Annotated in this window: 47 protein-coding genes and 2 pseudogenes (1 of these 49 running past the window's edge); 23 read left to right on the forward strand and 26 right to left on the reverse strand. The window is 60.1% G+C overall.

What is annotated here, in order from left to right; genetic code table 11:
• Positions 1-248 precede the first annotated feature (248 nt).
• Positions 249-1,835: an ABC-F family ATPase gene (locus tag GIW48_RS19790; protein ID WP_074854431.1), complete on the reverse strand. Its 1,587-nt coding sequence runs from the start codon at positions 1,833-1,835 to the stop codon at positions 249-251.
• Positions 1,836-1,977: 142 nt separating this feature from the next.
• Complete coding sequence (locus GIW48_RS19795; RefSeq protein WP_186616982.1) at positions 1,978-3,216, reverse strand: MFS transporter; 1,239 nt, start codon at positions 3,214-3,216, stop codon at positions 1,978-1,980.
• Positions 3,217-3,370: 154 nt separating this feature from the next.
• On the opposite strand from GIW48_RS19795, the gene GIW48_RS19800 reads away from it, so the two are divergent.
• Positions 3,371-4,183: a class I SAM-dependent methyltransferase gene (locus GIW48_RS19800; RefSeq protein WP_017138811.1), complete on the forward strand. Its 813-nt coding sequence runs from the start codon at positions 3,371-3,373 to the stop codon at positions 4,181-4,183.
• Positions 4,184-4,324: 141 nt separating this feature from the next.
• Here the strand turns inward: GIW48_RS19800 and GIW48_RS19805 are convergent, their stop codons facing one another.
• Positions 4,325-4,711: a TIGR03067 domain-containing protein gene (locus GIW48_RS19805; protein ID WP_017138810.1), complete on the reverse strand. Its 387-nt coding sequence runs from the start codon at positions 4,709-4,711 to the stop codon at positions 4,325-4,327.
• A gap of 363 nt (positions 4,712-5,074) precedes the next feature.
• Between GIW48_RS19805 and lpxO the strand changes: the two genes are divergently transcribed.
• The 6 genes from lpxO (at position 5,075) to GIW48_RS19840 (ending at position 11,576) form a co-directional block, all read left to right on the forward strand.
• The gene (lpxO, locus tag GIW48_RS19810) at positions 5,075-5,974 is read left to right on the forward strand and encodes a lipid A hydroxylase LpxO (RefSeq protein ID WP_017138809.1); all 900 of its coding nucleotides are present in this window, start codon (positions 5,075-5,077) and stop codon (positions 5,972-5,974) included.
• A gap of 323 nt (positions 5,975-6,297) precedes the next feature.
• Complete coding sequence (locus GIW48_RS29780) at positions 6,298-8,292, forward strand: aminotransferase class I/II-fold pyridoxal phosphate-dependent enzyme (protein ID WP_026013822.1); 1,995 nt, start codon at positions 6,298-6,300, stop codon at positions 8,290-8,292.
• Between the two features lie 24 nt (positions 8,293-8,316).
• The gene (locus tag GIW48_RS19825; RefSeq protein WP_026013821.1) at positions 8,317-9,171 is read left to right on the forward strand and encodes a transporter substrate-binding domain-containing protein; all 855 of its coding nucleotides are present in this window, start codon (positions 8,317-8,319) and stop codon (positions 9,169-9,171) included.
• Positions 9,171-9,875 (forward strand): ABC transporter permease, encoded by a 705-nt coding sequence (locus tag GIW48_RS19830; RefSeq protein ID WP_170037440.1) that lies wholly within the window; start codon positions 9,171-9,173, stop codon positions 9,873-9,875. Before GIW48_RS19825 ends, GIW48_RS19830 begins: the two co-directional genes overlap by 1 nt.
• Before the next feature lie 7 nt (positions 9,876-9,882).
• Positions 9,883-10,581: an ABC transporter permease gene (locus GIW48_RS19835; RefSeq protein ID WP_017138806.1), complete on the forward strand. Its 699-nt coding sequence runs from the start codon at positions 9,883-9,885 to the stop codon at positions 10,579-10,581.
• Positions 10,578-11,576, forward strand: coding sequence for a DMT family transporter (locus GIW48_RS19840; RefSeq protein WP_026013820.1), 999 nt, complete (start codon positions 10,578-10,580; stop codon positions 11,574-11,576). The genes GIW48_RS19835 and GIW48_RS19840 overlap by 4 nt, the downstream gene beginning before the upstream one ends.
• Here the strand turns inward: GIW48_RS19840 and GIW48_RS19845 are convergent.
• Positions 11,532-12,077, reverse strand: a pseudogene (locus GIW48_RS19845) (TetR/AcrR family transcriptional regulator); the annotation flags it as partial. The gene GIW48_RS19840 and the pseudogene GIW48_RS19845 sit on opposite strands and share 45 nt — an antisense overlap.
• 84 nt (positions 12,078-12,161) lie before the next feature.
• Here GIW48_RS19845 and GIW48_RS19850 point away from each other — a divergent pair.
• Positions 12,162-13,160: a succinylglutamate desuccinylase/aspartoacylase domain-containing protein gene (locus tag GIW48_RS19850; RefSeq protein ID WP_170037437.1), complete on the forward strand. Its 999-nt coding sequence runs from the start codon at positions 12,162-12,164 to the stop codon at positions 13,158-13,160.
• A gap of 216 nt (positions 13,161-13,376) precedes the next feature.
• On the forward strand, positions 13,377-14,045 hold the full coding sequence (locus GIW48_RS19855) for a DUF3313 domain-containing protein (RefSeq protein WP_099549737.1): 669 nt from the start codon (positions 13,377-13,379) through the stop codon (positions 14,043-14,045).
• Positions 14,046-14,142: 97 nt separating this feature from the next.
• On the opposite strand, the gene GIW48_RS19860 is transcribed toward GIW48_RS19855, so the two are convergent.
• The 3 genes from GIW48_RS19860 to GIW48_RS19870 all read right to left on the reverse strand — a co-directional run bounded on the left by GIW48_RS19860 (position 14,143) and on the right by GIW48_RS19870 (position 19,921).
• Positions 14,143-15,543 carry a DUF1254 domain-containing protein gene (locus tag GIW48_RS19860; protein WP_099549738.1) on the reverse strand — a complete coding sequence of 467 codons (1,401 nt, stop codon included), beginning with the start codon at positions 15,541-15,543 and terminating at the stop codon, positions 14,143-14,145.
• A 284-nt stretch (positions 15,544-15,827) separates the two neighbouring features.
• Positions 15,828-16,193: a response regulator gene (locus GIW48_RS19865; protein ID WP_138453067.1), complete on the reverse strand. Its 366-nt coding sequence runs from the start codon at positions 16,191-16,193 to the stop codon at positions 15,828-15,830.
• A 212-nt stretch (positions 16,194-16,405) separates the two neighbouring features.
• Positions 16,406-19,921: a hypothetical protein gene (locus GIW48_RS19870; protein ID WP_236460657.1), complete on the reverse strand. Its 3,516-nt coding sequence runs from the start codon at positions 19,919-19,921 to the stop codon at positions 16,406-16,408.
• A gap of 265 nt (positions 19,922-20,186) precedes the next feature.
• Between GIW48_RS19870 and GIW48_RS19875 the strand changes: the two genes are divergently transcribed.
• From GIW48_RS19875 to GIW48_RS19895, 5 genes are all read left to right on the forward strand, one after another.
• Positions 20,187-23,684 (forward strand): response regulator, encoded by a 3,498-nt coding sequence (locus GIW48_RS19875; RefSeq protein ID WP_236460656.1) that lies wholly within the window; start codon positions 20,187-20,189, stop codon positions 23,682-23,684.
• Positions 23,685-24,515 carry a CheR family methyltransferase gene (locus GIW48_RS19880; RefSeq protein ID WP_017138795.1) on the forward strand — a complete coding sequence of 277 codons (831 nt, stop codon included), beginning with the start codon at positions 23,685-23,687 and terminating at the stop codon, positions 24,513-24,515.
• Positions 24,512-25,111, forward strand: a complete 600-nt coding sequence (locus GIW48_RS19885; protein ID WP_236460654.1) for a chemotaxis protein CheB — start codon at positions 24,512-24,514, stop codon at positions 25,109-25,111. The genes GIW48_RS19880 and GIW48_RS19885 overlap by 4 nt, the downstream gene beginning before the upstream one ends.
• On the forward strand, positions 25,105-26,298 hold the full coding sequence (locus GIW48_RS19890; RefSeq protein WP_017138793.1) for a hybrid sensor histidine kinase/response regulator: 1,194 nt from the start codon (positions 25,105-25,107) through the stop codon (positions 26,296-26,298). Before GIW48_RS19885 ends, GIW48_RS19890 begins: the two co-directional genes overlap by 7 nt.
• Positions 26,299-26,376: 78 nt before the next feature.
• A complete protein-coding gene (locus GIW48_RS19895; protein ID WP_003217591.1) occupies positions 26,377-26,754 on the forward strand; it encodes a response regulator in 378 nt (125 codons plus the stop codon).
• 26 nt (positions 26,755-26,780) lie between these two features.
• Here the strand turns inward: GIW48_RS19895 and GIW48_RS19900 are convergent, their stop codons facing one another.
• From GIW48_RS19900 to GIW48_RS19915, 4 genes are all read right to left on the reverse strand, one after another.
• Positions 26,781-28,451 carry an ATP-binding protein gene (locus tag GIW48_RS19900; protein WP_170037425.1) on the reverse strand — a complete coding sequence of 557 codons (1,671 nt, stop codon included), beginning with the start codon at positions 28,449-28,451 and terminating at the stop codon, positions 26,781-26,783.
• A complete protein-coding gene (locus tag GIW48_RS19905; RefSeq protein ID WP_017138791.1) occupies positions 28,448-29,950 on the reverse strand; it encodes an ATPase domain-containing protein in 1,503 nt (500 codons plus the stop codon). The genes GIW48_RS19900 and GIW48_RS19905 overlap by 4 nt, the downstream gene beginning before the upstream one ends.
• 243 nt (positions 29,951-30,193) lie before the next feature.
• Entirely contained in the window at positions 30,194-31,252 is a 1,059-nt protein-coding gene (locus GIW48_RS19910) for a HEAT repeat domain-containing protein (RefSeq protein WP_017138790.1), read from the reverse strand.
• A 78-nt stretch (positions 31,253-31,330) separates the two neighbouring features.
• A complete protein-coding gene (locus GIW48_RS19915; RefSeq protein WP_170037422.1) occupies positions 31,331-32,224 on the reverse strand; it encodes a bestrophin family protein in 894 nt (297 codons plus the stop codon).
• A 227-nt stretch (positions 32,225-32,451) separates the two neighbouring features.
• Between GIW48_RS19915 and GIW48_RS19920 the strand changes: the two genes are divergently transcribed.
• Genes GIW48_RS19920 through GIW48_RS19940 form a run of 5 tightly spaced genes read left to right on the forward strand, consistent with a single transcriptional unit; the run spans position 32,452 to position 38,006 of the window.
• Positions 32,452-34,098 carry an AMP-binding protein gene (locus GIW48_RS19920; RefSeq protein ID WP_236460653.1) on the forward strand — a complete coding sequence of 549 codons (1,647 nt, stop codon included), beginning with the start codon at positions 32,452-32,454 and terminating at the stop codon, positions 34,096-34,098.
• Between the two features lie 21 nt (positions 34,099-34,119).
• A complete protein-coding gene (locus GIW48_RS19925) occupies positions 34,120-34,887 on the forward strand; it encodes an SDR family NAD(P)-dependent oxidoreductase (protein ID WP_099549743.1) in 768 nt (255 codons plus the stop codon).
• Positions 34,888-34,899: 12 nt separating this feature from the next.
• Positions 34,900-36,084: an acetyl-CoA C-acyltransferase gene (locus GIW48_RS19930; RefSeq protein ID WP_236460651.1), complete on the forward strand. Its 1,185-nt coding sequence runs from the start codon at positions 34,900-34,902 to the stop codon at positions 36,082-36,084.
• 9 nt (positions 36,085-36,093) lie between these two features.
• Complete coding sequence (locus tag GIW48_RS19935) at positions 36,094-37,221, forward strand: acyl-CoA dehydrogenase (protein WP_017138784.1); 1,128 nt, start codon at positions 36,094-36,096, stop codon at positions 37,219-37,221.
• An 11-nt stretch (positions 37,222-37,232) separates the two neighbouring features.
• Positions 37,233-38,006 (forward strand): enoyl-CoA hydratase, encoded by a 774-nt coding sequence (locus GIW48_RS19940; protein ID WP_017138783.1) that lies wholly within the window; start codon positions 37,233-37,235, stop codon positions 38,004-38,006.
• 146 nt (positions 38,007-38,152) lie between these two features.
• On the opposite strand, the pseudogene GIW48_RS19945 reads toward GIW48_RS19940, so the two are convergent.
• The 13 genes and pseudogenes from GIW48_RS19945 to arnC form a co-directional block, all read right to left on the reverse strand.
• Positions 38,153-38,497, reverse strand: a pseudogene (locus tag GIW48_RS19945) (acyl-CoA dehydrogenase family protein); the annotation flags it as partial.
• A 104-nt stretch (positions 38,498-38,601) separates the two neighbouring features.
• A complete protein-coding gene (locus tag GIW48_RS19950) occupies positions 38,602-39,753 on the reverse strand; it encodes an acyl-CoA dehydrogenase family protein (protein WP_099549746.1) in 1,152 nt (383 codons plus the stop codon).
• Between the two features lie 3 nt (positions 39,754-39,756).
• Positions 39,757-40,860 carry an enoyl-CoA hydratase/isomerase family protein gene (locus GIW48_RS19955; RefSeq protein ID WP_170037419.1) on the reverse strand — a complete coding sequence of 368 codons (1,104 nt, stop codon included), beginning with the start codon at positions 40,858-40,860 and terminating at the stop codon, positions 39,757-39,759.
• A gap of 117 nt (positions 40,861-40,977) precedes the next feature.
• Positions 40,978-41,691 (reverse strand): HPP family protein, encoded by a 714-nt coding sequence (locus GIW48_RS19960; RefSeq protein WP_169986106.1) that lies wholly within the window; start codon positions 41,689-41,691, stop codon positions 40,978-40,980.
• A gap of 164 nt (positions 41,692-41,855) precedes the next feature.
• On the reverse strand, positions 41,856-42,044 hold the full coding sequence (locus GIW48_RS19965) for a type VI secretion system contractile sheath small subunit (RefSeq protein WP_256349256.1): 189 nt from the start codon (positions 42,042-42,044) through the stop codon (positions 41,856-41,858).
• Positions 42,045-42,311: 267 nt separating this feature from the next.
• Positions 42,312-43,934 (reverse strand): ArnT family glycosyltransferase, encoded by a 1,623-nt coding sequence (locus GIW48_RS19970; protein WP_186616876.1) that lies wholly within the window; start codon positions 43,932-43,934, stop codon positions 42,312-42,314.
• 4 nt (positions 43,935-43,938) lie between these two features.
• Positions 43,939-45,318, reverse strand: coding sequence for a UDP-glucose dehydrogenase family protein (locus GIW48_RS19975; protein WP_017135719.1), 1,380 nt, complete (start codon positions 45,316-45,318; stop codon positions 43,939-43,941).
• Positions 45,315-45,728, reverse strand: coding sequence for a 4-amino-4-deoxy-L-arabinose-phosphoundecaprenol flippase subunit ArnF (gene arnF, locus GIW48_RS19980; protein ID WP_017135718.1), 414 nt, complete (start codon positions 45,726-45,728; stop codon positions 45,315-45,317). The genes GIW48_RS19975 and arnF overlap by 4 nt, the downstream gene beginning before the upstream one ends.
• Positions 45,725-46,072: a 4-amino-4-deoxy-L-arabinose-phosphoundecaprenol flippase subunit ArnE gene (arnE, locus tag GIW48_RS19985; RefSeq protein ID WP_017135717.1), complete on the reverse strand. Its 348-nt coding sequence runs from the start codon at positions 46,070-46,072 to the stop codon at positions 45,725-45,727. The genes arnF and arnE overlap by 4 nt, the downstream gene beginning before the upstream one ends.
• On the reverse strand, positions 46,069-47,724 hold the full coding sequence (gene arnT, locus GIW48_RS19990) for a lipid IV(A) 4-amino-4-deoxy-L-arabinosyltransferase (RefSeq protein WP_176992203.1): 1,656 nt from the start codon (positions 47,722-47,724) through the stop codon (positions 46,069-46,071). The genes arnE and arnT overlap by 4 nt, the downstream gene beginning before the upstream one ends.
• Positions 47,721-48,605, reverse strand: a complete 885-nt coding sequence (gene arnD / locus GIW48_RS19995) for a 4-deoxy-4-formamido-L-arabinose-phosphoundecaprenol deformylase (RefSeq protein ID WP_099549750.1) — start codon at positions 48,603-48,605, stop codon at positions 47,721-47,723. Before arnD ends, arnT begins: the two co-directional genes overlap by 4 nt.
• Positions 48,605-50,596: a bifunctional UDP-4-amino-4-deoxy-L-arabinose formyltransferase/UDP-glucuronic acid oxidase ArnA gene (gene arnA, locus GIW48_RS20000; protein WP_017135715.1), complete on the reverse strand. Its 1,992-nt coding sequence runs from the start codon at positions 50,594-50,596 to the stop codon at positions 48,605-48,607. Before arnA ends, arnD begins: the two co-directional genes overlap by 1 nt.
• The gene (arnC, locus tag GIW48_RS20005) at positions 50,593-51,627 is read right to left on the reverse strand and encodes an undecaprenyl-phosphate 4-deoxy-4-formamido-L-arabinose transferase (RefSeq protein ID WP_236460649.1); all 1,035 of its coding nucleotides are present in this window, start codon (positions 51,625-51,627) and stop codon (positions 50,593-50,595) included. The genes arnA and arnC overlap by 4 nt, the downstream gene beginning before the upstream one ends.
• A gap of 468 nt (positions 51,628-52,095) precedes the next feature.
• Here arnC and GIW48_RS20010 point away from each other — a divergent pair, with 468 nt between their 5' ends.
• The gene (locus GIW48_RS20010; protein WP_170037390.1) at positions 52,096-52,914 is read left to right on the forward strand and encodes a M949_RS01915 family surface polysaccharide biosynthesis protein; all 819 of its coding nucleotides are present in this window, start codon (positions 52,096-52,098) and stop codon (positions 52,912-52,914) included.
• A 121-nt stretch (positions 52,915-53,035) separates the two neighbouring features.
• Positions 53,036-53,950, forward strand: coding sequence for a site-specific integrase (locus GIW48_RS20015; protein WP_099549753.1), 915 nt, complete (start codon positions 53,036-53,038; stop codon positions 53,948-53,950).
• A 196-nt stretch (positions 53,951-54,146) separates the two neighbouring features.
• Here GIW48_RS20015 and GIW48_RS20020 read toward each other — a convergent pair whose 3' ends face one another.
• Positions 54,147-55,004: an SDR family oxidoreductase gene (locus GIW48_RS20020; RefSeq protein ID WP_017135712.1), complete on the reverse strand. Its 858-nt coding sequence runs from the start codon at positions 55,002-55,004 to the stop codon at positions 54,147-54,149.
• A gap of 95 nt (positions 55,005-55,099) precedes the next feature.
• Positions 55,100-56,296 (reverse strand): multidrug effflux MFS transporter, encoded by a 1,197-nt coding sequence (locus GIW48_RS20025; RefSeq protein ID WP_017135711.1) that lies wholly within the window; start codon positions 56,294-56,296, stop codon positions 55,100-55,102.
• A gap of 207 nt (positions 56,297-56,503) precedes the next feature.
• On the opposite strand from GIW48_RS20025, the gene rbsK reads away from it, so the two are divergent.
• Positions 56,504-57,424, forward strand: a complete 921-nt coding sequence (gene rbsK / locus GIW48_RS20030) for a ribokinase (protein WP_170037387.1) — start codon at positions 56,504-56,506, stop codon at positions 57,422-57,424.
• Positions 57,425-57,452: 28 nt separating this feature from the next.
• Positions 57,453-57,671, forward strand: partial view of an L-fucose:H+ symporter permease gene (fucP, locus tag GIW48_RS20035; RefSeq protein WP_017135709.1) — the start only. Its footprint extends 1,110 nt past the window's final position; the window shows 219 of its 1,329 coding nt (coding positions 1-219); the start codon lies at positions 57,453-57,455; its stop codon lies off the right edge, out of view.

Consider the following 57,671-nt stretch of genomic DNA (forward strand, 5'->3'; position numbering starts at 1 on the left):
GGAAGCAGGCTAACGGGTTTTGCTGAAGAGGCCCGTCATCATAAGCCGCTCTATTGTGGTGAACAGGCTCGATGTGGCGAGCAGGCTTGTTGTGGCGAGCAGGCTTGCCCTGCGCTGGGCTGCGCAGCGGCCCTAAAACCAAACACCGCGTTTTGCCTGGCAGAACGCGGTGTTTTTTATTGGGGCTGCTTCGCAGCCCAGCGCAGGGCAAGCCTGCTCGCCACAACAAGCCGGCTAGCCGCGGGGGCTTAGAACACCACGCCTTGGCTGCGCAGGTAGTCGTCATAGGTGCCGCTGAAGTCGATCACGCCGGTGGCGCTCAACTCGATGATGCGGGTGGCCAGGGACGATACGAACTCACGGTCGTGGCTGACGAAGATCAGCGTGCCCGGGTAGTTTTCCAGCGCCAGGTTCAGCGCTTCGATGGATTCCATGTCCAAGTGGTTGGTGGGTTCGTCCATGATCAGCACGTTCGGCTTTTGCAGGATCAGCTTGCCGAACAGCATGCGGCCTTGCTCACCACCGGAAATCACCTTCACCGACTTCTGGATCTCGTCGTTGGAGAACAGCATGCGGCCCAGGGTGCCACGGATCATCTGCTCGCCTTGGGTCCACTGGCCCATCCAGTCGAACAGGGTCACGTCGTCTTCGAAGTCATGGGCGTGGTCCTGGGCGTAGTAGCCCAGCTCCGCGGCGTCGGTCCACTTGATGCTGCCGGCGTCCGGGGTCAGTTCGTTGACCAGGGTGCGCAGCAGGGTGGTCTTGCCGATACCGTTCGGGCCGATGATCGCCACGCGCTCGCCGGCTTCAACCTGGAAGCTGAAGTCCTTGAACAGAGGCTTGCCGTCGAAGCCCTTGGCCATTTTTTCGACCATCACAGCCTGGCGGTGCAGCTTCTTGTTCTGCTCGAAACGGATGAACGGGCTCACACGGCTCGACGGCTTGACCTCGGCCAGCTGGATCTTGTCGATCGCCTTGGCGCGGGACGTGGCTTGCTTGGCTTTCGAGGCGTTGGCCGAGAAGCGGCTGACGAAGGATTGCAGTTCGGAGATCTGCGCCTTCTTCTTGGCGTTGTCCGACAGCAGCTGCTCGCGGGACTGGGTCGCCACGGTCATGTACTCGTCGTAGTTGCCCGGGAACAGGCGCAGCTCGCCGTAGTCCAGGTCAGCCATGTGGGTGCACACGCTGTTCAGGAAGTGACGGTCGTGAGAGATGATGATCATCAGGCTGGAACGCTGGGTCAGGATGTTTTCCAGCCAGCGGATGGTGTTGATGTCCAAGTGGTTGGTCGGTTCGTCGAGCAACAGCACTTCAGGGTCGGAGAACAGCGCCTGGGCCAGCAATACGCGCAGTTTCCAGCCTGGCGAGACTTCGCTCATCGGGCCAAAGTGCTGCTCCAGCGGAATACCCAGGCCCAGCAGCAGTTCACCGGCGCGGGATTCGGCGGTGTAGCCGTCCATTTCGGCGAATTCGGTTTCGAGCTCGGCAACGGCCATGCCGTCTTCTTCGCTCATTTCCGGCAGCGAGTAGATGCGGTCACGCTCAGCCTTGACCCGCCACAGCTCTTCGTGGCCCATGATCACGGTGTCGAGTACGGTGAATTCTTCGTAGGCGAACTGGTCCTGGCGCAGTTTACCCAGGCGCACGTTTGGCTCCAGCATGACCTGGCCGCCGGACGGCTCGAGGTCGCCGCCGAGGATTTTCATGAAGGTCGACTTGCCGCAACCGTTGGCACCGATCAAACCATAACGGTTGCCGGCGCCGAATTTGACCGAGACGTTCTCGAAGAGTGGCTTGGCGCCGAACTGCATGGTGATGTTAGCTGTGGAGATCAATTACTTTACCTATCAATGAGTTGCGAGCGTGGCGGCAGGAGCCTTCAGGCATGCGTCAACAGCGACATCAAGGCGCGAAACCCGGTCGCTGAGCAGAAAATTTTGGCTGTGTGTTGGAATTTGGCGCGCATTGTCGCATATGTCAGGCGACAGTTGTATGGCAGGCGAACGATGGTTTCTCCAAGGTCTCCGGCATCGCCAGCCATAACAGCGCCAAGGCCACGGCCGCCACGCCTGCCAGGGTCAGGAATGCCGCGTTGTAGCCGGCCTGTTGCACCACGAAACCGGCCAGGCTGCTACTCAACGCCGCACCCAGGCCAAACACCGTGGACAGCGCGCCAAGGCTCACATTAAAACGCCCGGTGCCCTGGGTCAGGTCCTTGACGATCACCGGGAACAGCGCGCCAAAGATCCCCGCGCCGATGCCGTCGAGCATCTGTACCGCCACCAGCCAGTAAGGATCACTGGACAAGGTGTAGAGCACGCCGCGCAGTGGCAGGATCAGGAAACCTGCGAGCAGCAGCGGTTTGCGACCCCACACATCGGCCTTGAACCCCACCAGCCAGGCCATCGGCACCATCACCAACTGCGCGGCGACGATGCACGCCGAGGTCAGCGGCGTAGCCATTTGCAGGTTGATCTGCGCAAGCTTCTGGCTGACCAACGGCAGCATCGCCGCATTGGCCAGGTGGAAGAGGGCGCAGCAGATGGCGAATACCAGCAGCGGCCGGTTGGCCAGCAGGACTTTCACACCGGACGGTTGTTCGTGATCGCTTTGGTGGGCCGGGTCAAAGCCCCTGGCGACTTCATGGTCAATCGCCTTGGCCGACACACAGCTCACGGCCACGATACTGGCCAGCGCCATAAAGGCCATCAAGTAAAACACCACCACCGGGCCGTACAGGTACGCCAGGCCGCCGGCCAGCAGCGCTGCCACAGCATTGCCGGCGTGGTTGAAGGTTTCGTTGCGCCCCGTTCGGCGGGTGAAGGCGCGTGGCCCGGTAATTCCGAGGGAAATGGCCGATATGGCCGGTGCAAACACCGAGGCGGCCACGGCACTGGCGGCCTGGGTCAAGGCCACCCAACTGAAGGCGCTGACAAATGGCAGCATCAGGCAACTGATGGTCACCAGGATGGCAGCCGCCGCAATCACCGCGCGCTTGCTGCGTGTGCGGTCGATCAGCGCGCCCGCCGGGCCTTGGGTGACCAGTGCGGCGATGCCCGCCAGGGTCATGACCACGCCGATGCTGGCCGGGTCCCATTTGTGCACGGCCAGCAGGTAAATCGCCAGGTAAGGCCCGAGGCCGTCGCGCACATCGGCCAGGAAAAAATTGAGGCTGTCCAGGGACAAGGTATTACGCAAGTCAGAGTGATTGGCCACGGCGTTGTCTTCGCAAAGGGTGTTCAGGGGCTGGACACTCATTGGGCTAGTGACCCGTGGGCCTGAACAGAAGTTTCGCTGCCGCTGAGGGTTTCATCTGACGGGCGTTTGGATTATTTTCCGTAGCCCGCTGAAATGACTCCCTGGAGACGCAATGGACATGCCCTCAGCCCAACAGGCAATCGCCGATAATAAGGCCGCCTGGGACGCCTCTGCCGCGCTGCACAAAGATACTGCGACCTGGAATACCTTGCTGCAATCAGTCGTTGAGCCGGCTTTTTCCTGCCTCGACCCCACCATCACCGCGTTGTTGCAAACCGTTGGCGTTGCCGGCAAGTCGGTGGTGCAAGTCGGCTGTAACAACGGGCGTGAAAGCCTGTCGCTGTTTGGCCTGGGCGCGCGTGAGGTGGTGGGTGTCGATCAATCGACAGCCTTTCTGGCGCAAGCTCGGGAGTTGGCTGATATTTCCCCGCATAACCCGCAATTCATCGAAGCCGATATCCATCACCTGCCTGAGCGTTTGCTTGGCCGGTTCGATATTGCCTTGGTGACGATTGGCGTACTCGGCTGGATGCCGGATGTGGCGCTGTTCATGCAGCACGTGGCCAGTACCCTCAAGCCCGGCGGCACCCTGGTGATCTACGAGACTCACCCTTTCCTGGAAGTCTTCGACCCTCAGGCCAGCAACCCGTTTTTGCCCGACAGCTCGTATTTTCAACGCGATCCGTTCGTGTTGCAGGCGTCAATTGTGTATGAAGGGCTGACAGAGGTGCCTGGGCCGACGTCCTACTGGTATGTGCATACCCTGGGCAGCGTCGTCACCGCGGCGATTGCGGCGCACTTGCAGATCGAGCATCTGCAGGAGTATCCGCACTCCAACCGCGAGGAGCTGTATGACCAGTACGAGCACCAGTCGGCCCAATTGCCGTTGTGTTTCACCCTGACGGCCATCAAGCGCGCTGTTTGAGCGGGTTTTTCGCGCACAAAAAAAGGCCCGCGAGAGAAGAGGCGGGCCAAGTGATTCACTGGAGTAGGTGGCCTTACGCTAAAGGCCAGGAAGTAAACACCGTGTGAAAAGCATGTCGGCGTTTCGGATGGCATGCGGTTTTCAGGTGCGGCGCACGAAGGCGCGCATGGTTTGCCCTGGCCCGGTGCTGAAGACCGTTGGGCGGGGCATGCCTTCATCCGCTGCGATAAACACAAAATTATCGCCTTCGAGGCGATAACTGGCGGGTAACGCTTTGCCGGCGTCATCGCCCATGGAATCTACCCAGGTAATACGTTTGGGCGTGGTGCTGCTGTCCAGGGAAAACCGGCCAGCCAGCAATACGTTGCCAGCGACGGTTCGGACTTCGAACTGATCACCCTCAATCGTGGTAATGGCGCCTGGCGCGCTGTGTGCGTCCGCAGGGTTGAGTACGCCGCTGTCTTCCAGGGAAGTCTGCTCCCAGGCGCCCTGAAGCGCGGTGAAGTCCGGGTCTGGTTGAAGTTTCATGCAAGTTCCTTTTGCTGGAGATTGATTGGCGCGATGATAACTGAAAGGGGATTGAACCTGGTTGGGTGCCGAGTTTTTTGTGGGTTGCCAGCGCAACCGCCTGCGCTGTAAATAGCCTCACTCTGGGCTTGCATCCAGGCAGGCGCACGTGAGTCCTACGCGTTGCGTAGACAGCTTTTCACAATTCTTAGTTAACCTTTGGTTACAAACTGTGGCTAAATAAAGGTCTAAGGCGTGGTTTAGGAAGTGACTCGTCCGGCCAGCCGCCACTATGTAATCGTGATTTCAGGTGCTGCTTATTTATCCTCGGCCGTTGTGGGCATGCAGGAGCAGCCTGTTCTCTTCTAACTTGTGACGAATCCCTTGAAACTCATCATTGTTGTTCTCTACGTTGCCTCCATTGCGTATGTTCACCTGCGTGGCAGAGTGCGACACAAGCTGGGTCGCCAGCTTAGCGATCACTCGACGTTCCTTGCGCCGATCAACTGTTTCCTCTACTTGTTTTCCAGGCAGCCAAGCCGTCCGTTTCTGTCGCCCAGCGACTTTCCGGACCTGAGCCCGCTGCAGGAGCACTGGGAGGAAATCCGCCAGGAAGGTCAGAACCTGATGCGCGCGGGCGAGATCAAGCGCTCGGACCAATACAATGACGTGGGTTTCAACTCGTTTTTCAAGTCGGGCTGGAAGCGCTTTTACCTTAAGTGGTACGGCGACAGTCACCCTTCGGCGATGAAGCTGTGCCCGCGTACCACTGAGCTGGTGCAAGGCATTGGCTCGATCAAGGCGGCGATGTTTGCCGAGCTGCCGCCGGGCTCCAAGCTGGTGCGCCACCGTGACCCGTATGCAGGCTCTTATCGTTACCACCTGGGCTTGGACACGCCGAACGATCCGGGTTGCTACATCAATGTGGATGGCGAGAGTTACTACTGGCGGGACGGTGAGCCGGTGATGTTTGACGAGACTTACATTCACTACGCGGAAAACACTACGCAGCAGAACCGCATCATTCTGTTCTGTGACATTGAGCGCCCGATGAAGTACCGCTGGGCGGCGGCGTTTAACCGTTGGTTCAGTCGTAATGTAATGGCGGCTGCGGGTTCGCCTAATGATGAGGGTGACAAGACCGGTGGTTTGAACCGCGCGTTTACGCGGTTGTACAAGATTCGTTTGCGTGGCAAGGAACTGAAAAAGCGTAATCGTGCGCGGTATTACCTGGAAAAATGGGCGATTTTCGCTGGGTTGGCGCTGATTTTTATCCTGATCTGATCTGATCTGCCTGCTGCTCCAAGTGTGGGAGCTGGCTCGACAAGCCAGCCCCCACATTTGATCGCGTGCAGCTCTGCTGTTGCCAAGGTGAACCGCCGTCAGGGCGCAACCCTTAGCCGCCGTTACCCCAATAACGGGTATGCACTCATCCGCCACACTCAAACTCCCCCCGCAAATGTTATTCACGACCTGTTCACTCGATAAACGACACCCCCTCAAACATACCCATTGAACGACTGTTCAGTTTGCACTATGTTGACCGCATCCACCCGTTTTCACACAACCGGGTTCGCGCTTTTTCTTCTTGAACGAGAGGCTCTGGCATGCGGTTTTCCCCCTTCGTCGAACGAATTGCAGGGCAGGGCGTCGCCGCCTGGGACATCCACCACGCCGCGTTCCAGGCTGCCAGCCAGGGCGAAGACATCATCATCCTCAGCGTCGGCGACCCCGATTTCGCCACGCCGGCCTTCATCACCGAAGCCGCAGTCAGCGCATTGCACAGCGGTGACACGCACTACACCGAAATCCCCGGCCGCGCCGCCCTGCGCGAGGCTGTGGCGGCGCGCTACAGCAAGACCCTGGCACGCTCACTAAACGCCGACAACGTGATCATCGTGCCCGGCGCACAGAATGCGTTGTTCATCAGTTCCCTGTGCCTGCTGCAAGCCGGTGATGAAGTGCTGGTGCTCGACCCGATGTACGTAACCTACGAAGCCACGCTCAAAGCCAGCGGCGCCACCCTGGTGCGCGTACCGTGCTCGCCGGAGTCCGGGTTTCGCCTGGATGCACAACGCCTGGCTGCCGCCATCACCCCGCGCAGCCGTGCCATCTTCTTCTCCAACCCCAATAACCCCACCGGCGTGGTGCTCAACCCGCAGGAACTGCAAGCGATAGCCGACCTGGCCACCGCCCACGACCTGTGGGTGGTGGTGGATGAGGTCTACGAAAGCCTGGTGTTTGACGGCCAATACCACAGCCTCGCCGCGTTACCCGGCATGGCCGAGCGCTGCATCGTGATTGGCAGCCTGTCCAAATCCCACGCCATGACCGGCTGGCGAACCGGCTGGTTGATCGCCTCGCCGGAAATGATCGCCCACGCCGAAACCCTGGTGCTGAGCATGCTCTACGGCCTGCCGGGTTTTGTGATGGAAGCCGCCACAGCAGCCGTGCTGGCCCATGACGAAGTGACGGTGGGCATGCGCGACATCTACCGGCGCCGCCGTGACCTGGTCGTGGCCGGCCTGAGTGCGTGCCCCGGCATCAAGGTACAAGCGCCGCAAGCCGGGATGTTTGTGCTGGTGGACGTGCGCGGCACGGGTTTGGGCTCATTGGATTTTGCCTGGCGCCTGTTCCGCGAGGCGGGTGTTTCGGTGCTGGATGCCGCGGCGTTTGGCGAGCCGGCGCAAGGGTTTGTGCGGCTGTCGTTCACCTTGGGCGAAGCACGCCTGGCCGAAGCCTGCCAGCGTATCGCCAGGTTCGTCGCCAAGCTTGCGGGCGAGCCGCGTGTGGCGCCGACGCCTGAGATCGACGTGCTGCCGCCTGTCGAAGCGCGCAAGATGATTGAGGTGATCGACCTGCACAAGCGCTTCGGCAATATCGAAGTGCTCAAAGGCATCTCGCTCACGGCCAACGAAGGTGAGGTGATTTCGCTGATCGGCGCCAGCGGCTCAGGCAAAAGCACCTTGCTGCGCTGCATCAACATGCTTGAAGTGCCCGACCAGGGCAGCATCCATGTCGACGGTGAAAGCATCAAGCTCAACTACGGCATGCCCGGCGCGCCGCTGGTGGCCGATGCCAAGCAATTGGTACGCATCCGCTCGACCCTGGGCATGGTGTTCCAGAACTTCAACCTGTGGCCGCACCGCACCGTCCTCGAAAACCTTATCGAAGCGCCCACCCAGGTGCTGCGCGAAAGCCGTGCCGAGGCCATCGAGCGCGCCGAAGCCTTGCTCGACCGCGTTGGCCTGGCCGCCAAACGCAATGAATTCCCGGCGTTCCTGTCCGGCGGCCAACAGCAGCGTGTGGCGATTGCCCGCGCGTTGGCCATGCGCCCCAAAGTCATGCTGTTCGACGAACCCACCTCAGCCCTCGACCCCGAACTGGTGGGCGAAGTGCTGCGTGTGATCCGCTCCCTGGCCGAAGAAGGCCGCACCATGATCCTGGTCACCCATGAAATGGCCTTCGCCCGGGATGTGTCCTCCAAAGTGGCTTTTCTGCACCAAGGCTTGATCGAAGAAACCGGCACGCCGGACGCGGTGTTCCTCGACCCACGCAGTGAGCGTTGCCGACAGTTCGTCAACGCGCATCAAACTCGCTAACTCCAGAAAAAGACGGGGCAAATCATGAAATGCAAACGCATGGCAACGTGGTTGGGCAGTGCAGTGTTGATGTTGACCGCAGGTTTTACCCTGGCGGCAGAAAAACCCATCGTGTTCGCGGTGGCGGCCGAACCCTATCCGCCGTTCACCGTAAAAGGCGGTAACGGCCAGTGGTCGGGCTTTGAAGTGGACCTGATCCACAAGCTGTGTGAAGGCATGAAAGCCGAATGTCAGATCAAGGAAGTGGCGTGGGACGGCATCATTCCGTCGTTGCTGGCGAAGAAAATCGACGTGATTTTTTCCTCGATGTCGGTCACCGATGAACGTGAAAAACAAATCGCCTTCAGCCGCGCCTATTACGATTCACTGCTGGGCGTGGCAGGCCCCAAAGGCGCTACGGTGGACATCACCCCCGAAGGCCTCAAGGGCAAGTTGATCGGCGTGCAGATCTCCACGGTCAGCGCCAACTACCTGAAGAAGTACTACGAGAACATTGCTGACCTCAAGTACTACGACACCCAGGAATCGGCGAATGCCGACCTGATCGCCGGGCGTATCGACTACATGATGGCCGACGACACCGCCATCGCCATGATGGTCAAGACCCCGGAAGCCAGCGGCCTGGCGCATATCGCCAGCGTGCCCTACGACCCGATCATCGGGCGTGGCGTCGGCGCTGGTTTGCGCAAGGAAGACACCGCGCTCAAGGCACGCCTGGACAAAGCCATCGGCGAACTGCTGGTGAGCAAGGACTATGACGACTTGTCCCAGCACTATTTCGGCCTGTCGGTCAGCCCGTGCAAGCGCGGTGACACGCCGGCCTTTGTGAGCAAGACCTGTGACAGCCCCTATCAGCAAATCGCCCAGAAGACCGAATAATGCTCGATCTCCTCAGCTTTGGTGACCAAGGATGGGGCAACGCACTGCTCAAAGGGTTATGGATGACCCTGCAAATCTCCGTTGGCGCGTTTGCCGTGGGTTTGCTGATCGGCCTGGTGGTGGCCTGCGCCAAGCTCAGCGCGCCGCGCCCGATTGCGCTGCTGATGCGCGGTTACACCACGGTGTTTCGCGCGGTGCCGGAACTGCTGCTGATCCTGCTGCTGTATTACGCAGGCGCCATGGGCCTCAACGCGTTGATGCTGTGGCTGGGTTTTGCCCAGGTCAACATCAGCGGGCCGTTGGTGGCGATCCTGGTATTAGGGCTGGTACAGGGCGCCTATGCGTCAGAGATTTTCCGCGCGGCGATCCTGGCGATTCCCCACGGCCAGATCGAAGCGGCGCGGGCCTTTGGCTTGAGCGGCTTTGGCCTGTTTCGCCGGGTGACCTTGCCGATCATGGCGCCGTATGCGCTGGCGGGGATGTCCAACCTGTGGATCAACTTGATCAAGGACAGTGCCTTGATCAGCGTGGTCGGTACCAATGAGCTGCTGTACACCGCCAAGCAGGCGGCGGGTTCCACCCGTCATTACTTACTGTTCTACCTCACGGCCGCCGCCTTGTATTACCTGGTGACGCTGGCTTCCAACTACCTGTCCGGACGCCTGGAACGACGTATTCGTCGCTGGATGCCGGTTGTCGAGTGAGGCGCGCATGCCTGAGTGGATAAGTTACTACGCCGGGCTGATCGCCAAGGGCTTGCAGACCACCTTGTCATTGCTGTTGATCAGCGCCGTGCTCGGTTTTGCCCTCGCGGTGCTGGTGGCTCTGGCGCGGTTATCACGGCGCAAATGGCTGGCGCGCGGTGCGCTGGCCTACACCAGTGTGCTGCGCGGTACGCCGCTGCTGATCCAGATCTACATTTTCTACTACGGCCTGGGCAGCCTGTTTGCCCAGTTCCCGATGATCCGCGGCAGTTTTTTGTGGCCGTTCCTGCGTGACGGCTACTGGTACATCGTGTTCGCCCTGGTGTTGTCGGTGGGCGCCTACGTCGGTGAAGTGATTCGCGGTGGCTTGCTGGCGGTGCCCAAGGGCGAGATGGAAGCCGCTTCGGCGTTTGGTATGACCCCGCGCCAGGCCCTGCTGCGGGTGCGCTTGCCACGGGCGATGCGTCTGCTGTTGCCGACCTTGGCCGGTGAGACGGTGATGCTGCTCAAATCCACCGCGCTGGCATCGACCATTGCCGTGGTCGATCTGCTGGGCGCGGCTAACGTCGTACGTGCGCAGACCTTGCAGATCTATCAACCCTTATTGTTGGTGGCCGGTGTTTACCTGTGCCTGACCTTCCTCATCGAGGGCGTCTACGCCATCGCCGAACGGCGCGGCACGCCGCTGCGCAGGTCGGCGGGATGAAACAGGACCGCGCGCTGCAAGGGATTGCCCTGTGCTCATTGGCCTACGCGTTTCTGGCGTTGCAGGACGCGGTGATCAAATGGCTGGTGGCCGATTATTCGGTGTTCAGCATTCTGTTCTGGCGCAGCCTGGTGGTGGTCGGTGCGTGCGTGATCGCCGGGCGCATGGGCTTGTTGCGTCGGGCGTGGAGCTCGGTGAGCCGCAAGCTGCTGATCATTCGTGGGCTGCTCTCGCTGCTGGCGTGGTTGCTGTATTACACCGCCGCCAAGGACCTGACCCTGGCGGAAATGACCACCTTGTATTTCTCCGCGCCGGTCATGGTCACGCTGCTGGCTGCGCTGATCCTCAAGGAACGTGCGAGCCGTGGGCAATGGGTGGCGCTGATCATCGGGTTTGTGGGTGTGGTGATCGCTTGTCGCCCCAGCAACATGCTCGATCCAGTGCCTATCGCGCTGACCCTGGCGGCCGCGTTGTGCTGGGCGTTCACCTATATCCAGCTGCGCCAGGTCGACCCGGCAACCTCGGTGCTGGAGCAGATGCTGATCACCAATGTGGTGTTCGTGGGTTGTATGGCGCTGACCTTGCCCTGGACCCACACGCCAGCGCCGACCCCCGCCTGGTTGGGGATGCTGGCCGCAGGTCTGGTCGGCGGCATAGGTCAGTTCCTGTTGTTTGCGAGTTTCCGCCGGGCCACGGCGACCTTGCTGGCGCCGTTCGAATACACCGGGTTGATCTGGGCGTTTTTGCTTTCGAGCCTGATCTGGGGCACGTCAATGGATGTGTCGCTGATCATCGGCGCCGTGTTGATCGCGGTCAGCGGCACCCTGGCCATGCTCAGCGCCCGCCACTCGGAATCACAAGATGTGGTCGGCGCCGAATGCTCCGTAACGCAACCCCTGTACCCAGCAACGACAGATGTGCAGCCCGTTGGCGGGGCTGAAAGTACCGGGGTTCAGACACCCCTCGAGCCAGAGCCCGTCGAGCATCGCCGATAGGCCAATGGCGGCCAGGTGGCTGTCGTGGATCAGCAGGTTTTCGCTGCGGGCCAGGTCGTCCAGGAGCTGTTGGATCAGCGCCAGGTAGGCGCGGTAGCTGTTTTCGTGGGACTGGTTTACGTGGGGCGAGTGGCGGATCAGGCTCCAGAACACCACCCACACGCCGAGCAGGTCGGGGTCCATCACCCGTGGCGAAAACGACGCGCTAAGAAACGCGTCCAGGCGCGCAGCGGCGCCTTCGGCCAGCTCGACTTGCGCCCATAACGCGCTGGTCAGCTCATTGGCGAGCTTGTGGTAAGTCTCGGCGATCAACGCGTCGATGCTGCCGAAATGGTGGTTGAGCAAACCCACCGAAACGCCGGCTTCGGCGGCAATGCGGCGCACGGAAATCCCGGCGTGGCCGTCACGGGCCAGGCAGGTAAGGGTCGCGGCAACCAATAAGTCGCGGCGTTCATCGGGGTCGGCGCGGCGCAGTTTGGGAGGGTCGATGGTCACGGGCATGCCTTTGATAAAAGACCAGGGTGCTCAGGTTAATTGAACGTGTGTTCAATCTCTAGCGATTAAATGATCAGAGGAGGGCAAGGCATGGCAAAAGACCTTTCGTGGCAGGTGCCAGGCGATGCCGGCAACACACTGCACATCGGCGCCTGGCGCTTTGAAGGCGACGGCAGTGGCCCCAAGGTGCACCTGCAAGCGGGTGTACACGCCGATGAAATCGCCGGAATGCTGGTGCTGCACCAACTGCTGCCGCGCTTGCAGGCATGCCAGGCCCAGGGCCGCCTGCGCGGCAGTGTGACCGTGGTGCCCCAGGCCAACCCCTTTGGCATTGGCCAGTTTCGCCAGGGCAAATTGCTCGGGCGTTTCCATGAGGCCACCGGGCAAAACTTCAACCGTGCGTTCGATCATTCCCTGGCCATGGAACGCCCCGCGAGCAACCTGGCGCACTGGCAAAAAAGTTTAGTGCAGTTGGCGTCCGACGCCGACCTGGTGCTGGACCTGCATACCGACGATGAGGCCTTGCCGTACCTTTACATTCATCGCAGTTTCTGGCCTGAACAAGGCCTGGCACTGGCGGCCGCGTTGCAGGTCGAGGTGGTGATTGTCTGGGATGAAGGCGGTGACGGCTCTTTTGAAGAAACCATCATCAACCATGGCACGCCGCGCTTGGCCGCGACTGTCGAATTGCGCGGGCAGGCCGATGTCAGCGATGCGCTCGCGCAACAAGACGCCGACGGGCTGTGGGCGTGGCTGTGCATCAATGGCGTGATTGATGAAGTCGCCACGATCAGCGAATGGCAGGGCGAAGTGGTGGACATGGGCTGCATGGAAACCGTCCTCGCGCCCTGTGCCGGCGTGCTGGTGTTTGAAAAAAGCCTGGGTGACCTGGTTGAAGAGGGCGAGCGTTTCGCGCGCATTATAGGCTGCCCTGGCGACCCGTCTTCGGAAGTGTTTTTGCAGGCAGCGCAAACCGGCCGCATGGTGACACGCCACCGTGAGCGCCGGGTGGCCCAGGGGGCGGTGGTGGCCAAATTCACTGGCACACGGTTGTCGGACAGCTACAGCGGCGGTGTGCTGGACCCTTAGATCCCCAGACCTACACATAACCCTTGTGGGCGCGGGCTTGCTCGCGAAAGCGGAGTATCTAGAGAAGGACGTGTAGACTGACCCACCGCATTCGCGAGCAAACCCGCTCCCACAATTTACCCTCGTAATCGGCAACCAGGTCGCCTTCGATCAATGGATAAGTGGGCTATACCTACAGTTCAGGACCATCGACGATGACTGCCAGGGAGTTCAATGATGAAATCAAGGCTAATGATCAGCACGCTGTGCGTTGCAATCGCAATGCTCGGCTGTGCCAGCAAGGTAACGCAACCGGACGAATATTCAGGTTTTCTCGCGGACTACAGCCACCTCAAAGAGGCGAAGTCGCCTTCAGGGGCCGAGGTGATGCGTTGGGTTGATCCCGAGCTGAGTCTGAATAACTTCACGGCGGTGTTCATCGAACCGACGCAGTTTTACCCCAAGCCCCAAGCTACCGCGAAAATTCCCGACAGCACCCTCAACGGCATCAACACCTATTACAACCAGGCGCTCAAGCGTGAGCTGGCCAAATCGCTGCCGCTGGCCAACGCGCCAGGCCCAGGTGTGATCGTGGTGCGCGCGGCCATTACCGCCGTCAGCAGCAAGACCGAAAGTCTCAAGCCCTACGAGTATGTCCCTGTGGCGCTGGTGGCTGCTGCAGTGAGCACCGGCACCGGCATTCGTGACCAGGAAACCACCCTGGGCACTGAGGCGCAGTTCCTCGACGGTGGCAGCGGCAAAGTAATTGCCCAGGTGGTGCGCAAAGGCACCGGCAAGCCGTTGTCCAACGACTCGCAGGTGATGAAGGCCGATGATGTAAAAAGCGTGATTGACGGCTGGGCGTCGGACTTGCATCAGTCCTTTGTGAAGCTCAAAAAGCCCTGACTACTAACTGTGGCAAGGGCGCAAGCACCCTTGTCGGCCTGATGTCTTCAGGCGCGTGCCCGCCCTTGCGTACGGGCACGCTGCTTTCACCCGAGCGTTATTTAAGCGGGGTCAGTGGCGGCAGCTTCCATTGGCCATTCCCCACCTCAGGCTTGGGCAGGTAAATCCGCAGTACGGCGTAAAACGGACCGGGCGGGGCCGGCAACCAGTTGCTCTGTTCGGCCTTTGGCGGCTCGTGATGCTGCAAGGCCAAGGTCAGGCCACCGTCGGCGTCCAGTTTGAGGTTGGGCAGCATCGCTGAGTTGATCAGGTAGCGCTTTTTGAGGTTGGGCGCCAGCAGCTTAGTTTTTGCGTCGTACATGGTCAGCGACCAGAACGCTTCGGCCGGTGGCAGTTGGTCCTTGGCAAAGTGCACGGTGTAGCTGTGGCGTGCGCCGTTGGCCGGTTTGCCTTCGCTGTCGACGAAGTAGCTCATGTAGATGGCTTCGTCGGTGGAGTTGCCGAAAATCCCCATGTTTGCGCCGGCATAGCGGTACAGGTAGTTGTTTTTCAGGCGGTCACGGCTGCCGAACAGGTCGCTGCTGGTGACTTGGTGAGTGTCGATTTTGTCTTTCTTGAACGCGGCGAACTCAGCGCGGCCATCGGCAATCCCGTCTTCCAGGGCTTTGCGCTGTTCAGCGGTCAGGTCCTTGACCTTGAAGGGCGCGCCGGGGGCGATACCGATCCTGGCAAAGCGCGTCATCAGGTCTTTCTCGCTGTCCTGAGGCGCGGCAAAGGCCAGCATGAAGTTGAGGTAGCGAAACAGCTGCGGGCCTTCGGTCATGGTTGCCATGGGTTTGGGCCATTCGATCTTCGCTACTTTGGCCGGCGCAGGCTGTTTCACGTAGGCACTCAGCGGCTGCACTTTGTAGCCATTCTGGATCTGCTTGACCTTGTTCAAGTCCTTTTCATCAAACAGCTGCGTGCGGTACAGCGCATAGGCAATGTTGCTTTCGCTGTAGATCACGCGATCGACGTCGACAGGTTGCTGACCTTTCCAGTCCGGCCCGGCGATCATGTAGTGGCCACCATTGTTGCCGGTGCTGCGGGTGCCCAGGTAGGCGATGTTCTGGGTGTATAGATCGATCAACTGCACCGAGTAGTAACGGTTGTCTTCAATCTTGGGCAGCGTCAGCACCAACGGCTCTTTGCGCAGGTCCATCCACACGAAAGAGTAGGGTGTGTCCGAGTTCGGAGTGACGAATGCGGTGTCCCTGGGTGTGAACACCTGGGCGGTGTTGCCGATATGATTGAACGGCGCCTTGTAGTTGGCACCGCCTTTATCAACGGCCTGGGTGTAGAGCGTCTTGTACATCTCCACTACCGGGTAGCCATACAGGTAGGCTTCCTTGGCAATGGCCCGGGCTTCAGTCGGGGTCGCCGTGAAATCGGCCCAGGCGCCGGTGCTCATGAGTATCGAGAGGCTCGCCAACAGCAGGCGCGTCGGTTTTCCAATCATGTTGTTGCGTCCTTCCTGAGTGCTTTTTAGAGGGCGTGGGATCAAAGCCCAGAGTTTCCTGTTTTATTGGCCGAACGTCACGTTAATCCCTGCAAACAACGTGAACTGAGTGACTCCGTCGGCCTTGCGTGCCACTGTCCATGGCGGTTCGACAAAAGCGCCAAGGATATGACTGCCGGCTTTCCAGGCCCTGCTCGTGCCCAGTCGATGGGAATGCAGTGGATGTGGGGGTGTTCACGGTTTTGAGTGCCGCAGTTGTGGGCATTGCCTGTGAGGCAGTGCCCTCAAGCGGCAGGCAACATCGATTTGACCTTGTCACGCAGTTGATCAATGGAGAACGGCTTGGCAATTACCTGCATACCTGCGGGTACGTCGATGCTTTCGGCATAGCCGCTGGCGAACAGGATCGGCAGGCTAGGGCGAAGCACGCGTACTTGGGTGGCCAGATCCTTGCCGCTCATGCCTGGCAGGCCCATATCGGTCATCATCAGGTCGATATGCTTGTCGGCATCTTCAGCCAACTTGAGGGCCTCTTCGGCGTCTGCAGCCTCAAACACCGAGAACTCCAACTCTTCGAGTACATCGACGATCAGCATGCGCACGATGGCGTCGTCTTCGACTACAAGGATGGTGGAGGGGGCAGCGCACATAGGGGGAATTCCTGAAAAATGGAAGGGCAGGTGTCTGTCGGTTGTAAGACCGTTCTCTACTGAGTCACGGCCATCTCGGCAAGTTCCATTGGTGGGGCATTGTGAAGGGAAAGGGGGCAAATGTCGCGTGGCATGGAGGCGGTGTGCTGAGCGGGCAATGCGTCAATGACACGCTACAAGCGGGCCATTGACACCAGGGGGTCAAGCGAAAGTCAAAGTGTGGTGTTAAACAGGGCATACGGTTTGTTGTAGGGCACCGTCATAACAAAGTCTCCATCACTGAATTCGCTGATGTGGTACTCCGGCACACCTTTGGTCACCGCCACGGGATCAAGGGTGCCCGCCGTCTTCCCGCTGTTCAAGGAGACTTCCAAGCCTTTTCGCATTGAGGCTTCATTTGGAAAAGTTGCAAGACCGAAGTTTGGATTAAAGAAAAACCATTCCTTCTGGTTGTTTTTATCGAGCGTGACGCCCGCCAGAAGCCCATGGTTCTGGGTGCTGATCTTCAGGAGCGTGGGAGGGCTTGCGGTACTTAAACGCGCAGCAACGTCGGTATACGGCACTTGGCTGACGCGTTGAATACCGTGAAACTGTTCGCGGAGCACCTGATGCATTTCGTTCAGCTCTTTGCGAAAGGCCCGAACCTTGGTGTCGTTAGCATTCCTGGCGGCTTTGAAAAAGTTATTGATGAAGGCGTCCCTGCGGTTGTTAAGAATGGCCAGCGCCATCGTATTCACTAGGGCTGCACACTCACCATTGGACGCCAGGTCAGTTTGGCTGAGATAGAAGTTCTGCGGCATGATGTAGGCCTTGCCACCTTCGGCCAGTACTTCCGCTTCAAACGTCTTGAAGCTCTCAAGACTCTGGATCGCCATGCGCTTTTCTATCTCTTTGGCCAATGTGCCGATGGCTTCGGGATTCCCGGCCTTGCTGACGGCCAAGCTTTTTATCTGCGAGACCCTCATGCTCGAGTGATAGCCCGGGATATCGTCGACAACCCCGGAAAGACCTCGAGCGTAAGCAACTGGGTTGCTTTGTTGCGCTGCCTGTAAGGCTTGCCTGAACTGATCTCCGGTTGCATTTGGTACGGGAGCGACATAAGTGGCCAGCCAATCTATGAAGTTGTTGTTTATTTCACCATTGGCCGCGACGGTTACAGGTTTGAAATCGGTGAGCCCGGTACCATACGGTTGTTGCGTGCCAGGGTTATAGCTATACCACTTGCCCTTTTGAAACACCGCGGCCTCTTCAACAGCCCGCCCTGCACGTTTGAAGGTCCCCGTCGCCACTATGCCGTGGGTATTACTGGCTGCCTTGAGCGCGCTGATAGCATCGGCACCTTTGGACAACAGGTAATTGCCGCCTTTACCCAATAGCTTGAGGCCTCCAACCGCCAAATCACCCAAACCACTCACGGGGTTGAGCAGGCCGAGCGTGGAGGCGCCGATAATCTGGACGGCCTTTAACCCCTTGGCGCCCGTGGAAAGAGCCGAGCCGCCTATCTTGATCAATTTTCCTGCGGTGGCGGCACCGGCACTCAGGAACCCGAAGATATCCAGTGTCAGGTCGAATATTCCATCGCCATAGTTGCCGTTCTGAAAGTTGATGACGGCTGATCTGAAAGGAATCAGATTTAACAGGAAATTACTCAGTGGTTTTGGCCCGCCCTGCAATGTATCCAGGGTAGTCTGGCCGCGCGCCAGTTCTTTTATCGCGGGGTCGTCGAGTTCAAGGTGTTCGGCATATACTGTGCCTATGCGATGGGAGCGCTCGCTATTGAAGCTATCCAAGGGGCCGTCCTTTACCGGTTGCTCCGTGCTCAGACGACTGTCTGCCCCCTCGAGCTTGACCTGATTGACGGTAAATACCCTGTTGGCAATCATTGGCTTGGGTTGCGTGATCCTGGACAGCGGCACCCCTTCAATCGTGCCGCGGTTCAGGTCGATTTCGTAGGTGGTTATCTGACCTTCCAGCTCAACCTTGACCAACAGTTCCGGTTGATTTTTATCTGGCGTGCTGCCCCAGAAGCCGGTCGACAGCCTGGATGTGCGCTCATAAAAAAACTCGAGCTTCCCGAAATCGAATTTTTCTCGGTCCTCTAAGAGAAGTTGGGAGATCATGTGCTGAACGGTCGTAGCGACCGCGTCCTTTTTATCAGCGATTGCGCGTGCAAATTGCTGATCGAACGCCTCCTGGACGCCAAACCTTGGGTTACTGTTCAAGGCTTCCAATGGGATACGCGGGTCAGTTGACATAAAGGGGCGCGGATTCGGCATGTCCATCATGGCGATGTCCAATAGCGAATGCATGCCGCCCAGCCCGACTTGACCAGGCTCCCCGCGATACGGGTCTGTACCGAGCACCTTCAAGTCGAAAAGCGCTCCGAGGTCGCCAAATCGCTCGATGAGCTTGGTCCGCGCAATACCTTCTCGCGTGGGTAGTGCTTTGTCCAATGTCTGGCTGGCAACCAACCGCTTGCTGACTTGTCTGTTGAATTCATCCTTGAGGGTATTGAGTCGTTCGGGGCTATAGCTGTCCTCTGCATTTGCAACGAATACACCGTTGGCGACTCCCCAATCCACCAGTGCGCGGGTCTGAGCGTGCGCATTCGCAGCCGATGGTGCACATTTTTGTGCATCGCACATGACCTCGGCAAAGGTCATATTGGCGACGGTACCTGGCCGCTCGGCTTCGATAGCCGCGGCCGCAACCGTCAGGTTGAACCACGCCACGCTGCCGATTTTTACACTGTCGGGAATATCTTTAATCAGAAACTGCGGCGCTACCCTGGACAGCAACAGATGGGTAGCGAGTTTGACCGTGCTGGAATTGGCGCGGCCATTTTTCTCAAGATGACGGCTCAAACACGCGGTAACCTCTGAGGGTCGCTGCCCCCAGTGATCAGGGGCATGCAAAGGCCATTCGGCGATTTTGTTGCGCTCAGGTGCCCTGAGTGACTCCGGGTCGAGCCCCAGGTGAATCGCCGCTAATACGTAGTCGTAGAGGCTGTTGTCCGTGGCCGCGCCCTGCAGGTGGGCCTGCAAAGCCAGGCCGAGTGCTCGGGCCTTAGGCGAGTCGAGCAGCTTTTGCATCGTCACGGTCGGGTCTTGCAAGTCGCTTTGGCTGACCGAACTGCCGCTCAGCAGATAGGTCAGTACGCCATTGCCATGGGGTGGCAACGGCAAACCTGGCAAACCTGTTGTGTCGGATTTGAGGAAGGCGCGAATGCTGTGCTGGTCCGCCTTCGCCATGGGAATTGGCCAGGTGAGAGCGCCACCGAAATCACCCAGGGGGTGCTGTAAGGCCTTTTGCTCCAGTTTCTGCGCGAGTGCCGCCATCTCATCGACCGTGCGCGGCAGTTCAAAACCCAAGTGCGTGATCACTGTCGCCAGGGTTTGCGCTGCCGGCTGCACGTGGGCGTACGCCGAGTCTTTATGGGGCGTCAGACGACTATTGCTCAACCCGAATGAGACATTGTCCGGGGTAACGGGCTTGCCATACGTCCGGGTATCAATGCCGCGCAGTTGCTCGGCCAGGTTGCGCAGGTTCTGCTGGTCTGCCAGTTGTGTGCGCAAGGTGGCGGGGGCAGGTGTTTGAACCGCGCGTGGGGAATCTGAGGCGGTCGTAGTGAACGTGTGTGAAGCGTCTTGCGCAACCGGCGCGGGAGCTTCGACGACAAAGGCGCTGGGGTTGTCTGCCAGTGTGCGGGTAGGGGCGGTTATGCTCATTGGGGGTACCTTGGGGGGCAAAAAAGACGCCTTCCAAAAGATCTTCCGTGTTCGTGAGGCGCTGTCCTGAGTGCCGCAACCCTTCACCTACGTTCCGCCGCATCTGTATGCACGTATGTAAGGGGTCTGATGAAACCGGCCCGAATTGGCGTGTAACTCACTCGCAGCCTGTAGGCCAGCGCTTCAAAACAACGCACAAACATAGCCTTGCCCCCTGATATTCGGGCAAACTCCCCCTTTTTCCGCACTTGGCCAAGGCATGCCCATGACTCCCGCGTCGTCCGTCGATGAAAAGAGCTTCCGTACCCTGTTGAGCCGAAACGTCGCGTTACCCTTGGGCGTCGGCGTGCTCAGCGCGGTGTTTTTCGTCTGCCTGATCACTTATTTGCTGTCGGTTATCCAGTGGGTGGAGCACACCGACCGGGTTATCAATAACCTCAATGAGTCATCCAAGCTGACGGTGGACCTGGAAACCGGCCTGCGTGGCTTTCTGATCACTGGCGACGAGCATTTCCTCGACCCTTACGAAGTGGCCAAGCCCCGCATCATTGGTGACCTGCGCAACCTGCAGGAGCTGGTGGCGGACAACCCACAGCAGGTCGACCGCCTCAAGCGTCTGGAGTCGATGCAATACGAGTGGAACAAGTACGCCCAATCGATGATCGACTTGCAGCGCAGCAGTGGCGATTACCGCGGGGCGGTGCAGGCCGGCCGCGGCAAGAGCCTGACCGACGCGATTCGCAACGAATACACGGATGCGGTGGCGATGGAGCAAGCGTTCCGTGTCACGCGCAATGCCGATGTCACCCGCACCACGATCATCAGCGTGACCTTGTACCTGGCCTTCGTGCTTGGACTGAGCGGTTTTCTGGCCTACATCGGTAGAAAGAATTTAATTGCATTATCAGAGAGTTACAGCGCAAACCTCGCGTCACAACAGAAGATCGCCCGGCGCCTGGAGCAACAAGCCTGGCTGCGTAACGGCCAGACCGAACTGGCCGAACAGGTGCTCGGCCAACTGACGCTGAACATGCTTGGGCGCAATATCCTGCAGTTTTTCGCCCAATACATGGGCTCGGCGGTAGCGGCGCTGTATGTGCGCGAAGAGCACGGCGGCCTCAAGCGCGTGGCCACCTACGGCTTCTCCCGTGAGCAGGAGCAAAAAGAGCAGGCGATCTACAGCGACGAGGGCATCGTCGGGCAGGCCGCCCAGCTTGATCGCCTGATTCGCCTGGATGATGTGCCGGTGGATTACTTCAAGGTCAGTTCCGGCCTGGGCGAAGGTTCGACCCGCAGCGTACTGGTGGTACCGACCAGCGACGATGATCGCGTCAACGGCGTGATCGAACTCGGTTTCCTGCGCCCGTTGGATGATCGTGACGTCGAGCTGCTGGAGCTGATTGCCGGCAATATCGGCACCTCCATCGAAGCGGCGCGCTATCGCCAACGCCTGCAGGAAGTGCTCGCCGAAACCCAGCAGCTCAACGAAGAGCTGCAAGTGCAGCAGGAAGAACTCAAAACCGCCAACGAAGAGCTCGAAGAACAGTCACGTATCCTCAAGGAGTCCCAGGCCCATCTGGAAACCCAGCAGGCTGAGCTTGAGCAGACCAACGAGCAACTGGCCGAACAGACCCAGACTCTGGCCGAACAGCGCGACGCCATGGATCGCAAGAACGTCGAGTTGAACAAGGCTCAACTGGAACTGGAAGACCGTGCCGACGAGCTGCAGCGCTCCAGCAAGTACAAGTCCGAATTCCTCGCCAACATGTCCCACGAGCTGCGCACGCCGCTCAACAGCTCGTTGATTCTGGCCAAATTGCTGGCCGAGAACCCGCAGGAAAACCTCAGCACCGAGCAGGTCAAGTTTGCCGAGTCGATCTATTCGGCGGGCAACGACCTGTTGAACCTGATCAACGATATTCTGGACATTTCCAAGGTCGAAGCCGGCAAGCTGGAAATGCGCCCGGAAAACTCCAGCGTGGCGCGCCTGGTCGATGGCCTGCGCGGGATGTTCGAGCCGCTGGCGGCTGACCGCAAGCTGGGCTTCCAGGTGGACATTCAAGCGGATGCGCCGCCGATGCTGTTCACCGACCGCCAGCGCCTGGAGCAGATCCTCAAGAACCTGCTGTCCAACGCGGTCAAGTTTACCGAGCAGGGTGATGTCAGCCTGTCGGTATCCCGTGCACCAGGGGAGGGCGTAGCCTTTACCGTGCGCGACTCGGGCATTGGCATCGCGCCAGACCAGCAGGAAAGTATCTTCGAAGCCTTCCGCCAGGCCGATGGCACCACCAACCGCCGTTACGGCGGCACCGGGCTGGGCCTGTCGATCTCCCGTGATCTGGCGACCTTGCTCGGCGGCTATATCAGCGTGACCAGCGAACCGGGCAAGGGCAGCGTATTCACCCTGGTACTGCCGGAGCAATATGTAGAGCGCGAGGAAGGTGCCGCGCCGATCGAGCCGCCGCGCCAAGTGGTGGCGGCACCTGCACCCAAGCCCATCGCGATCTCACCGCTGCCGGTGGCCGATGCCAAGCAGATTCCGCGCTTTGCCGACGACCGCGACAAGGCACCGTTCACTACCCGCTGCATCCTGGTGGTGGAAGATGAACCCAATTTCGCCCGCATCCTTTACGACCTGGCCCACGAACTGGGCTACAACTGCCTGGTCGCCCACGGCGCAGACGAAGGCTACAGTCTGGCCGAGGAGTACATCCCGGACGCGATTCTGCTGGACATGCGCCTGCCCGACCATTCCGGGCTGACCGTGTTGCAACGCCTCAAGGAGCACGCCAATACCCGCCACATTCCCGTGCATGTGATCTCCGTTGAAGACCGCGTCGAAGCCGCCATGCACATGGGCGCCATCGGTTATGCGGTGAAGCCGACCACCCGCGAAGAGCTCAAGGACGTGTTTGCGCGCCTGGAAGCCAAGCTGACCCAGAAGGTCAAGCGCGTGTTGCTGGTGGAGGACGATGACCTGCAGCGCGACAGCATTGCCCGCCTGATCGGCGACGATGACATCGAAATCACCGACGTCGGCTACGCGCAGGCCGCCTTGGACCTGCTGCGCACTAACGTCTACGACTGTATGATCATCGACCTCAAGCTGCCGGACATGCTCGGCAATGAGCTGCTCAAGCGCATGGCCACCGAGGATATCTGCTCGTTCCCGCCGGTGATCGTGTACACCGGGCGTAACCTGACCCGCGACGAAGAAGCCGAGCTGCGCAAGTATTCGCGCTCGATCATCATCAAAGGCGCGCGCTCACCTGAACGCTTGCTGGACGAAGTGACACTGTTTCTGCACAAAGTCGAATCCCAGCTGTCCCATGACCGCCAGAAGATGCTCAAGACCGCCCGCAGCCGCGACAAGGTCTTCGAGGGGCGCAAGATCCTGCTGGTCGACGACGATGTGCGCAACATCTTCGCCCTGACCAGTGCCCTGGAGCACAAAGGCGCGGTGGTGGTGATCGGGCGTAACGGTCATGAAGCCATCGACAAACTCAATGAAGTCGAGGATATCGACCTGGTGCTGATGGACGTAATGATGCCGGAGATGGACGGTTACGAGGCGACTGCCTTGATCCGCCAGGACCCACGCTGGAAGAAACTGCCGATTATTGCAGTGACGGCCAAAGCCATGAAGGACGATCAGGAACGCTGCCTCGCGGCGGGCTCCAACGATTACCTGGCCAAGCCGATCGACCTGGACCGGCTGTTCTCGCTGATTCGCGTATGGCTGCCAAAGATGGAACGCATTTAAGTGGAGCAAGTTTTCTTGGAAAAAAGCAGCGACATTGAGCTGCGCCTGCTGATTGAGGCGATTTACCTCAAGTACAGCTACGACTTTCGCGACTATTCCGGCGCGTCCGTCAAGCGCCGCGTGGCCCACGCACTGCGCCAGTTCGATTGCGCGACCATTTCTGCGCTGCAGGAGCGGGTGCTGCATGATCCGACGGCGTTCATGCAGTTGCTGCAGTTTCTGACGATCCCGGTGAGCGAGATGTTTCGCGACCCGTCGCACTTTCTGGCGATTCGCCGGGAAGTGGTGCCGCTGCTCAAGACCTACCCGTCGATCAAAATCTGGATCGCCGGGTGCAGCACGGGCGAGGAGGTGTACTCCATGGCGATCCTGCTGCGCGAAGAGGGTTTGCTGGAGCGCACCATCATTTACGCCACGGACATCAACCCGGCGTCCCTGGACAAAGCCAAGCAAGGGATTTTCTCCCTGGAGAACGTGCGTGCGTACACTGCCAATTATCAGCAGGCGGGCGGCCAACGTTCATTTGCCGACTACTACACAGCGGCTTACGATTACGCGATCTTCGACAAGACGCTGCGCGAGAACGTGACCTTTGCCGATCACAGCCTGGCAACCGATAGCGTCTTCTCAGAAACTCAGTTAATTTCATGCCGTAACGTATTGATTTATTTCAATAAAAAGTTACAGGATCGAGCGTTTGGGTTGTTTCATGAATCGCTGTGCCATCGCGGCTTCCTGGTGCTGGGCAGTAAGGAAACCCTGGATTTCTCCGCCTACAGCAAGCAATTCGAACCCTTGGTCAAACAGGAACGGATCTACCGAAAATCATGAGCGAGGCCGCAACTAACCCGCCACGCGGGATTGAAGCCATCGTCGTCGGCGCCTCCGCCGGCGGTGTTGAGGCGTTGCTGACGATTTTTGGTACGTTGCCTGACACCTTCAGTTTGCCGATTATTGCCGTGTTGCACCTGCCGGATGAGCGCCGCAGCCAGCTGGCCGAAGTCTTTGCGCGGCGCCTGAGCATTCCGGTGCAAGAAGCACGCGACAAGGAAACGATTACGCCAGGCACCCTGTATTTCGCCGGCTCCGGCTATCACCTGTCGGTAGAAAGCGACCGTAGCCTGTCGATGAGCCAGGAAGACCGCGTGCACCATTCGCGGCCGGCCATCGATTACCTGTTCGCCTCGGCTGCCGACACCTACGGCAACAGCCTGCTGGCGATTCTGCTGACCGGCGCCAACCAGGATGGCGCGCGTGGCCTTGCCCACGTCAAAGACTCGGGTGGCACCACCATCGTCCAAGAGCCCACAGAAGCACGTATCGCCGTGATGCCCTTGGCGGCACTGGCCTTGCACACACCTGATCATATTCTCACCTTGAGCCGGATTGGCTCACTGCTGGCTTCCCTGGAATCTTCCCCATGTTAAGTACTGTCCAGGCCAAACTGCTGATCGTCGACGATCTGCCGGAAAACCTGCTGGCCCTTGAGGCGCTGATCAAGCGCGAAGATCGGCAGGTTTTCAAGGCCTTGAGCGCTGACGAGGCCTTGTCACTGTTGCTGGAGCATGAGTTCGCCATGGCGATTCTCGATGTGCAGATGCCCGGCATGAACGGTTTCGAGCTGGCCGAACTGATGCGCGGCACCGAAAAGACCAAGAACATCCCGATCGTGTTCGTCAGCGCCGCCGGCCGCGAACTCAACTATGCCTTCAAAGGCTATGAAAGCGGTGCGGTGGATTTTTTGCACAAGCCGCTGGATATCCATGCGGTGAAAAGCAAGGTCAATGTGTTCGTCGACCTGTACCGCCAGAGCAAGGCCATGAAACAGCAGGTCGAAGCCCTGGAGCGCAGCCGCCGCGAGCAGGAGCTGCTGCTGACGCGCCTGCAGGCCACCCAGGCAGAGCTTGAACAGGCCGTGCGCATGCGTGACGACTTCATGTCGATCGTCGCTCACGAAGTGCGCACACCGCTTAACGGGCTGATCCTGGAAACGCAGCTGCGCAAGATGCACCTGGCTCGGGATAACGCCGCCGCGTTTACCCTGGACAAGATGCACGCCATGGTTGACCGCGACGAGCGCCAGATCCAGAGCCTTATCCGCCTGATCGAGGACATGCTCGACGTGTCGCGCATCCGCACCGGCAAACTGTCGATTCGCCCGGCGCGCTTTGACCTGGCGCAACTGGTGCGCAACCTGGTGAAAAACTTCGCCCCGCAAGTGGCATCCGCTGGTTCTTCGATGCACCTGGTTGCCGATGAACCTGTGGAGGGCAATTGGGATGAGTTCCGTATTGAGCAAGTGGTCACCAACCTGCTCACCAACGCTTTGCGTTACGGTGCCAAAAGCCCAGTGGATGTGCGTGTGTACACCGAGCACGGTGAGGCGCGCGTCGAGGTGCGTGACCGTGGCATCGGCATCAGCGCAGACAACCAGAAGCGCATTTTCCAGCAATTCGAACGCGTTTCGGCCAGCCATGTAGCGGCAGGCCTGGGCTTGGGGCTGTTTATTTCCGAGCAGATCGTGACGGCCCATGGCGGCACCATCGAGGTGGAAAGCCAGATAGGCGAGGGCGCGTTGTTCAGGGTGTGTCTGCCACTTGGCGAGCCGCAATGAAATCAATCGTCGCCTCGACGCAACCTCTGCGTGACCCCATGGTCGTACTTGCAGCAACTGACCGGACAAAGGCTTCCCATGAGTGAAGATGCACAAGATGTCGTACTGATCGTCGAAGACGACGAATCCATTATGTTTGTGCTGGGTGAATACCTGGCAGGCCTGGGCTACCGGGTGCTGAAGGCGATCGATGGGGAGCAGGCCTTCGAGATTCTGGCGACCAAGCCGCACCTGGACCTGATGGTCACGGATTACCGCCTGCCGGGCGGGATTTCCGGGGTGCAGATCGCTGAGCCTGCGATCAAGCTGCGACCTGAATTGAAAGTGATCTTTATCAGCGGTTACCCGCAAGAAATACTCGACTGCAACAGCCCGATCACGCGCAACGCGCCAATCCTGGCCAAGCCGTTTGATCTGGATACCTTGCAAGAGCATATCCAGCGCCTGCTGGCCTGAAGCAATAGGGCTGCCTCGCAGCAGCCCTATTGCTTGATCATCTCACGCACCTTGGCCGTCAGCAGGTCGAAGGTGAACGGCTTGGTGATCAGTTGCATCCCCGGGTCCAGGAACCCGCCGCGCACCGCCGCATGCTCGGCGTAGCCAGTGATAAACAATACCTTGAGTTCCGGGCGCAATTGCCGCCCGATTTCTGCCAGCTGTCGCCCGTTCATGCCGGGCAAGCCCACATCACTGATCAACAGGTCAATGCGTTGGTCGGATTCGATGATCGGCACGGCGGTATTGGCATCGCCAGCCTCGACAAAGGCATAGCCCAATTCCTTGAGCACTGCGCTGACCAGCACGCGTACGGCGGCGTCGTCTTCGACGATCAATACTGTCTCACCGGCATTGGCGAATGGCAGCAGTGCCGGGTTGGTGACGGCGTCCGCGACGCGCTCACCGATAAAACGCGGCAGGAACAGGCTGACTGTCGTGCCCTTGCCGACTTCACTATGGATGGTGACATGGCCATGTGATTGGCGGGCAAAGCCGTAGATCATCGACAAGCCGAGGCCGGTGCCCTGGCCGATCGGCTTGGTCGTGAAGAACGGGTCGAAGACGCGGCCCAACAGACTTTCGGGAATACCACAGCCGGTGTCGCTGACGCTCAGTTCCACGTAATCGCCTGGCAGCAAGGTGCCATAGGCGGCCGTGAACACATTGTCGAGGTGGCGGTTGGTGGTCTCAACGGTCAGGCTACCGCCGCTGGGCATGGCATCGCGCGCATTGATCACCAGGTTGAGCAGGGCGCTTTCCAGCTGATTGGGGTCGGCCTCGGCGGTCCAGAGTTCATCGGTCAGACGCATGTCCAAGGCGATGCTTTCATTGATACTGCGTTGCAGCAGTTCACCCATGGAACTGACCAACTGGTTGATCTCCACGGGTTTGGGGTCCAGCGACTGGCGCCGTGAAAACGCCAGCAAGCGGTGGGTCAGGCCGGCAGCGCGGTTGGCCGAGGTCACGCCCAAGTCGATCAAGCTGTCCAGGTCGTCCAACTTGCCGCGGGCCACCCGCCTGCGCAGCAGCTCCAGGCTGCCGATAATGCCGGTGAGCATGTTGTTGAAGTCATGGGCGATACCGCCGGTCAACTGGCCGACGGCCTCCATTTTCTGTGACTGGCGCAGCGCATCTTCGTTGTTGCGCAGTTGCGCCGTGCGCTCTTCAACCTGCTGCTCAAGGGTTTCCAGGGTGCGTTGCAGGCGCAACTCGCTCTCGCTCAAGTCGATCAGGCGGTCACGCGCTTCGTATTGCCGGCGCCGGCCGCGCAGGGCCGCGCTCACCAGACTGATCAGGGTTACTGGATGGAAAGGGCGCTCCAGGAAGGTCACGTTGCCCAGCAGGCCACTCAGGTGGGATGAGCCGTTCTGTTCACGGCCGCCATGGTGGGTCATCAGCACGATGGGCAAATCGGACCAGGCCGGCTGCTCATGCAGGTAATGCAGCAGGGGCTCCAGATCGACACCGCGCAGGGCTTCAGCGGCAATCACCAACATACCGACGCCTTGCCCAAGTGCTTCGCAGAGTTCAGTCAGGTTCCCGGCAACCATGCCGGTGTAGCCGGCTTCCTTGAGCATCATCAGCGCCAGGGAGCCGTCACGGCCCAGTGGCGCGAGAATAATTGCGCGCTCGGAGAGGGGAGAAAGGCCGGTCACACGCCCTCTTCCTTGAGCAGTGGGGAACCGGCGCCCATATAAGTCGGGATACCGCGCAGTACGCCCTGGAAGTTGTCGAGCGGCTCGCCCACTGTCAAACCACTGCCGCCGATACGGTATTCACGAATGGTGGACTCGTGGCTGCCGGTACGTTTCTTGATGATCGAAATGGCCCGGCGAACCTTGCCGAGTGCTTCGAAATAACGCAACAGGATCACGGTATCAGCCAGGTAAGTAATATCGACGGGGGCCTGCATGTCGCCTACCAACCCATGTTGGGCCACCGTCATGAACGTCGCCGCGCCGCGACGGTTCAGGTACAGCAGCAACTCATGCATATGCAGGATCAGAGAGTTTTCCTCAGGCATCGCCGCCTGGTAGCCGTTGATACTGTCGATTACCACGGTTTTGATCCCGCGTTCATCGACGCAACGCCTGACTCGGTGGGAGAATTCGCCAGGTGACAGCTCTGCCGCATCCACCTGCTCGATCAGCAGGTTGCCGGTGTCTTGCAGCGCAGCGAGGTCGATACCCATATTTTTCATGCGTTCGAACAACAGGCCCAGCTCTTCATCGAAAATAAACAGCGCAGCTTTTTCGCCACGCGACACTGCGGCGGCGGCAAATATCATCGAGATCAAGGATTTGCCGGTTCCGGCCGGGCCGAGGATAAGCGTGCTGGAGCCGGTTTCTACGCCGCCGCCCATCAAGGCGTCCATTTCACGGATGCCACTGCTCAAAGTCTGACGCACGTAACCACCACGATGCTCGGCGGCCACCAGGCGCGGGAACACGTGGATGCCGTCTTGCATGATGGTGAAGTCGTGAAAGCCACCACGGTATTTCTGGCCACGGTACTTCACCACGCGGATGCGGCGGCGTTCAGCGCCGTAGGTGGGCGTCAACTCTTCCAGGCGAATCACGCCGTGGGCCACGCTGTGCACGGTTTTATCCAGGGATTCGGTGGTCAGGTCGTCAAGCAGCAGTACGGTGGCGTCGTAGCGCACAAAGTAGTGTTTGATCGCCAGGATCTGGCGGCGATAGCGCAGCGAGCTTTGCGCCAGCAGGCGGATTTCCGAAAGGCTGTCGACCACCACGCGAGTGGGCTTGATCCGTTCCACCACTTCAAAAATCTGCCGGGTTGCCTCACCCAGCTCCAGGTCGGAGGAATACAGCAGGCTTTGCTGGTGCTCGGCGTTGAGCAGGCTTTCTGGCGGGGTTAGCTCGAAGATGTGAATGTTGTCGTCCAGGTCCCAGCCGTGGGACTTGGCGCCCTGACGCAACTCGCGTTCGGTTTCTGACAGGGTGATGTACAAGGATCGCTCACCGTTTTTCGCGCCGGCTTGCAGAAAGTGCAGCGCTACGGTGGTTTTCCCGGTGCCGGGTTCGCCTTCCAGCAGGAACAGGTGGCTGCGTGATAGCCCCCCGGAAAGAATGTCATCAAGACCTTCGATGCCGGTGGCCGCCTTTTCACTGAACAGCTCTTTGGATGTAGACAAGAAGTGCCCTCGGGTCACGTACAAGTAAAGGGAGGCGCGTCGGCTTGGACGCGCCATATTTACTTGACCGTAGCGGGTTGTGGCGGTTCAACCTGTCGTATAAATCGTGGTGGATTTGTGACCTGCGCCAAAGCGCTGCTTTTGTGTGGGAGCTGGCTTGCCTGCGATAGCATCACCTCGGTTTATCTGTCAGACCGAGGTGTCTGCATCGCAGGCAAGCCAGCTCCCACATAGCGCGCGAAACTAAAGCCCTTGCTGCAACGCCGGATCATCCGGATTCTGCTGCTCCAGCTGCGCCAGTAACACCTGCACATTCTGCAACTGCCCGGTTTCCTTCCAATAGCTGACCAGCAACACACGCGCCTTGCGATTGGCGGGGTGGCGCTGGACGATTTCTTCCAGCTGACGCTGGGCGGCGTCCACCTCTTCCTGGTCGTGCAGCGTGGTGGCGAGGTCGAAGCGGTAATCCTGATTGTCAGGCTCAAGCTCCACGGCTTTGGACAGGCCAAGCAACGCGTATGGCCGCTCCCCATGGTGCAACAGCCACATGCCCAGGGCGTGTTGCAGGTAGGCCGACTCCGGATGTGCCGCCAATTGCCGCGCCAGCAACTGGCGGGACTCATCGGTCTTGCCCTGCTTATCGAGCAATTCGATTTGTGCGACCACAGCTTGCAGGTTGTCCGGTTGCAGGCGCATGGCCTGCTCCAGTGCATGTTGCGCGTCCGGCAGCAGGGCGCTGTGGATGTACAAGCGCGCGAGCTGAATCCAGCCTTCGGCGGTTTCGGGCTCAGCCTTGAGCTTTTTCACAAACTCATCGAGCACTTGCTGCAAAGGCCCGAAATACAGGCCCAGGGTATCCGGCGACAGGCCGAGCAGGGCGTTGGCGGCGGCAAAACGCACGGCTTGTTCAGGATCGTCCAGTGCCGGGCCAAGCAGTAAGGTGCGTTGGCCGCTGGGCACCAGGCCAACAATACTGTGAATCGCCGCTTCACGAACCAACGGCGACTCATCAGCCAGGTCTTTATCCGCCAGCTTCAACGCCTGAGGGCTTGGGTAATTGGGCAGTTCGGCGTGCAATGCGGCGCGACGTTCAGGCGACAAGTCCGGGCGGCCCAGCTGTTGATACAGCACACGGGCGGCGCCGGGTTCGCCGTTACGTGCTTGCTTCAACGCCTTGGCGTAACCATGGGCGATCGCCGGCGGCACGGCCACCGGAGTGGAGCGGGAGAAAAACCAGGTGACCAGGACAAGCAACAACAGGGCGCACAGGCCGACGATGGAGTAACGGCGTGACTTTGACATGCAGGCGTCCAAAAGCTGGGGGCAGCTAATCGCAAAGCCTCAAGCTTCGGTCAGACCACGACGAGTGTCAAACCCGTATCAGCCGAGCACGTATTCCACTGGTTCCAGGGCAGGAGGCAGATTGATCTCGCCCAGGGCGGCGAGAATCTCGCGCTCCAGGGTGCGCACTATCGCATTGCAGGGCAGATCGTTTTCATCGAAACCGAACGGGTCTTCCAGATCATCACCGATTTCATCCAAACCGAAGAACGTGTAGCTGACGATGGCGGTGAACACCGGCGTCAACCAGCCCAGCGGTTCGGCCATGGCGAACGGCAGCAAAATGCAGAACAGGTAGATGGTGCGGTGCAATAGCAGCGTGTAAGGGAAGGGCAGTGGCGTGCTTTTGATCCGCTCGCAGGCGGCCTGCACCAGGCTGAGGCTGACCAGCCGGGTTTCCAGCTGGGTGTAGCGCCATTCACTGATCACACCCTGTTCGGCCAGCCGCGAAAAGCGCGCGCCCAGTTGTTGCAGCACGTTGTCGGGAAGATTGGGATGCGCCCGGTCAACAGTTATCCAGGGTGTGATAACGCGGGCCTCGTCTTCATGGCGCAGGTGCGCGACCAGGCCGTGGGCAAACCCGCACACCCCACGCAGCAGGCTGGCGCGCTCGGGTGAGTTGCCCAGCACTTGGGTTTCGCGGATCAGCGAGCGCACCTCAATGATCATCTGCCCCAGCTGCTTGCGGCCTTCCCACCAACGGTCGTAGCAGGCGTTGTTGCGAAAGCTCATGAAGATCGACAACGACAACCCGAGCAAGGTGAACGGCGTGGCATTGACCTTGGAGAAGTAGGCCGGGTGCAGGGTCTCCACCAGCACGATCACTGAAGCCAGCAACGTGACCATCAGGCTGCGCAAGGCAATGCGCTTGGCAATCGAACCTTTAAGGGAAAACAGGATACCCATGAGGTTGGGTTTGGGGCGGACGATCATCGGGACACGGCTTCTTTGGCGGCGCAGGCCTGGAGATTAGGAGTTTGCGCCCAGAGCGTCCAATCACTGCGGCTGACCGGCTGATAAGCCGGATCAATGATTGGCCAAACCAGTCAGCCAAGTTGAAGGCTTTGACCATTGCCGCCAAAGCGCTCTAGAGCGACTATTTCAGCGATTCTCGTCGTGAAAAATGTCCTGAAAATAAAAACACACAAGGATTTGGAACCATGCGTGAGTATTTGGCTGCCACCACTGCCTTCGACTACCAGCACACCGTCAACGCCGCCCTGTCCGGCAACCTGCAAGCCCTGAATGCCTGTGTGGAGTGTTGCGATCGCCACGCGCTGCCGGGGCGCATTGCGTTGTTTTGGGAAGGCAAGGATGGGCGCAGCGCCAGTGTGACCTTCACCCAATTGCAGGACCAGGCGGCGCGCTTTGCCAATTTCCTCCTGGCCCAAGGCGTGCAACAGGGTGACAAGGTGGCGGGGCTGCTGCCACGCACGGCAGAGTTATTGGTGGTGGTGTTCGCCACCTGGCGTATCGGCGCGGTGTATCAGCCGCTGTTTACCGCCTTCGGACCCAAGGCCATCGAGCATCGGCTGAACAGCTCCGGCGCCGTACTGGTGGTCACGGATGCGGTCAACCGCCCCAAGCTGGCTGAAGTCGAAGGCTGCCCGACCATCGTCACGGTGGCCGGGGACAAGGGCGAAGGCATCATGCGCGGCGACTACAGCTTCTGGGCTGAACTGCCGAACTATTCGAATACCTGCGAACCGGTGCTGCTGGGCGCAGAAGCCCCGTTCCTGCTGATGTTCACCTCGGGCACCACCGGCCCGTCAAAAGCCCTGTCGGTGCCGCTCAAGGCCATTGTCGCCTTCCAGAGCTACACCCGCGACGCGGTGGATTTGCGCCCCGAGGACGCGTTTTGGAATGTCGCCGACCCGGGCTGGGCCTATGGCATCTATTTTGGCGTGACCGGGCCGTTGTCCATGGGCCACCCGATTACGTTCTACGATGGGCCGTTCACCCTGGAAAGCACCTGCCGGGTGATCAATAAATATGGGATTACCAACCTCACTGGTTCGCCCACCGCTTACCGCCTGCTGATTGCTGGTGGCGAACAGTTCGCGCGCTCTATCAAGGGCAAGCTGCGTATCGTCAGCAGCGCCGGCGAGCCGCTGAACCCGGAAGTGATCCGCTGGTTTGCCGACAACCTGGGCGTGACCATTCATGACCATTACGGCCAGACCGAACTGGGCATGGTGCTGTGCAACCACCACGGCCTGGAACACCCCGTGCACGTCGGCTCGGCAGGCTTTGCCTCACCGGGCCACCGCATTGTGGTGCTCGATGATCAGAACCAGGAATTGCCGGCAGGCCAGCCCGGTATTCTCGCCATCGACCGTGAACAGTCGCCGATGTGCTGGTTCGCCGGCTACGACGGCGTAAAGACCAAGGCGTTTGTCGGCAAGTACTACCTCAGTGGCGACACCGTGGAGCTCAACCCGGACGGCAGCATCAGCTTTGTCGGGCGCAGTGACGATGTGATCACCACATCCGGCTACCGCGTAGGGCCATTCGATGTCGAAAGCGCACTGGTCGAGCACCCGGCCGTGATCGAAGCCGCTGTGGTCGGCAAACCCTGCCCGGAGCGCACCGAGCTGGTCAAAGCCTTTGTGGTGATCAACGAACAGTACCGCGCTACGCCCGAGCTGGCCGAGGAGCTGCGTCTGCACGTGCGCAAGCGTTTGGCGGCCCACGCCTACCCACGGGAAATCGAATTTGTCAGCGACTTGCCCAAGACCCCTAGCGGCAAGCTGCAACGTTTTATTTTGCGTAATCAGGAAATTGCGAAGGCACAGGCCATCGCCTGATCCACTTTTAAGGAAACAATGATGCAGATTGAAAACAAGGTATTCCTGGTCAGCGGCGGTGCTTCGGGCCTCGGCGCGGCCACCGCTGAGATGTTGATTGCCGCTGGTGCCAAGGTGATGCTGGTCGACCTGAACGCCGACGCTGTGGCGGCCAAAGCCAAGCAACTGGGCGATAACGCCCGCAGCGCTGTGGCCGATATCAGCCAGGAAGCCGCCGCCGAAGCGGCCGTACACGCCGCCGTTGCAGCCTTTGGCGGCCTGCACGGCCTGGTGAACTGCGCCGGGGTGGTACGCGGCGAAAAAATCCTCGGCAAAAATGGCCCACACGCCTTGGCCAGCTTTGCCCAGGTGATCAACGTCAACCTGATCGGCAGCTTCAACCTGTTGCGCCTGGCGGCTGCCGCCATCGCTGAAACCGCGGCGAACGCCGACGGTGAGCGCGGCGTGATCATCAACACCGCGTCGGTAGCCGCCTTTGACGGGCAGATAGGCCAGGCGGCGTATGCCGCCTCCAAAGGCGCCATCGCCAGCCTGACCTTGCCCGCTGCCCGCGAACTGGCGCGCTTTGGCATCCGCGTGATGACTATTGCCCCGGGCATTTTCGAAACGCCGATGATGGCCGGCATGACCCCCGAAGTGCGCGATTCCCTGGCCGCGGGTGTGCCATTCCCGCCACGCCTGGGCAAACCGTCCGAGTACGCCGCGCTGGTACGCCACATCATTGAAAACAGCATGCTCAATGGCGAGGTGATCCGTCTCGACGGCGCCTTGCGTATGGCAGCCAAGTAAGGAGAACACCCCATGAACGATCCGATTGTTATTGTCAGCGCCGTGCGCACACCCATGGGCGGCTTCCAGGGCGACCTCAAGGGCCTGACCGCGCCGCAACTGGGCACTGCCGCGATCCGCGCCGCCGTCGAACGCGCCGGGATTGCCCCGGATGCCGTGGACGAAGTGCTGTTCGGCTGCGTGCTGCCCGCGGGCCTGGGCCAGGCGCCTGCGCGTCAAGCGGCGCTGGGCGCCGGGCTGGACAAGGCCACGCGCTGCACCACCTTGAACAAGATGTGCGGCTCGGGCATGGAAGCGACCATCCTCGCCCACGACTCGCTGCTGGCCGGCAGTGTCGACGTGGTGGTCGCCGGCGGCATGGAAAGCATGTCCAACGCGCCGTACCTGCTCGACCGCGCGCGCAGCGGCTACCGCATGGGCCACGGCAAGGTGCTTGACCATATGTTCCTCGACGGCCTCGAAGACGCCTACGACAAGGGCCGCCTGATGGGCACCTTTGCCGAAGACTGCGCCGAGCACAATGGCTTCACCCGTGAAGCCCAGGACGCCTTCGCCATTGCCTCGCTGACCCGCGCGCAAGAGGCCATCACCCATGGCAGCTTTGCTGCTGAGATCGTCCCGGTGCAGGTCACCGTCGGCAAAGAGCAAAAGACCATCCTGCATGACGAGCAACCGCCCAAGGCCAAGCTGGACAAGATCGCCAGCCTGAAACCGGCGTTCCGCGAGGGCGGTACGGTGACGGCGGCCAACTCCAGCTCGATTTCCGATGGTGCGGCGGCGTTGCTGTTGATGCGCCAGTCCGAGGCGCAACAGCGTGGCCTCAAGCCCTTGGCGGTGATCCACGGGCATGCGGCCTTTGCCGACGAGCCGGGGCTGTTCCCGGTGGCGCCCGTGGGTGCGATTCGCAAGCTCATGAGCAAGACCGGCTGGAACCTGGGCGACGTTGACCTGTTTGAAATCAACGAAGCTTTCGCGGTGGTCAGCCTGGTGACCATGAGCAAGCTGGAAATCCCCCACAGCAAGGTCAATATTCACGGCGGCGCCTGTGCCTTGGGGCATCCAATTGGTGCTTCCGGTGCGCGCATCCTGGTGACGTTGCTCTCGGCCCTGCGCCAGAAAGGCCTCAAGCGCGGGGTTGCCGCCATTTGTATCGGCGGCGGTGAAGCCACGGCCATGGCCGTCGAATGCCTGTATTAAGGACTCAACATGCTGCCCAATGACGAACAACTGCAAATCAGCGAAGCGGCCCGGCAATTTGCCCAGGAACGCCTGAAACCCTTCGCCGCCGAGTGGGACCGCGAGCACCGTTTCCCCAAGGAAGCCATTGGCGAAATGGCCGAGCTGGGCTTTTTCGGCATGCTGGTACCGGAACAGTGGGGTGGTTGCGACACGGGCTACCTGGCCTACGCCATGGCCCTGGAAGAAATTGCCGCCGGCGATGGCGCGTGCTCGACCATCATGAGTGTGCACAACTCGGTGGGTTGCGTGCCGATCCTCAAATTCGGTAACGAGCAGCAGAAACAGCAGTTCCTCACGCCGCTGGCCAGTGGCGCCATGCTCGGTGCCTTTGCGTTGACCGAGCCGCAGGCAGGCTCCGATGCCAGCAGCCTGAAAACCCGCGCACGCCTTGAGGGCGACCATTACGTGCTCAATGGCTGCAAACAGTTCATTACCTCCGGGCAGAACGCCGGGATCGTGATTGTGTTTGCCGTCACCGACCCGGCCGCAGGCAAGCGTGGGATCAGCGCGTTTATCGTGCCGACCGACTCGCCGGGCTACACGGTGGCGCGGGTTGAAGACAAACTCGGCCAACATGCGTCCGACACCTGCCAGATCCTCTTCGAAGACGTAAAAGTGCCAGTCGCCAACCGTTTGGGCGAGGAGGGCGAAGGCTACAGGATCGCCCTGGCCAACCTCGAAGGCGGCCGCGTCGGCATCGCCTCGCAATCGGTGGGCATGGCCCGCGCCGCCTTCGAAGCCGCGCGTGACTATGCCCGTGAGCGCGAAAGCTTTGGCAAGGCGTTGATCGAACACCAGGCGGTGGCCTTCCGTCTGGCCGACATGGCCACGCAAATCGCGGTGGCCAGGCAGATGGTGCATTACGCCGCAGCCCTGCGTGACAGCGGCAAGCCGGCCTTGGTCGAGGCGTCGATGGCCAAGCTGTTTGCTTCGGAAATGGCCGAAAAAGTCTGCTCGGCCGCCTTGCAAACCCTGGGCGGTTACGGTTACCTGAGCGACTTCCCATTGGAGCGGATCTACCGCGATGTGCGGGTCTGCCAGATTTACGAAGGCACCAGCGATATTCAGCGCATGGTCATCTCACGCAACCTTTAAGGAGCCGATACATGAGTTACGAAACCCTTTTGCTCGAAGTCCAGGGCCGCGTCGGGCTGATTACCCTCAATCGCCCGCAAGCCCTGAACGCCTTGAACGCCCAGTTGGTGAGCGAGTTGAACCAGGCACTGGACGGCCTGGAAGCCGACCCGCAGATCGGCTGCATCGTGCTGACCGGCTCGAAAAAAGCCTTCGCCGCCGGCGCCGACATCAAAGAGATGGCCGAGCTGACCTACCCGCAGATCTACCTCGACGACCTGTTCAGCGACAGCGACCGCGTCGCCAACCGCCGCAAGCCGATCATTGCTGCGGTCAACGGTTTCGCCCTGGGCGGCGGCTGTGAACTGGCCTTGATGTGCGACTTTATCCTGGCCGGTGACGGCGCCAGGTTCGGCCAGCCGGAAATCAACCTCGGCGTACTGCCGGGCATGGGCGGCACCCAACGGCTGACCCGCGCCGTGGGCAAGGCCAAGGCCATGGAAATGTGCCTGACCGGGCGCTTTATTGATGCCGTTGAAGCTGAGCGCTGCGGGATTGTGGCGCGCATTGTGCCGGCCGATGACCTGCTTGAAGAAGCGCTGAAAACCGCGACCTTGATTGCCGGCAAGTCCGTGCCGATCAGCATGATGGTCAAGGAAAGCGTGAACCGTGCGTTTGAGGTGAGCCTGTCTGAAGGCGTGCGCTTTGAGCGGCGGGTGTTCCATGCCGCGTTTGCCACCCAGGACCAGAAGGAAGGCATGGCGGCGTTTGTGGCCAAGCGCGCGCCGGAGTTCAAGGACCAGTAACCCGGCTGTAAACACTGAAGATCAAAATGTGGGAGCTGGCTTGCCTGCGATGCAGACACCTCGGTTTATCGGTTAGACCGAGGTGATGCTATCGCAGCGGTGCGACGATTCGACAAGCCAGCTCCCACATTGGTCTTGTGTGGCTTTTAGAGCTGGTAGTTCTTCAGCTCCCTGGCAATCACCATCCGCTGAATCTCGCTGGTGCCTTCGTAAATCTGCGTAATCCGCGCATCCCGGTAGTAGCGCTCCACCGGGTAGTCCTCAAGATACCCATACCCGCCATGGACCTGCATCGCCGAGGAGCAGACCTTTTCGGCCATCTCCGAAGCAAACAGCTTGGCCTGGGAGGCTTCCGACAGGCACGGCTTGCCGGCGCTGCGCAGGCGTGCGGCGTGCAGGATCAGCAGGCGGGCGGCATTGAGCTGGGTCTGCATGTCGGCCAGCAGGTTGGCAATGCTTTGGTGCTCAATGAATGCTCGTTCCCACGCTCTGCGTGGGAATGCCGCCCTTGACGCTCTGCGTCAGCGCTTGAGGCGTGACGCAGAGCGTCACCGGATGCGTTCCCACGCAGAGCGTGGGAACGAGCAACTGGCAGTCAGAGCTGGTAGTTCTTCAGCTCCCTGGCAATCACCATCCGCTGAATCTCGCTGGTGCCTTCGTAAATCTGCGTAATCCGCGCATCCCGGTAGTAGCGCTCCACCGGGTAGTCCTCAAGATACCCATACCCGCCATGGACCTGCATCGCCGAGGAGCAGACCTTTTCGGCCATCTCCGAAGCAAACAGCTTGGCCTGGGAGGCTTCCGACAGGCACGGCTTGCCTGCGCTGCGCAGGCGTGCGGCATGCAGGATCAACAACCGGGCGGCATTGAGCTGGGTCTGCATGTCGGCCAGCAGGTTGGCAATGCTTTGGTGCTCGATAATCGCCTTGTTGAATTGCACCCGATCACGCGCATACGCCAGCGCCGCCTCAAAGGCTGCACGGGCGATGCCCAACGCTTGGGCGGCAATGCCGATGCGTCCACCCTCGAGGTTGGACAGGGCGATGGCCAGGCCCTTGCCGCGTTCACCCAACAGGTTGGCTTCGGGTACTGTGCACTGGTTCAGCGTGACGGCGCAGGTGTCCGAGGCACGAATGCCCATCTTGTGTTCGGTACGGTCGACCACAAAGCCTGGTGTGTCAGTGGGCACCAGGAAGGCAGAAATACCTTTCTTGCCCAGTTCCGGGTCCGTCACCGCAAACACAATGGCCAACTTGGCGCGCTTGCCATTGCTGACGAACTGCTTGGCACCGGTGATCACCCACTGGCCGTCGCGCAGCTCGGCGCGGGTGCGCAGGTTATGGGCTTCGGAACCGGCCTGAGGCTCGGTGAGGCAGAAGCAACCAATGGCCTGGCCGCTGGCCAGGTCAGCCAGCCAGGTGTGTTTCTGCGCATCGGTGCCGTAGTTGAGGATTGGCCCGCAACCGACTGAATTATGGATACTCATGAGTGCGCCGGTGGCGCCATCACCGGCGGAAATCTCCTCGACGGCCAGGGCATACGCCACGTAGTCGACATAGGTGCCGCCCCATTCTTCCGGCACCACCATGCCCAGCAAGCCGAGTTCGCCCATCTTCGCGACCAGGGCGTCATCGATCCAGCCGGCTTTTTCCCAGGCTTGCGCATGCGGGGCGATTTCGCCACGGGCAAAGTCGCGCGCCATGTCGCGAATCATCACTTGTTCTTCAGTGTATTCAATATCTTGCATGGCTTATTTCCCACTCTGCTTGAAGTCACTGAAGAAGCTCTCGACATGGCTGGCGTCCAACTCATGGATCGTCGCGGGGTTCCAGTGCGGGGTTTTATCCTTGTCGATAATCAACGCGCGAACGCCTTCGATCAGGTCGCCGCGTTCGAACCACTGGCGATCCAGGTGCAATTCCAGCGCGAAGCACTGCTCCAGCGACAAGCGCCGGCCACGGCGCAGCATCTGCAGGGTCACGGCCATTGCCAGCGGCGAGCGGGTCTGCATCAGGCTGGCGGTGCTGAGCGCCCATTCGTGGCTGTCGGCGACAGTGACTTGCTGCAGTTGCTCGACCATGCTCGGCACATCCGGCAACGCAAAGAAGTGGTCGATCGCCGGGCGCAGCGCGGCCAGCGGGGCGTCGGGCAATTGTTGTACCGCGAGCTTTGCCAATACGCCCTGCAGGTCCTTGAGCGGCGAATCCTGCCATTGCAGGTGGTCGAGCTTCTGGTCGAGTTCGGCGAGTTTCGCGCTGTCGATACACCAGTCCGCCAGCCCGCAGTACAGCGCATCGGCGGCGCGAATCTGCACGCCGGTGACACCCAGGTAAACCCCCAGCTCGCCAGGGATGCGCGAGAGGAAATAGCTGCCACCTACGTCCGGGAAATAACCAATGGCCACTTCCGGCATCGCCAGGCGGCTGCGCTCGGTCACCACACGCAAGTCGGCGCCTTGCACCAGGCCCATGCCACCGCCGAGGACAAAGCCGTCCATCAGGGCCAGCACGGGCTTGTGGTAATGGTGAATCGCCAGGTCGAGGGCGTATTCCTCGACGAAGAAGTCCTGGTGCAGGCTGTCGCCCTGCTTGAAGCTGTCGTAGAGAGAGCGAATGTCGCCACCGGCGCAGAACGCTTTTTCACCGGCACCGCGCAGGACCACGGCATACACCTGCGGATCGCTCTCCCAAGCCAGCAGTTGTGTGGTCAGGCTGCGGACCATCTCCAGAGTGATGGCATTCAAGCCAGCGGGGCGGTTGAGGGTGAGGTGGCCAATATGGTTACGGACTTCGGCCAGCACCTCGCCCTGAAGAATCCTGGTGTGGCTTGCTTCGGATGAAACCTGAGCAGTCATCACTAACTCCCTGCTTTTATTGTTCTTTATCAAGATGTTCGCGCACGAACTATCTCGCGATCGTACCAGTGCAAATTTGCCCAGTACAACCCGGAATCATGCAGGTCGTTTTTGCATTTATGCAGCGCTGCGGCCACCCAGCACTTCACCGATGCTGCGGCGCCGGGCATGCCCTTCAGCCGCGTGTATCAGTTGCTCCAACTCCGTCGGCTCCACATCAAAGAACCGCTCCATCTCGGCCAGGGCCAGTTTCAGATCGGCTGCCGTGATGGCGGCATCTGTCACCGGCGCTGTGCTGCCCAGGACCACGGCGGGCGATTCGATCGCGCCTTTGGGGTAACGCGTGCGTGTCACGTTGTTATAGGCCAGCGCACCGGCCAGCAGCGCGCCGGCCCCGAGCATCACCGGCCCCACTTCCTGCCAACCCAGGGCGATAGAGGCCGGATCGGCGAGCACCAGCGTCATGGCCAAGCCACCGGCGGGCGGGTGCAGGCAGCGCAGCCAGCAAATCAACACGACGGTCATGCCCGCAGCCAGGCATGCGCTGCCCAGCGTGCGGCCAAGCACCCGCGCCACCAGCAGAGCCACAACGGCAGCGCACAAGTAGCTGCCGATAATCGACCAGGGCTGTGCCAACGCACCGGAGGACACGGCAAACAGCAAAACCGCCGATGCCCCCAGCGGGCCGAGCAGGTGCAAGGCGACTTCCATACCGAATACCTGGGCACACACCCAGACACTCAATAGCGTGCCCAAGGCCATGCCAATGGCGGCGCGGCTCCATTCGACGGGGCGGGTATTGATTGCAGCGGGTAACCAGCGAGCGAGCATCGACACGATCCATAAAGCAGCAGCCGAAAAAAAAGGCTCGCCTGGTTGCCCGGATAAGCCCTTTGAACGTTCCAACATTTGGGGGAGGAACCTGTGCAGTGTGCCGAGCTTGATGCTATGGCGCCAATGCATATTAATGAGGGTTAAATGCAAAAATAATGCAGTTAGTGACCCTCGTCATAGGTGATGCGATGCGTCGGTTGCGGCAGCGGCGTGCTGATGCGTCCGAGCACGCGGCTATCAGCCTCTTCGTTGAACAGCTGCCTTTGCAGGTTCTCCCGCAAGGCAGGGTCGTCGGCCAAAGGCCCCTTCAATGCCACCAAGGCATCGCGCAACGCCATCAATCGATCCAGCCTCGGCGCAGGGATAAGCAACAGGTCTTCTGGCACGGCATTGCCCTTTTGATCAAGCAGGTCTGTGTGCGTGGAAGGCTGACGGCGCCCGGTAGTAGATAGTTAACGCACATGACAAAGGAGTCTACATTTGGGTTCCGGGCATCGAAAGGCAAAGTGCGCCAGCGTTTACGCATAGCCATGTAGGGGCTTTCCGGGCAGTCATAACGAAAAACGCCCACTCTTGAAGGAGTGGGCGCTGTTTCCGTCAGACCACTGTCAGCGTAATTACGGCGCGCTGACTTTCTCTAGATGGAGCAACACATACGGGTCTTTGTCGAACTCCCCGGTGAGTGTCGGGGTGATCGAACGCAAGCGCGGATCCTGCAGATTTTCGAAGTCTTTCGTGCTCATTACCAGCCATGCCGGACCTTGCAGTGGCGCCAGGTCTGCAGCCGACTGGGTAAACAGCGGCACCTTATCGCAGTTGAAGTTGACCATGAACTTGATGGCTTTTGCATCTTTGCCCAAGCCATGCAGCACCACGGGGGCCGGTTGCTGCATGATCTGTTCTTTGACGCCAAGGCTGAATGTGCGGGTGTCGTAAAGCGTACGCTCCAATGGCTCGACCACCACAATGTAGGTCGACCACAGCGCCAGCACCGCCGCGAGTGCCGACCCCAGCGGGCGTAGACGCGCCTTGAGCAGTGACAGCAGCGACACGACCTGAAGCACGCCAAGCACGCCGAAGACCACGCCCAGGTTGTCCAGCTGTGCCGGGTAACGCTTGCGCGCCACCACCAGCCCGACTATCAGCAGCGCCGGCAGCAGTGTCCAGATGCCCAGCATCAAGCCGCGCAGCCAGGCGAACAGCCGCCCTTGGCTGACCTGGAACGGGTAGGCTGCAATGATCGCCGCCATGGGCAGCATCGGCAGGATGTAACGTGCCTTCTTGGCCTGAGGGACCGACAGGCCGAGCATCACCAGCAAACCTGCCGCCGCGCAATACAGCACCAGTTTCAGTGCCGGGTCGGGTGACCGACGACCGCCGATGGCGATTGCCAGGAGCACCAGCAACGCCAGCGGATAAGCCAGCGCGTAGTTGCCCATGGAACTGGTGAAGTAATACAGCACGCCGCTGGAACCTTCGGTGCCGTCCATACGCCCCAGGAACTGCATGCGGATCACGTCCTGCATGAAGTCCTCGCCACCACTGAGCTTGGCCAGCAGCAACAACAGGCCGACACACGCCGCCAGCACTGCCAGCGCGATAAAGCCGAAGGTGAACAGTTGGCGCCATTGGCGGTTGATCAGGTAATAGCTGCACAGCACGCCAGTGGGGATCACCAGGCCGATTGGCCCACGCACCGCAAAGCCCAGGATCAGCAGCAAAAACAGCCAATGCAAGCGTTTGGCTGCCCCGAAGTGGTCATGGGCATAGCCCAGATAGAACACGGTCAAGGCGATGGCCGCGAGCATCTGGTCCAGCGACACCGCGCGGGTTTCGCTGATGAAGGTGCTGCTGAGCAGCAGCATCGCGATGCTGAGCAAACCCCAGCGCGTGGAGTAGGGCGCCGTAAGGCGATACACCAGCACCACGATCACCGCCGAGGCGATGGAGGTAGGCAACCACGCGGTGAGGCTGCTGACCTCGCCAAACGGCAGGGACAACAGCCAGGTCAGCAGGGTCGAGGTCGCCAGGTAGTCCGCGTAAGGCTGGCCATAGGTGGTGGGGAAAAAACTCGGTCCATGGCGCAGCATTTCCTGGGCAAACACCACGAAACGCGAGTCAAAGCCGATGATTGCCTGGTGCCAGTTGCCGACAATAAACAGCACCAGCGCCAGGAGCCCGAGCCCCAGCGACTGATTGCGGATCGTTGCTGTAAGCAGCGGCGATTGAGCTTTGTTCACGTCTTTAGTCTTCCTTGGCTGGCGCTACCCAGTTTTGCTGTGGAATCGGCAGCTCGCAGGAGTCGCCACGGCCCATCGGGAAATATTTGAAGCCCTTGCGCGCCAGGCGCTCGCCGTCGTACAGGTTGCGACCGTCGAAGATCACCGGGTTTTTCAGGCGGGCGTGGATCAGTTCGAAATCCGGCGCCTTGAATTGCTGCCACTCGGTGCACACGATCAACGCATCGGCGCCGCTCAAGGCTGATTCCGGCGTGCCCAGCAGGGTCAGACGCGACTCGTCACCGTAGATGCGCTGGGTTTCCTGCATGGCTTCGGGGTCGAACGCACGGACATTGGCGCCGGCCGCCCACAGGGCTTCCATCAGCACGCGGCTTGGGGCATCGCGCATGTCATCGGTGTTGGGCTTGAAGGCCAGGCCCCACAAGGCGAAGGTCTTGCCTTGCAGTTCGCCTTTGAAATACGCATTGATACGCTCGAACAGCTTGCTCTTCTGGCGCTGGTTGATCGCTTCGACCGCTTCGAGCAGGTCGCTGGAGCAGTTGGCTTCCTTGGCGCTGTGGATCAGGGCGCGCATGTCTTTGGGGAAGCACGAACCGCCGTAGCCGCAGCCCGGGTAGATGAAGTGGTAGCCGATGCGTGAGTCGGCGCCAATGCCCAAACGCACGGCTTCGATGTCGGCGCCCAAGTGTTCGGCCAACTCGGCGATCTGGTTGATGAAGCTGATCTTGGTGGCCAGCATGCAGTTGGCGGCGTACTTGGTCAGTTCGGCGCTGCGCAGGTCCATGAAGATGATGCGGTCATGGTTGCGGTTGAACGGCGCGTACAAATCACGCATCACTTCGCGCACTTCTTCGCGTTCACAGCCGATGATGATGCGGTCCGGGCGGCGGCAGTCGGCAACGGCCGAGCCTTCCTTTAGGAATTCGGGGTTGGAGACGATATCGAACTCCAGGTGGCGACCGGCAATGTGCAGGTTTTTTTCGATATGGGCACGCAGGGTGTCGCCCGTACCGACCGGCACGGTGGATTTTTCCACCAGGATCACCGGTTCCACGCGATGGCGGGATACGGCATCGCCCACCGAAAGCACGTACTTGAGGTCGGCCGAGCCGTCTTCGTCCGACGGCGTGCCCACGGCGATAAACAGCACCTCACCGTGTTCTACGGCGAGTTTTTCATCATAGGTAAAGTGCAGGCGCCCGCTTTCCAGGTTTTCCTTGACCATGGCCGCCAGGCCTGGCTCGAAGATGGTCACGTGGCCTTTTTGCAGCGACTCGACTTTGCTCTTGTCCACGTCCATGCAGATCACATCGTGACCGACTTCGGCCAATACGGTGGCCTGTACCAGACCGACGTAACCGCTACCAAATACACTGATTTTCATGGGGCATTCCTGGGGCTTGCAACGCTAGCACGACGAGAGTTAATAACCAGAACACCGAGAATGACCAAGGCCACCCCCAGGGTTTTTGAAAGCGAAAAATGTTCGTTGAACACCGGCAGGCTGGCCGCCAGCAGGTACACCAGCGCGTAGCTGATGCTTAGCAGCGAATAGGCGCGGCCCAGGGGCAAGTGCTTGAGCGCGCCGAGCCAGCACAGCATCGACAGCGCATAGGCGATGATCGCCAGGATCACCACGCCCAGGGCGCCAAGATCAATCGATTGACTGTTAAACGCATTGAGCCACTCAGTGGGCAACGGCAGGCGCGTCATGCTCCAGCGCATGCCCAATTGAGCAGCACTGACCAGGCCAACACTGCCCAAGGCCAGGGCAAACCCTTGTGTGCGGCTCATACGTGACGCCCTAGCAGCACAACGCCGCCAATCACCAGCGCGACACCCAGCCAATGACGGCCATCGATCTGCTCATGGAAGACAAACCGCGCCATCAGTGTCACCAGCACAAAATTGAGGCTGAGCATGGGGTAGGCGATGCCGACTTCCAGGCGCTGCAACACCAGCAGCCATACCAGCAGGCCAAGGCCCAGGCACACCAGCGCCGACCACAGCCACGGCGAGCGCAGTTTCGGCGCCCAACCGTCGGGCTGGTCACGCCAGCTTTCTACCGCAAACTTTTGCGAAACCTGGCCCATGCAGGTGAGCAGGCAGGCGCTCAACAGGAGAAGCAAGGTAATCATTGTGCAGCCTGTGGGAAGATCAGGATGACGATATTGCCTTGCTCATAGCGCTTGCCGTCTTGGGGCAGCAGGTTCACTTCGGCCACTTCATCGTCGCCCTTGACCCGCATGACGACGCCAACCGAGCCTTTTTTACGCGCCTCGCTCATCCATTGCTGGACGTCGGCGGTGCCGATCTTGCGATAGGCAGTGTCTGGATAGGCAATGCCGTACTTCACTTCACCGACCGTGTTGTACAGCGCAACCTCCGGGCGGCCCAGGCGCCACGACAGCGCCGAGGCAGCGCCAAGGTCATTGCTGAGCAGTGCCGCGGTGGGTTGCAGTTCGGGCAAATGGTCGATGATGAACTGGTCCGGGGTCTTGTTATAAACCACCGAATGCGGAAGGGCAGCCGGCACCAGGGCCACCAGCAACCAACTGCCGATGGCCGGCGCAGCCCATAGCTTCAATGGGCGTGCAGCTTGCAGCAGGTTGACCACGATCCAGCCGAACAGGAAAGTAAACACCAGCACCAGGCTGAAAGTCTCCTGACCCGGCTCATACACCGGTTTTTTCAATTGGAACCAACTGATGGCCAGCAACGCCACGATACCGATAGCCAGGTTCAACCAGCCGTTGATGCGCAAGGCGCGGCCATGGCCCTTGGCCAACTTGTCGCTTAGCGTCGAGCCCATCAACAGGGCCAAGGGCAGCAGGCAGGGCATGACGTAGGACGGCAGTTTGCCTTTGGCCAAACTGAAGAACGCCAGAGGCATCAACAGCCACAGCAGCAGGAACGCGGTCTTGGGCAGGCGCTTTTCCAGCCAGGCCTGTTTGACCGTGGACGGCAGCAGGGCGATCCATGGCAACGAGAACGCAACCATCAGCGGCAGGTAGAACCAGAACGGCTCGGCATGCTGGGCGTCATCGCCGGCAAAGCGTTGGATGTGCTCATGCCAGAAGAAGAAGTTCCAGTAGTCCGGCTCTTGCAGGTGCACGGCGAGTGCCCACGGCAGGCTGACGATAATTGCGACGGCCACAGCGACCACACCATAGCCAAGCAATTCACGAAAGCGTTTCTGCCAAATAGCGTAGGGCAGGGCGATCAACACTGGCAGCAGCCAGGCAAGAAACCCTTTGGTCATGAAGCCCATGCCGCAGGCAAAGCCGAGCAAGGCCCAAGACCCCAAGCGGCCGTTGCGCGTGGTGCTGTCGAAGCAGAACCACAGCGCAACGCCGGTGAGGTTGACCCAGAAGGTGAACTGCGGGTCCAAGTTAGCGTAACCACCAAGCAGCGCCACGCTGACAAAGCTCATGTACAGCACGCTGCTGACCAGGCTTTTTTGCGGGTTGTTCCACAGCCGGCGCGAGACCAGATAGACCAGCAGGATACTCAGCCCGGTGCTCAAGGCCGACGCAAAGCGCACGCCGAACAGGTTCTGCCCGAAAATCGCCTGGCCCAGCGCGATCATCCAGTAGCCGGCAGCGGGTTTTTCGAAGTAACGGATACCCATGAAGTGCGGCGAGGCCCATTTGCCGGTCAGCAGCATTTCCTGGCTGATCTGCGCGTAACGGGTTTCATCCGGGATCCACAGGCCATGGCTGGCCAGTGGCAACAGGTAGAACACAGCAAACGCCAACAGGAGCAGGGGCAATGCCCAGCGCCGGATCATGCCTGCTGTACTCCGAGCCAACCCTCGCGGCCGCTGAGCGCGCCGCGTACCAGCTGTTGCTGGGGCAGGGTGGTCACATCCGCGGGCAACAGGTCGCCCAAGGGTTTGAAGTCAATGCCGCGCTGCCCGGCCTGGGCGAGCAGTTGGCGAAAATCTTCAGCCATCAGAATCCCTTCTACTTCTGCGTGGATCGTATAGACGTTCAGCTTCGACTCGGCGAACCGGTCAAGAATGAAGCCGTTGAAATCTTTGGCAGCCACCACCGGCCCGACGACTTCGTCGAAGGTCGGCAGGTCTACCGGAATTTGTGGGGTGCCCGCACTGCCATCGGCCAGGGTTGGTCGAAACAGGCTGGTGCCCCGGCAATCACTGTTGTAGCGAAAGTTGAAACCTTGCTTGGCTTGCACCACGCGCTCATCGGCACGCCAGCCGGCGGCTGCGGAACAGTCGATGCGTTCACCCAGGATGTCGCTCAGGGTGTCCACGCCACGACGGATCTGCTCGACCAGCTGTGCGTCGCTCCAGCGCCCGGTGTTGGCTTGCCAACCGTGATGGTCCCATGCGTGCAGGCCGACTTCATGGCCGGCGGCCTTGGCCTGGCGCATCAAGTGCCCCAGGTCACGGCCGATCGGCTTGCCTGGCCAGGCGGTGCCGGCCAGTAAGATGTCCCAGCCATACAGGCCGGCAGCATTGGAACGCAGCATCTTCCACAGAAATTGCGGGCGGATAAGGCGCCACAAGTGGCGCCCCATGTTGTCCGGCCCGACGCTGAAGAAGAACGTCGCTTTTACCCCGGCTTCATCCAGGGATTCGAGCAACCGCGGCACACCTTCACGGGTGCCACGGTAGGTGTCGACGTCGATTCGCAAGCCTGCCTGCATTACTTCTTGTCCGCGATTTCGAGCATGGCTTCTTTGAGGAAGAAGTCCAACGTGTTGCCAATGGTCTCGCTCATCTCAACGGTTGGCTCCCAGTTCAATAGGCGCTTGGCGTTTTCGATGCTTGGCTTGCGGTGCGCCACGTCCTGGTAACCGGTACCGTAGAACGCCTTGCTTTCTACGTCGCGGAAACCGGCGAACGGAGGGAAGTTGCTGCGCAGCGGGTGAGCTTCGAACTGACGCAGCAGTTCTTCGCCCAGCTGACGGATGCTGGCTTCGTTTTCCGGGTTGCCGATGTTGATGATCTGACCGTTGCAGATATCGTTGTCGTTATCAATGATGCGTGCCAGGGCTTCGATGCCGTCGGCGATGTCGGTGAAGCAACGCTTCTGCTCACCACCGTCGAACAGGCGGATCGGGGTACCTTCCACCAGGTTCAGGATCAACTGGGTGATGGCACGGGAGCTGCCGATACGTGCCGAGTCCAGACGGTCAAGGCGCGGGCCCATCCAGTTGAACGGACGGAACAGGGTGAAGTTCAGGCCCTTGTCGCCGTAAGCCCAGATCACGCGGTCCAGCAGTTGCTTGGAGACCGAGTAGATCCAGCGCTGCTTGTTGACCGGGCCAACCACCAGATTGGAGGTGTCTTCGTCGAAGTACTGGTCCTGGCACATGCCATAGACTTCGGAGGTCGACGGGAAGATCACGCGCTTGTTGTACTTGACGCAGTAGCGAACCAGTTTCAGGTTCTCTTCGAAGTCGAGTTCGAATACGCGCAGCGGGTTACGGGTGTATTCGATTGGCGTAGCGATGGCCACCAGCGGCAGGACCACGTCGCACTTCTTGATGTGGTACTCGATCCACTCGGAGTGGATGCTGATGTCGCCTTCCACGTAGTGGAAGTTCGGGTGGCTGCGCAGGCGCTCAATGGCGTCGGAGCCGATGTCCAGGCCGTAGATTTCATAACGGTCGTCACGCAGCAGGCGCTCGGACAGGTGGTTACCGATAAAGCCGTTCACACCCAGGATCAGTACACGAGTGCGACGTGGCTTGCGGCCGGACTCGGCGCCGCGCAGCACGGAACCGTCGACCAGGCCCAGTTCGTCAGCCAGGGAAGGGCCGGCCAGGTACAGGCCGTTTTCGTTGCGCTGGCCGAACTTGACCACCAGGGAATCTTCACCGCAGGCGATGCGCAGCGGGTTGACGCTGATCACACGGCCTGGCGCCAGGCCTTCGTTGCCCTTGACCACTTCAGCTTGCCAAACGATGAGTTTGTGCTCGCCGACAGCGCAGAATGCGCCTGGGTACGGTTGGGTCACGGCACGAACCAGGTTGAACAGCTCTTCAGCCGGTTTTTTCCAGTCCAGCTTGCCGTCAGCGGCAGTGCGGCGACCGAAGTAGGTGGCCTGGCTTTCGTTCTGGGCCGTTTCGGCCAATTTGCCTTGGGCCAGCTGTGGCAGGGCATCACGCAGCAAGTTGGTGGCCGCATCACGCAGTTTGGCGTGCAGGGTCAGGCCGGTGTCGGTGCGGTCGATAATGACTTTTTGCTGGGCCAGGATCGCGCCGGCATCGGCACGCTTGACCATGCGGTGCAGGGTCACGCCGGTTTCGGTTTCGCCGTTGACCAGCACCCAGTTGGCCGGAGCGCGGCCACGGTATTTAGGCAGCAAGGAACCGTGCAGGTTGAACGCGCCTTTTTTGGCAGTGGCCAGCAGGGCTTCGCTCAGCAGGTTGCGGTAGTAGAACGAGAAGATGAAATCCGGGTTCAGCTTGGCAATACGCTCGATCCACAGCGGGTGGTTGGCGTCTTCCGGAGCATGTACCGGGATGCCGTTGCGTGCGCAGAGTTGGGCGACGGAGCCGTAGAAATTGTTTTCCTTGGGGTCGTCGGCATGGGTGAACACGGCAGCAATGTCGTAGCCGGCGGTCAGCAGGGCTTCAATACCTGCACAGCCAATATCGTGGTAAGCGAAGACAACAGCTTTTGAATTCATGACGAAACCTGATCGGAAGGAGAAGTAGGAGAGTGGGAAGTTGTAAGGCCGTCGACCACGACGACCGGAGCCGGCTCTGCGGGTTGGTTACGCAGCACCTTTTCAATAAAGAACCGTGGACGGGCACGCACGTCACTGTACATGCGGCCCAGGTATTCACCCAAGAGGCCCATGCCGATGAATTGGCCGCCGGTGAACACAAACAGCACCGCGAACAGCACGAACATGCCTGAACCGGCCCATTCGGCGCCGAAGACCAAGCGCAGGAACACCAGCGCAAAGGCAAACAGCATGCCCAGTGCCGCCAGGCTGAAGCCGACGATGCTCAGCAGACGCAGCGGGGTGGTGGTCATGCAGGTCAGCAGGTCGAACATCAGGCTGATCAGGCGCATGGCGCTGTATTTGGACTCGCCATGCTCACGCTCGGCGTGGTGCACCAGGATCTCGGTGGTGTGCCGGGCAAAGCCGTTGGCCAGAATCGGAATAAAGCTGCTGCGCTCACGGCAGGCGAGCATGGCGTCGACGATGGTGCGTCGGTAAGCACGCAACATGCAGCCGTAATCGGTCATGGCCACGCCGGTGGAGCGTTGCACGGCCAGGTTGATCAGGCGCGAAGGCCAGCGGCGGAAGGCCGAATCCTGACGGTTGTTACGCACAGTGGCGACGACGTCGTAGCCCAGGGCGGCTTGCTCGACCAGCCGCGGGATTTCTTCGGGCGGGTTCTGCAGGTCGGCGTCAAGAGTGATGACCACCTCGCCACGGCACTGCTCGAAGCCGGCCATGATCGCGGCATGCTGGCCATAGTTGCGGTTGAGAATCACCGCCACCACGTTGCTGCCGTCTTCTGCGGCAGCGTCTTCCAGCAATTGGGCCGAGTTGTCGCGGCTACCGTCATCCACCAGGATGATTTCGTATTCGTAAGCCAATTGCTTGCAAGCTGCAGTCGTGCGACGCAGCAATTCAGGCAGGCTCTCTTGTTCGTTGTAGACCGGGATAACGATCGACACGCAATGAATAGGGTAGGGTTTCAAAGATTCATGACCTCGGGGCTAGAACAATTGGAGCGTGAAAACAGCAGTAATCAGTCGGCAACAACGCCGGCCGATTAAATGTAGCGTGGGTGTGCGGCATTCGTTCGACTTTCCTGAGGACGGGCAACGGTTTCTTCCATGGGCTAGCAGAGTAAAGACGAAAACTATGAAAGGTAAAGCGTAATCAACAGGTTAGTCGGGGAAGACGCGGTTCGTTCTCAAGTCCTGCGGTCAAGATTAAGCGGAAAATTGTTGAACGAATATGAAAGGCGGATGAAAAACTCGTTTATTTGACAGGTAGACAGGTAGGGTTCAGCTAAACCGCTGAAGCGCCTGGGGATTGGTTCTGCAGGCAAAACCGCGACGGATTCTGCACCACTGCGCAGGCGCGTAAGGTAATTCAACAAACTTCTCTGCAATGGCCCTCAAGTGCCGGTAAAGTAAGCCATCTCTTGCCAGGGTACTCGGATGAATAGTGTGCGGATTTTGCACGGCCAGTTGCGGCCTGCATTGATGGGCTTGTTGATGGTGGTGGCCTGTGTCACCACCGTTCGAGCCGACGATGGCGTGGCGCTTACCAGCATCGAGCAGGTGCCGGACGGCGTGGAAGTGCGCGGCAAACAGGTCGCGGCCTATACCTGGGACGACCACCAAGGCAAGAACTTGCTGGTACTCGCCGAGCAAGTCAGCGAGCGTGATGACGACGGTACCCAGTCGGCATTTGTCTACGCGGCCCAGTATTTGCTCGGCGGCGACCGCCCCAAGCGTGTCTGGATGCTCTATGACGATGTGCAGCATTGCGAATTCGATGCAGGGCTGCGTTTTGACAGGGCGGCAACCAAGGTCACTGACCTTGCCGGCGATGGCATTACCCAGGCCACGGTGGGTTACTCGCGCACCTGCACCAGCGATGTCAGCCCGCGTGAGTTCAAGCTGATCATGCATGTCGGCAAGTCCCAGAAGTACCGCCTGCGCGGTGTCGATCGCGTCGGTGCAAGCTGGTGGGACGAGGATGCCGGTGCCCTGCGAGGTATGCCGCTGCCTACTGACTGCAGCGTTGCCGCACAGCAGGCACTGGTCAGCCAGTACAAGGAGCAGGGCACCGAGTTGCCGCTGCCGGGCTGTTATGGCGATGAAAGCGACTTTGCGAAAGCGCCGGAAAGCTACCTGGCGTTCATGCGTCAGCACTGGTTTGCACTGATGCACAAACAGGATGCCGACTGGAGCCAATCCCAGGCGCAACCTCAGGCTGAAAACCCGACCGAGGACGACGAATCGGCGCCGTGATGTTGTGCCGTGATTTGGTGCCAAGCCCGGTCCTGAGTTAGACTCGACCTTCGCCAATTCACTAAATACCTTGATTAAACAAAGGCTTGAATGAGGTATTTAATCCAAAGGCTGATCTACCTTGACTGAGTCTATCCGCAACCCACTGACCCTTTACCTCACCCGCTTGGCGCCCTCCAGCCAACTGACCATGCGCTACGTGCTGCAAGATGCCGCCGACCGCCTGGGCTATGAAGATATCAACCTGGAAGAGATCGACTGGCACCTGCTGCAACCCGAACAGGTGATTGCGCTGGTCGGCGCATTGCGCGAGGACGGCTGCGCGCCGAACACTTCTTCGCTGTATGTGAATGCGGTACGCGGGGTGATGAACGAGGCCTGGCGAATGAGCCTGATCAGCCAGGACCACCTGTTGAAGATGCGCTCGGTCAAGGCCACGCCAGGCACACGCCTCAGCCAGGGCCGTAACCTGCGCCGCACCCTGATCCGCGAAATGATGGAAGTCTGTGCCGCCGACCCACGCCCTCAAGGCCTGCGGGATGCCGCCGTGATCGGCATTTTGTATGGTTCAGGCATGCGCAAGTCGGAGTCGGTCAACCTGGACCTGGCGCAGATCAACTTCGATGAACGCAGCTTGCGTGTGATTGGCAAAGGCAACAAAGAACTGATCAAGTACGCCCCAGCCTGGGCGTTTGACAAGTTGCAGGCCTGGCTGGCGTTTCGTCGCGAGCAGCTCAAGGAAGGCGAGCAGGACGATAGCTTCCTGTTCAATCGTATTCGCCGTGGCAGCCATATCACCCGTGAACGCATCACCAAGCACGCGATTTACTACATCGCCCGTCAACGCGGTGAGCAGGTGGGCGTGAAGATCATGCCCCATGACTTCCGACGCTCGTTCATCACGCGGGTGATTGAAGAACACGACCTGTCGATTGCGCAGAAACTGGCGCATCACACCAATATCCAGACCACCGCCAGTTATGACGTGCGCGATGACAATGAGCGGCGCCGGGCGGTGGACAGGTTTGATTTGTAGTTCTTAACACAGCAAAGATTTTGGAGCCCCTCTGTGGCGAGCAGGCTTGCCCTGCGTTGGACTGCGAAGCAGTCCCAGTAAAGGTACTGAATTTCTCCTGAAAGAACTCAGTCTCTGAGTTTGGGGCTGCTTCGCATCCCAACGCAGGGCAAGCCTGCTCGCCACAAGAATGCCGTTGCCACACAGTCGCAATGAGTTAGAGAATCGGTTTGCCGCCAGTGACCGCGTACCGCGAGCCGGAGATGTAGCTGGCTTCGTCCGAGGCCAGCAGCACATAGATCGGTGCCACCTCCACAGGCTGGCCTGGCCGCCCGAGCGGTGTTTCGCTGCCAAAGCTCTGCACATCCTTGTCGGGCATGGTCGCTACAATCAGCGGCGTCCAGATCGGCCCTGGTGCCACACTGTTGACGCGAATACCCTTGTCACCCAGCAACTGCGCCAGGCCACCGGTGAAGTTGGCAATCGCGCCTTTGGTGGCGGCGTAGGCCAACAGGGTTGGCTTGGGCATATCGGAATTAACCGAACTGGTGTTGATGATCGAGCTGCCGGCTTTCATATGCGGCAGGGCCGCCTTGCAGATCCTAAACATCGCGGTGATGTTGATATCGAAGGTCTTGACCCATTCTTCATCCTCGATCTCTTCGAGGGTTTCGTGGGTCATCTGGAACGCGGCGTTGTTGACCAGCACATCGATGCGGCCAAACTGCTCGACGGTCTTGTCCACCAGCGCCTGGCAGTTGGTTTTTTGCGCGATATCGCCCGGCAACAACAGGCATTGACGGCCCGCTTCTTCGACCCAGCGTGCGGTTTCCTGGGCGTCTTCATGCTCATCCAGGTACGCGATGGCTACGTCGGCGCCCTCACGGGCAAAGGCGATCGCCACCGCGCGGCCGATACCGCTGTCGGCGCCGGTGATCAGGGCGATCTTGTTGGCCAACCGGCCGGAGCCTTTGTAGCTCTTCTCGCCGCAGTCGGGGTACGGGTCCATTTTCTTCTGGGTGCCCGGTACGGACTGGGCTTGAGGCGCGAAGGGTGGGCGAGGGTAGTCGGTCATGTCTAACTCCATAGAACGTCAAAGGTGCTATGGAGTTAGGTGTTTTGCCGCCCGCGATAGTTGTAATGGATGGGCCACGCCCCCGACGAATGGCGTCAATCACGCGCCAGGTGAGCCGGCAAACGACGCAGGGTCCATAAGGTCACCAGCATCGCCGCCACCGCACACAGCGCGATGCCGACCAGCATGGGCGCAGGTGTATGGTCGGCAAACACGCCAACCAGCGTCATGGACACGGCCGCCGTGATCATCTGGATAGCACCGAGCAGCGCCGAGGCAGAACCTGCCACTGCGCCGTGATCCTCCATGGACAACACCCCCGCGGCTGGCAATAACAGGCCGAGAAAACCGAAACCGATAAACAGCAGTGCCATCATCAAGGCGAGGTTGTCACTCCACAAGGTGGTGACGGCCAGCGCGCTCATAACCACCGCCACGCCGATCACCGACCCGCGAATCAGCGGCGCCAGGCCAAAACGCGCGCTCAGGCGTGCGGTCAGTTGGCTCATGGCGAAGAAGGACGCGGCGTTTACTGCAAAACACAGGCTGAATTGCGTAGGCGTCAGGCCGAAATACTCGATGTACACGAACGGCGCGCTGCCGATAAACACAAAGAACGTCGCCAAGCCAAACCCGCACACCACCGACAGGCCGGTGAATACCGGGTCGCGCAGCAAGGCGCCGTAGCTGCCGATCGCACTGCCCAGGGTCTTGCCCAGGCGGCGTTCGGCAGGATGGGTTTCGGGCAGTTGCACAAAGGTCATCACCAGGCACAACAGCGAAACCACTGCGAGCACCACGAACACTTCACGCCAGCTCCAGAGTGAAATCACCACGCTGCCGGCCAAGGGCGCGAGGATCGGCGAAACACTCATCACCAGCATCAGCAGGGCCATCAACCGTGCGGCTTCGTGGCCGGTGTACAGGTCACGCACCACCGCCCGCGGGATCACCATGCCGGCGCAGGCGCCAAAGGCTTGCAGGGCACGAAAACCAATCAGCACTTCAATCGTCGGCGCCAGCGCACAGCCGACGCTGGCCACCGCAAAAATCGCCAGACCCGCGTAAATCGGCGGCTTGCGACCGTACACATCGCTGATCGGCCCGTAAAACAACTGGCACACGCCAATGATCATGAAGAACACCGTCAGGCTCATCTGCACGGCCGCCGGCGACGCCTGCAGGCTGGCACCCAGGGTGGGTAGCGCAGGCAGATAGCTGTCGATGGCGAAAGGGCCGATGGCGGTGATCAACCCGAGCAACAAGGCGAGGTGGGCAATACTTCGAGACATGGGGGTTCCGGGTCACAGCAAAAGATCGGCCAGCTTAGTGAGCTGTACCTGGGCACACAAGATGATGCTTACACAGACGCTACATTTTCCTGCGGCTTGACTGATCTTCATAAAATAAAGATTGAATAATCACACTTAATGTTATTTAAATAACAAAACAAGAGCGCTACGACCTGCCTGGTCGTGCCGCAACAAGGTGAGATAGCAATGGGCAAGATCGCAGTCATCGGCAGCAACATGGTGGATTTGATTACCTACATCGACCGCATGCCGGACCAGGGCGAAACCCTGGAAGCGCCGGGCTTTGCCCTGGGGTGTGGCGGCAAAGGCGCCAACCAGGCGGTGGCGGCAGCCAAGCTTGGGGCGCAGGTGCTGATGCTGAGTAAAGTCGGTGACGACATGTTCGCCGACAACACCCTGGCCAACTTCCAGCGTTTTGGTATCGACACCCGTTACGTGCAGCGTGTGCCGGGCGTCTCCAGCGGCGTGGCGCCGATTTTTGTGCGCGCCGATTCCCATAACAGCATTTTGATCGTCAAAGGTGCCAATGCGCATTTGTTGCCAGCGGACATCGAGACGGCCGCTGCCGACCTGCGTGAATGCACGCTGATCGTGCTGCAACTGGAGATCAACCTGGACACGGTCTACTACGCCATCGAATTTGCCCGCCGTCATGGCATTACGGTGCTGCTCAACCCGGCGCCGGCCCTGGCCGACTTGAGTGCCGAGCACCTGGCGCAGTTGGATTTCCTGATTCCCAACGAATCGGAACTGGCGTTGATCACCGGTCGCGTCGTGGACTCGCCGGACTCGGCCCGCAGCGCCGCGCGTACGTTGGTGGCCAGCGGCATTCGCCACGTGATCGTCACCCTCGGCGAGCACGGCGCGCTGTACGTGGGCGCGGAGGGCGAGTTCCAGGTGCCCGGCCAGCGGGTGGTGGCCCGCGACACTACCGGCGCCGGTGATGCGTTTATCGGTTGTTTCATCCAGCACTGGAGCCGCGACGGCGCTATTCGCCAGGCCATGGAGCAAGCGGTGGCGTATTCCGCCTGTTCGGTCACAGCGCTGGGTACACAGACCTCCTATCCCGACGCCGAAGCGTTCGCCCGTTTCCAGCAACAGCGGTAAGACTCTCAACCCAGCCCGGAGAACAATAATGAACAAACCTGCGCTGCAACAGACACCCGATGGCTTCTATCTGAACCGCACGCCCTGGTTCGCGTTTATCCTGCTGTGCAGCATTTTTGCATTGTGGGCTGCAGCGGCGAGCATGAACGACGTGCTGATCGCGCACTTCAAGAAAGCCTTCCTGCTCAGCGATTTCCAAACCGCCTTTGTGCAGTCGGCGTTTTACCTGGGGTACTTTTTCGTGGCG

The organism is Pseudomonas sp. PA-6-3C (assembly GCF_021605825.1).
GTDB lineage: Bacteria > Pseudomonadota > Gammaproteobacteria > Pseudomonadales > Pseudomonadaceae > Aquipseudomonas > Aquipseudomonas edaphica.

Bases quoted from the DNA above. Each gene is read 5' to 3' on its own strand.
- GIW48_RS19800 (WP_017138811.1), top strand. From the start codon at position 3,371: ATGGACATGCCCTCAGCCCAACAGGCAATCGCCGATAATAAGGCCGCC.
- GIW48_RS19805 (WP_017138810.1), bottom strand. From the start codon at position 4,711: ATGAAACTTCAACCAGACCCGGACTTCACCGCGCTTCAGGGCGCCTGG.
- GIW48_RS29780 (WP_026013822.1), top strand. From the start codon at position 6,298: ATGCGGTTTTCCCCCTTCGTCGAACGAATTGCAGGGCAGGGCGTCGCC.
- GIW48_RS19825 (WP_026013821.1), top strand. From the start codon at position 8,317: ATGAAATGCAAACGCATGGCAACGTGGTTGGGCAGTGCAGTGTTGATG.
- GIW48_RS19830 (WP_170037440.1), top strand. From the start codon at position 9,171: ATGCTCGATCTCCTCAGCTTTGGTGACCAAGGATGGGGCAACGCACTG.
- GIW48_RS19835 (WP_017138806.1), top strand. From the start codon at position 9,883: ATGCCTGAGTGGATAAGTTACTACGCCGGGCTGATCGCCAAGGGCTTG.
- GIW48_RS19840 (WP_026013820.1), top strand. From the start codon at position 10,578: ATGAAACAGGACCGCGCGCTGCAAGGGATTGCCCTGTGCTCATTGGCC.
- GIW48_RS19850 (WP_170037437.1), top strand. From the start codon at position 12,162: ATGGCAAAAGACCTTTCGTGGCAGGTGCCAGGCGATGCCGGCAACACA.
- GIW48_RS19855 (WP_099549737.1), top strand. From the start codon at position 13,377: ATGAAATCAAGGCTAATGATCAGCACGCTGTGCGTTGCAATCGCAATG.
- GIW48_RS19860 (WP_099549738.1), bottom strand. From the start codon at position 15,543: ATGATTGGAAAACCGACGCGCCTGCTGTTGGCGAGCCTCTCGATACTC.
- GIW48_RS19865 (WP_138453067.1), bottom strand. From the start codon at position 16,193: ATGTGCGCTGCCCCCTCCACCATCCTTGTAGTCGAAGACGACGCCATC.
- GIW48_RS19870 (WP_236460657.1), bottom strand. From the start codon at position 19,921: ATGAGCATAACCGCCCCTACCCGCACACTGGCAGACAACCCCAGCGCC.
- GIW48_RS19875 (WP_236460656.1), top strand. From the start codon at position 20,187: ATGACTCCCGCGTCGTCCGTCGATGAAAAGAGCTTCCGTACCCTGTTG.
- GIW48_RS19885 (WP_236460654.1), top strand. From the start codon at position 24,512: ATGAGCGAGGCCGCAACTAACCCGCCACGCGGGATTGAAGCCATCGTC.
- GIW48_RS19890 (WP_017138793.1), top strand. From the start codon at position 25,105: ATGTTAAGTACTGTCCAGGCCAAACTGCTGATCGTCGACGATCTGCCG.
- GIW48_RS19895 (WP_003217591.1), top strand. From the start codon at position 26,377: ATGAGTGAAGATGCACAAGATGTCGTACTGATCGTCGAAGACGACGAA.
- GIW48_RS19910 (WP_017138790.1), bottom strand. From the start codon at position 31,252: ATGTCAAAGTCACGCCGTTACTCCATCGTCGGCCTGTGCGCCCTGTTG.
- GIW48_RS19915 (WP_170037422.1), bottom strand. From the start codon at position 32,224: ATGATCGTCCGCCCCAAACCCAACCTCATGGGTATCCTGTTTTCCCTT.
- GIW48_RS19920 (WP_236460653.1), top strand. From the start codon at position 32,452: ATGCGTGAGTATTTGGCTGCCACCACTGCCTTCGACTACCAGCACACC.
- GIW48_RS19925 (WP_099549743.1), top strand. From the start codon at position 34,120: ATGCAGATTGAAAACAAGGTATTCCTGGTCAGCGGCGGTGCTTCGGGC.
- GIW48_RS19930 (WP_236460651.1), top strand. From the start codon at position 34,900: ATGAACGATCCGATTGTTATTGTCAGCGCCGTGCGCACACCCATGGGC.
- GIW48_RS19935 (WP_017138784.1), top strand. From the start codon at position 36,094: ATGCTGCCCAATGACGAACAACTGCAAATCAGCGAAGCGGCCCGGCAA.
- GIW48_RS19940 (WP_017138783.1), top strand. From the start codon at position 37,233: ATGAGTTACGAAACCCTTTTGCTCGAAGTCCAGGGCCGCGTCGGGCTG.
- GIW48_RS19950 (WP_099549746.1), bottom strand. From the start codon at position 39,753: ATGCAAGATATTGAATACACTGAAGAACAAGTGATGATTCGCGACATG.
- GIW48_RS19955 (WP_170037419.1), bottom strand. From the start codon at position 40,860: ATGACTGCTCAGGTTTCATCCGAAGCAAGCCACACCAGGATTCTTCAG.
- GIW48_RS19960 (WP_169986106.1), bottom strand. From the start codon at position 41,691: ATGCTCGCTCGCTGGTTACCCGCTGCAATCAATACCCGCCCCGTCGAA.
- GIW48_RS19975 (WP_017135719.1), bottom strand. From the start codon at position 45,318: ATGAAAATCAGTGTATTTGGTAGCGGTTACGTCGGTCTGGTACAGGCC.
- arnF (WP_017135718.1), bottom strand. From the start codon at position 45,728: ATGAGCCGCACACAAGGGTTTGCCCTGGCCTTGGGCAGTGTTGGCCTG.
- arnE (WP_017135717.1), bottom strand. From the start codon at position 46,072: ATGATTACCTTGCTTCTCCTGTTGAGCGCCTGCCTGCTCACCTGCATG.
- arnT (WP_176992203.1), bottom strand. From the start codon at position 47,724: ATGATCCGGCGCTGGGCATTGCCCCTGCTCCTGTTGGCGTTTGCTGTG.
- arnD (WP_099549750.1), bottom strand. From the start codon at position 48,605: ATGCAGGCAGGCTTGCGAATCGACGTCGACACCTACCGTGGCACCCGT.
- arnA (WP_017135715.1), bottom strand. From the start codon at position 50,596: ATGAATTCAAAAGCTGTTGTCTTCGCTTACCACGATATTGGCTGTGCA.
- GIW48_RS20010 (WP_170037390.1), top strand. From the start codon at position 52,096: ATGAATAGTGTGCGGATTTTGCACGGCCAGTTGCGGCCTGCATTGATG.
- GIW48_RS20020 (WP_017135712.1), bottom strand. From the start codon at position 55,004: ATGACCGACTACCCTCGCCCACCCTTCGCGCCTCAAGCCCAGTCCGTA.
- GIW48_RS20025 (WP_017135711.1), bottom strand. From the start codon at position 56,296: ATGTCTCGAAGTATTGCCCACCTCGCCTTGTTGCTCGGGTTGATCACC.
- rbsK (WP_170037387.1), top strand. From the start codon at position 56,504: ATGGGCAAGATCGCAGTCATCGGCAGCAACATGGTGGATTTGATTACC.